59 protein-coding genes, 2 pseudogenes and 2 riboswitches (1 of these 63 cut by a window edge) are annotated in these 55,066 nt (G+C 63.8%); of the genes and pseudogenes, 33 read left to right on the forward strand and 28 right to left on the reverse strand.

Going from position 1 to position 55,066, the window contains the following annotated elements:
* Positions 1-87 precede the first annotated feature (87 nt).
* From PV772_RS09455 to PV772_RS09465, 3 genes are all read left to right on the forward strand, one after another.
* Positions 88-1,287, forward strand: coding sequence for a ParB/RepB/Spo0J family partition protein (locus tag PV772_RS09455; protein ID WP_347885959.1), 1,200 nt, complete (start codon positions 88-90; stop codon positions 1,285-1,287).
* Between the two features lie 322 nt (positions 1,288-1,609).
* Positions 1,610-2,269, forward strand: coding sequence for a site-specific integrase (locus PV772_RS09460; protein WP_236803165.1), 660 nt, complete (start codon positions 1,610-1,612; stop codon positions 2,267-2,269).
* Positions 2,270-2,426: 157 nt separating this feature from the next.
* Positions 2,427-4,667: a site-specific integrase gene (locus tag PV772_RS09465; protein ID WP_275216601.1), complete on the forward strand. Its 2,241-nt coding sequence runs from the start codon at positions 2,427-2,429 to the stop codon at positions 4,665-4,667.
* A 208-nt stretch (positions 4,668-4,875) separates the two neighbouring features.
* On the opposite strand, the gene PV772_RS09470 is transcribed toward PV772_RS09465, so the two are convergent.
* Positions 4,876-5,223 carry a hypothetical protein gene (locus PV772_RS09470; RefSeq protein ID WP_236803008.1) on the reverse strand — a complete coding sequence of 116 codons (348 nt, stop codon included), beginning with the start codon at positions 5,221-5,223 and terminating at the stop codon, positions 4,876-4,878.
* 8 nt (positions 5,224-5,231) lie between these two features.
* Positions 5,232-5,711 (reverse strand): hypothetical protein, encoded by a 480-nt coding sequence (locus PV772_RS09475; protein WP_306971822.1) that lies wholly within the window; start codon positions 5,709-5,711, stop codon positions 5,232-5,234.
* Positions 5,712-6,077: 366 nt separating this feature from the next.
* Between PV772_RS09475 and PV772_RS09480 the strand changes: the two are divergent.
* Positions 6,078-6,488, forward strand: a pseudogene (locus PV772_RS09480) (chromosome partitioning protein ParB); the annotation flags it as partial.
* Between the two features lie 705 nt (positions 6,489-7,193).
* Here PV772_RS09480 and PV772_RS09485 read toward each other — a convergent pair.
* Positions 7,194-7,502 (reverse strand): hypothetical protein, encoded by a 309-nt coding sequence (locus tag PV772_RS09485; RefSeq protein ID WP_347885960.1) that lies wholly within the window; start codon positions 7,500-7,502, stop codon positions 7,194-7,196.
* 247 nt (positions 7,503-7,749) lie between these two features.
* Here PV772_RS09485 and mobC point away from each other — a divergent pair, with 247 nt between their 5' ends.
* Genes mobC through PV772_RS09500 form a run of 3 tightly spaced genes read left to right on the forward strand, consistent with a single transcriptional unit; the run spans position 7,750 to position 10,525 of the window.
* On the forward strand, positions 7,750-8,145 hold the full coding sequence (gene mobC, locus PV772_RS09490) for a plasmid mobilization relaxosome protein MobC (protein ID WP_056394388.1): 396 nt from the start codon (positions 7,750-7,752) through the stop codon (positions 8,143-8,145).
* Between the two features lie 7 nt (positions 8,146-8,152).
* A complete protein-coding gene (locus PV772_RS09495) occupies positions 8,153-9,757 on the forward strand; it encodes a relaxase/mobilization nuclease domain-containing protein (RefSeq protein WP_347885961.1) in 1,605 nt (534 codons plus the stop codon).
* A gap of 9 nt (positions 9,758-9,766) precedes the next feature.
* Positions 9,767-10,525, forward strand: a complete 759-nt coding sequence (locus PV772_RS09500) for a hypothetical protein (protein WP_347885962.1) — start codon at positions 9,767-9,769, stop codon at positions 10,523-10,525.
* Between the two features lie 168 nt (positions 10,526-10,693).
* Here the strand turns inward: PV772_RS09500 and PV772_RS09505 are convergent, their stop codons facing one another.
* The 5 genes from PV772_RS09505 to PV772_RS09525 form a co-directional block, all read right to left on the reverse strand.
* Positions 10,694-11,458, reverse strand: a complete 765-nt coding sequence (locus PV772_RS09505; protein WP_347885963.1) for a DUF6602 domain-containing protein — start codon at positions 11,456-11,458, stop codon at positions 10,694-10,696.
* Entirely contained in the window at positions 11,427-11,903 is a 477-nt protein-coding gene (locus PV772_RS09510) for a Mov34/MPN/PAD-1 family protein (RefSeq protein ID WP_347885964.1), read from the reverse strand. Before PV772_RS09510 ends, PV772_RS09505 begins: the two co-directional genes overlap by 32 nt.
* A 14-nt stretch (positions 11,904-11,917) precedes the next feature.
* Positions 11,918-13,021 carry a ThiF family adenylyltransferase gene (locus PV772_RS09515; RefSeq protein WP_347885965.1) on the reverse strand — a complete coding sequence of 368 codons (1,104 nt, stop codon included), beginning with the start codon at positions 13,019-13,021 and terminating at the stop codon, positions 11,918-11,920.
* 172 nt (positions 13,022-13,193) lie between these two features.
* Positions 13,194-13,727 (reverse strand): hypothetical protein, encoded by a 534-nt coding sequence (locus tag PV772_RS09520; RefSeq protein WP_347885966.1) that lies wholly within the window; start codon positions 13,725-13,727, stop codon positions 13,194-13,196.
* Positions 13,724-14,731 (reverse strand): nucleotidyltransferase, encoded by a 1,008-nt coding sequence (locus tag PV772_RS09525; RefSeq protein WP_347885967.1) that lies wholly within the window; start codon positions 14,729-14,731, stop codon positions 13,724-13,726. Before PV772_RS09525 ends, PV772_RS09520 begins: the two co-directional genes overlap by 4 nt.
* A gap of 89 nt (positions 14,732-14,820) precedes the next feature.
* On the opposite strand from PV772_RS09525, the gene PV772_RS09530 reads away from it, so the two are divergent.
* Both PV772_RS09530 and PV772_RS09535 read left to right on the forward strand, forming a co-directional pair.
* A complete protein-coding gene (locus PV772_RS09530; protein WP_347885968.1) occupies positions 14,821-15,021 on the forward strand; it encodes a YegP family protein in 201 nt (66 codons plus the stop codon).
* A gap of 240 nt (positions 15,022-15,261) precedes the next feature.
* Complete coding sequence (locus tag PV772_RS09535; protein WP_347885969.1) at positions 15,262-15,996, forward strand: hypothetical protein; 735 nt, start codon at positions 15,262-15,264, stop codon at positions 15,994-15,996.
* On the opposite strand, the gene PV772_RS09540 is transcribed toward PV772_RS09535, so the two are convergent.
* A complete protein-coding gene (locus PV772_RS09540; protein ID WP_347885970.1) occupies positions 15,993-16,574 on the reverse strand; it encodes a hypothetical protein in 582 nt (193 codons plus the stop codon). The genes PV772_RS09535 and PV772_RS09540 overlap by 4 nt on opposite strands.
* 233 nt (positions 16,575-16,807) lie before the next feature.
* Between PV772_RS09540 and PV772_RS09545 the strand changes: the two genes are divergently transcribed.
* The 3 genes from PV772_RS09545 (at position 16,808) to PV772_RS09555 (ending at position 19,608) form a co-directional block, all read left to right on the forward strand.
* Positions 16,808-17,050 (forward strand): hypothetical protein, encoded by a 243-nt coding sequence (locus tag PV772_RS09545; RefSeq protein WP_347885971.1) that lies wholly within the window; start codon positions 16,808-16,810, stop codon positions 17,048-17,050.
* 443 nt (positions 17,051-17,493) lie between these two features.
* Complete coding sequence (locus PV772_RS09550; protein WP_306971274.1) at positions 17,494-18,996, forward strand: alkaline phosphatase; 1,503 nt, start codon at positions 17,494-17,496, stop codon at positions 18,994-18,996.
* A 66-nt stretch (positions 18,997-19,062) separates the two neighbouring features.
* Positions 19,063-19,608 carry a hypothetical protein gene (locus tag PV772_RS09555; protein ID WP_306971273.1) on the forward strand — a complete coding sequence of 182 codons (546 nt, stop codon included), beginning with the start codon at positions 19,063-19,065 and terminating at the stop codon, positions 19,606-19,608.
* Between the two features lie 237 nt (positions 19,609-19,845).
* Here PV772_RS09555 and PV772_RS09560 read toward each other — a convergent pair whose 3' ends face one another.
* Positions 19,846-22,524, reverse strand: a complete 2,679-nt coding sequence (locus PV772_RS09560; protein ID WP_347885972.1) for an AMP-binding protein — start codon at positions 22,522-22,524, stop codon at positions 19,846-19,848.
* Positions 22,525-22,910: 386 nt separating this feature from the next.
* Between PV772_RS09560 and PV772_RS09565 the strand changes: the two genes are divergently transcribed.
* The 6 genes from PV772_RS09565 (at position 22,911) to PV772_RS09590 (ending at position 26,579) form a co-directional block, all read left to right on the forward strand.
* Complete coding sequence (locus PV772_RS09565) at positions 22,911-23,774, forward strand: SURF1 family protein (protein WP_347885973.1); 864 nt, start codon at positions 22,911-22,913, stop codon at positions 23,772-23,774.
* Positions 23,775-23,851: 77 nt separating this feature from the next.
* Positions 23,852-24,178, forward strand: a complete 327-nt coding sequence (locus PV772_RS09570; protein ID WP_236803153.1) for a winged helix-turn-helix domain-containing protein — start codon at positions 23,852-23,854, stop codon at positions 24,176-24,178.
* The gene (locus tag PV772_RS09575) at positions 24,175-25,023 is read left to right on the forward strand and encodes a cation transporter (RefSeq protein ID WP_347885974.1); all 849 of its coding nucleotides are present in this window, start codon (positions 24,175-24,177) and stop codon (positions 25,021-25,023) included. Before PV772_RS09570 ends, PV772_RS09575 begins: the two co-directional genes overlap by 4 nt.
* Positions 25,024-25,026: 3 nt before the next feature.
* Positions 25,027-25,344: a hypothetical protein gene (locus PV772_RS09580; protein ID WP_347885975.1), complete on the forward strand. Its 318-nt coding sequence runs from the start codon at positions 25,027-25,029 to the stop codon at positions 25,342-25,344.
* Positions 25,341-25,829 carry a signal peptidase II gene (locus PV772_RS09585; RefSeq protein WP_347885976.1) on the forward strand — a complete coding sequence of 163 codons (489 nt, stop codon included), beginning with the start codon at positions 25,341-25,343 and terminating at the stop codon, positions 25,827-25,829. The genes PV772_RS09580 and PV772_RS09585 overlap by 4 nt, the downstream gene beginning before the upstream one ends.
* Complete coding sequence (locus PV772_RS09590; protein WP_236803149.1) at positions 25,830-26,579, forward strand: cytochrome c biogenesis protein CcdA; 750 nt, start codon at positions 25,830-25,832, stop codon at positions 26,577-26,579. It begins immediately after the preceding gene.
* 54 nt (positions 26,580-26,633) lie between these two features.
* On the opposite strand, the gene PV772_RS09595 is transcribed toward PV772_RS09590, so the two are convergent.
* Genes PV772_RS09595 through PV772_RS09605 form a run of 3 tightly spaced genes read right to left on the reverse strand, consistent with a single transcriptional unit; the run spans position 26,634 to position 28,803 of the window.
* On the reverse strand, positions 26,634-27,269 hold the full coding sequence (locus PV772_RS09595) for a DUF3105 domain-containing protein (RefSeq protein WP_347885977.1): 636 nt from the start codon (positions 27,267-27,269) through the stop codon (positions 26,634-26,636).
* 50 nt (positions 27,270-27,319) lie between these two features.
* Positions 27,320-28,000 (reverse strand): DUF305 domain-containing protein, encoded by a 681-nt coding sequence (locus PV772_RS09600; RefSeq protein WP_347885978.1) that lies wholly within the window; start codon positions 27,998-28,000, stop codon positions 27,320-27,322.
* On the reverse strand, positions 27,997-28,803 hold the full coding sequence (locus PV772_RS09605; RefSeq protein ID WP_347885979.1) for a M23 family metallopeptidase: 807 nt from the start codon (positions 28,801-28,803) through the stop codon (positions 27,997-27,999). Before PV772_RS09605 ends, PV772_RS09600 begins: the two co-directional genes overlap by 4 nt.
* 1 nt (position 28,804) lies before the next feature.
* A riboswitch (cyclic di-AMP (ydaO/yuaA leader) is annotated at positions 28,805-28,976 on the reverse strand.
* Between the two features lie 160 nt (positions 28,977-29,136).
* Here PV772_RS09605 and PV772_RS09610 point away from each other — a divergent pair.
* Entirely contained in the window at positions 29,137-29,757 is a 621-nt protein-coding gene (locus PV772_RS09610; RefSeq protein WP_347885980.1) for a TlpA disulfide reductase family protein, read from the forward strand.
* Positions 29,758-29,799: 42 nt separating this feature from the next.
* Here the strand turns inward: PV772_RS09610 and PV772_RS09615 are convergent, their stop codons facing one another.
* On the reverse strand, positions 29,800-30,774 hold the full coding sequence (locus tag PV772_RS09615; RefSeq protein WP_347885981.1) for a cytochrome c oxidase assembly protein: 975 nt from the start codon (positions 30,772-30,774) through the stop codon (positions 29,800-29,802).
* 39 nt (positions 30,775-30,813) lie between these two features.
* On the reverse strand, positions 30,814-31,230 hold the full coding sequence (locus tag PV772_RS09620; protein ID WP_272910895.1) for a metalloregulator ArsR/SmtB family transcription factor: 417 nt from the start codon (positions 31,228-31,230) through the stop codon (positions 30,814-30,816).
* A gap of 190 nt (positions 31,231-31,420) precedes the next feature.
* Here PV772_RS09620 and PV772_RS09625 point away from each other — a divergent pair, with 190 nt between their 5' ends.
* The 5 genes from PV772_RS09625 to PV772_RS09645 all read left to right on the forward strand — a co-directional run bounded on the left by PV772_RS09625 (position 31,421) and on the right by PV772_RS09645 (position 36,799).
* Positions 31,421-33,511, forward strand: a complete 2,091-nt coding sequence (locus PV772_RS09625) for a cytochrome c oxidase assembly protein (protein WP_347885982.1) — start codon at positions 31,421-31,423, stop codon at positions 33,509-33,511.
* Positions 33,512-33,797: 286 nt separating this feature from the next.
* Complete coding sequence (locus PV772_RS09630) at positions 33,798-34,715, forward strand: cation diffusion facilitator family transporter (protein WP_236803142.1); 918 nt, start codon at positions 33,798-33,800, stop codon at positions 34,713-34,715.
* On the forward strand, positions 34,715-35,407 hold the full coding sequence (locus tag PV772_RS09635; protein WP_347885983.1) for a thioredoxin domain-containing protein: 693 nt from the start codon (positions 34,715-34,717) through the stop codon (positions 35,405-35,407). Before PV772_RS09630 ends, PV772_RS09635 begins: the two co-directional genes overlap by 1 nt.
* A gap of 59 nt (positions 35,408-35,466) precedes the next feature.
* Positions 35,467-36,081 (forward strand): hypothetical protein, encoded by a 615-nt coding sequence (locus tag PV772_RS09640; protein WP_347885984.1) that lies wholly within the window; start codon positions 35,467-35,469, stop codon positions 36,079-36,081.
* Between the two features lie 103 nt (positions 36,082-36,184).
* Positions 36,185-36,799, forward strand: a complete 615-nt coding sequence (locus tag PV772_RS09645) for a copper resistance CopC family protein (RefSeq protein ID WP_347885985.1) — start codon at positions 36,185-36,187, stop codon at positions 36,797-36,799.
* 58 nt (positions 36,800-36,857) lie between these two features.
* Here the strand turns inward: PV772_RS09645 and PV772_RS09650 are convergent, their stop codons facing one another.
* The 7 genes from PV772_RS09650 to PV772_RS09680 form a co-directional block, all read right to left on the reverse strand.
* Positions 36,858-37,169 carry a hypothetical protein gene (locus PV772_RS09650; protein ID WP_347885986.1) on the reverse strand — a complete coding sequence of 104 codons (312 nt, stop codon included), beginning with the start codon at positions 37,167-37,169 and terminating at the stop codon, positions 36,858-36,860.
* Positions 37,170-37,806: 637 nt separating this feature from the next.
* Positions 37,807-37,980, reverse strand: coding sequence for a hypothetical protein (locus PV772_RS09655; RefSeq protein ID WP_347885987.1), 174 nt, complete (start codon positions 37,978-37,980; stop codon positions 37,807-37,809).
* A gap of 133 nt (positions 37,981-38,113) precedes the next feature.
* Complete coding sequence (locus tag PV772_RS09660; RefSeq protein ID WP_236803137.1) at positions 38,114-38,353, reverse strand: DUF3188 domain-containing protein; 240 nt, start codon at positions 38,351-38,353, stop codon at positions 38,114-38,116.
* 361 nt (positions 38,354-38,714) lie between these two features.
* Positions 38,715-39,494 carry an NlpC/P60 family protein gene (locus PV772_RS09665; protein WP_347885988.1) on the reverse strand — a complete coding sequence of 260 codons (780 nt, stop codon included), beginning with the start codon at positions 39,492-39,494 and terminating at the stop codon, positions 38,715-38,717.
* A gap of 3 nt (positions 39,495-39,497) precedes the next feature.
* Positions 39,498-39,695: riboswitch (cyclic di-AMP (ydaO/yuaA leader) on the reverse strand.
* Between the two features lie 339 nt (positions 39,696-40,034).
* A complete protein-coding gene (lspA, locus tag PV772_RS09670) occupies positions 40,035-40,553 on the reverse strand; it encodes a signal peptidase II (RefSeq protein ID WP_347885989.1) in 519 nt (172 codons plus the stop codon).
* Positions 40,550-42,505: a cation-translocating P-type ATPase gene (locus PV772_RS09675; RefSeq protein WP_347885990.1), complete on the reverse strand. Its 1,956-nt coding sequence runs from the start codon at positions 42,503-42,505 to the stop codon at positions 40,550-40,552. Before PV772_RS09675 ends, lspA begins: the two co-directional genes overlap by 4 nt.
* Positions 42,502-42,903 carry a metalloregulator ArsR/SmtB family transcription factor gene (locus PV772_RS09680; protein ID WP_347885991.1) on the reverse strand — a complete coding sequence of 134 codons (402 nt, stop codon included), beginning with the start codon at positions 42,901-42,903 and terminating at the stop codon, positions 42,502-42,504. The genes PV772_RS09675 and PV772_RS09680 overlap by 4 nt, the downstream gene beginning before the upstream one ends.
* Before the next feature lie 254 nt (positions 42,904-43,157).
* Here PV772_RS09680 and PV772_RS09685 point away from each other — a divergent pair, with 254 nt between their 5' ends.
* From PV772_RS09685 to PV772_RS09700, 4 genes are all read left to right on the forward strand, one after another.
* Positions 43,158-43,877, forward strand: a complete 720-nt coding sequence (locus tag PV772_RS09685; protein WP_236803133.1) for a ZIP family metal transporter — start codon at positions 43,158-43,160, stop codon at positions 43,875-43,877.
* A 318-nt stretch (positions 43,878-44,195) separates the two neighbouring features.
* Positions 44,196-44,639 (forward strand): metalloregulator ArsR/SmtB family transcription factor, encoded by a 444-nt coding sequence (locus PV772_RS09690; RefSeq protein WP_347885992.1) that lies wholly within the window; start codon positions 44,196-44,198, stop codon positions 44,637-44,639.
* Entirely contained in the window at positions 44,636-44,968 is a 333-nt protein-coding gene (locus PV772_RS09695) for a zf-TFIIB domain-containing protein (RefSeq protein ID WP_236803131.1), read from the forward strand. Before PV772_RS09690 ends, PV772_RS09695 begins: the two co-directional genes overlap by 4 nt.
* A gap of 64 nt (positions 44,969-45,032) precedes the next feature.
* A complete protein-coding gene (locus PV772_RS09700) occupies positions 45,033-47,564 on the forward strand; it encodes a heavy metal translocating P-type ATPase (RefSeq protein WP_347885993.1) in 2,532 nt (843 codons plus the stop codon).
* Between the two features lie 259 nt (positions 47,565-47,823).
* Here PV772_RS09700 and PV772_RS09705 read toward each other — a convergent pair whose 3' ends face one another.
* From PV772_RS09705 to PV772_RS09725, 5 genes are all read right to left on the reverse strand, one after another.
* Positions 47,824-48,243, reverse strand: coding sequence for a low molecular weight phosphatase family protein (locus tag PV772_RS09705; RefSeq protein ID WP_236803129.1), 420 nt, complete (start codon positions 48,241-48,243; stop codon positions 47,824-47,826).
* A 50-nt stretch (positions 48,244-48,293) separates the two neighbouring features.
* Positions 48,294-49,688 carry an FAD-dependent oxidoreductase gene (locus PV772_RS09710; RefSeq protein WP_347885994.1) on the reverse strand — a complete coding sequence of 465 codons (1,395 nt, stop codon included), beginning with the start codon at positions 49,686-49,688 and terminating at the stop codon, positions 48,294-48,296.
* Between the two features lie 170 nt (positions 49,689-49,858).
* A complete protein-coding gene (gene trxB, locus PV772_RS09715; protein ID WP_347885995.1) occupies positions 49,859-50,836 on the reverse strand; it encodes a thioredoxin-disulfide reductase in 978 nt (325 codons plus the stop codon).
* Positions 50,837-50,860: 24 nt separating this feature from the next.
* Positions 50,861-51,283, reverse strand: coding sequence for an arsenate reductase ArsC (locus tag PV772_RS09720; protein ID WP_347885996.1), 423 nt, complete (start codon positions 51,281-51,283; stop codon positions 50,861-50,863).
* A gap of 145 nt (positions 51,284-51,428) precedes the next feature.
* Entirely contained in the window at positions 51,429-52,103 is a 675-nt protein-coding gene (locus PV772_RS09725; RefSeq protein WP_347885997.1) for a metalloregulator ArsR/SmtB family transcription factor, read from the reverse strand.
* Positions 52,104-52,148: 45 nt separating this feature from the next.
* Between PV772_RS09725 and PV772_RS09730 the strand changes: the two genes are divergently transcribed.
* The 5 genes and pseudogenes from PV772_RS09730 to PV772_RS09750 all read left to right on the forward strand — a co-directional run bounded on the left by PV772_RS09730 (position 52,149) and on the right by PV772_RS09750 (position 54,762).
* Positions 52,149-52,889: an MIP/aquaporin family protein gene (locus PV772_RS09730; protein ID WP_347885998.1), complete on the forward strand. Its 741-nt coding sequence runs from the start codon at positions 52,149-52,151 to the stop codon at positions 52,887-52,889.
* A 72-nt stretch (positions 52,890-52,961) separates the two neighbouring features.
* Positions 52,962-53,309: a metalloregulator ArsR/SmtB family transcription factor gene (locus tag PV772_RS09735; protein ID WP_306971243.1), complete on the forward strand. Its 348-nt coding sequence runs from the start codon at positions 52,962-52,964 to the stop codon at positions 53,307-53,309.
* Positions 53,310-53,344: 35 nt separating this feature from the next.
* On the forward strand, positions 53,345-53,830 hold the full coding sequence (locus tag PV772_RS09740) for a GNAT family N-acetyltransferase (RefSeq protein ID WP_306971242.1): 486 nt from the start codon (positions 53,345-53,347) through the stop codon (positions 53,828-53,830).
* Positions 53,831-53,858: 28 nt separating this feature from the next.
* The gene (locus PV772_RS09745; protein WP_306971241.1) at positions 53,859-54,389 is read left to right on the forward strand and encodes a DinB family protein; all 531 of its coding nucleotides are present in this window, start codon (positions 53,859-53,861) and stop codon (positions 54,387-54,389) included.
* 33 nt (positions 54,390-54,422) lie between these two features.
* Positions 54,423-54,762, forward strand: a pseudogene (locus PV772_RS09750) (YnfA family protein).
* 303 nt (positions 54,763-55,065) lie between these two features.
* On the opposite strand, the gene PV772_RS09755 reads toward PV772_RS09750, so the two are convergent.
* Position 55,066, reverse strand: a 1-nt sliver of a protein-coding gene (locus PV772_RS09755; RefSeq protein WP_347885999.1) for a recombinase family protein. It continues 572 nt past the right edge of the window; only 1 of the gene's 573 nt is visible here; its start codon lies beyond the right edge, outside the window; only part of the stop codon is in view: it crosses the right edge, with 1 base visible at position 55,066.

Genomic DNA, 55,066 nt, shown 5'->3' on the forward strand with positions numbered 1-55,066 from the left:
AAAACAACGCGGGGGGAGCAGGGGAGCTGGCCGGTCACCTAAGCCGCCCCACCCACCCCACTTCTCGGACAAGAAGGGCACCACCCAATGAACGCAACACCCACGCTTGAAATGCTCGACCCGGCCACCCTGACCGTGGACATCAATGTCCGTAAGGACGTGGCCCTGACCGCTGACTTTATCGCCAGCATCAAGGAACACGGCGTGATGGAACCGGTGATCGCCCACCGCAAGGACGACGGCACTGTGCATGTGCTGATGGGTCAGCGCCGCACACGTGCGGCCGTCGAAGCCGGGCGGGCCGCGATCCCGGTGATGATCATCGACAGCCCCGAGGAAGCCGAGCGCATCGTGACGCAGGTCGTGGAGAACATTCAGCGTGCCGAACTGACCGAGGCCGATGAGGCCGAGGCCTACCACCAGCTGTCTTTGATTGGTGTTTCGGCGGCCGCGATCGCCAAGAAGACCGGACGGACTAAGACCACCGTCGAATCCGCACTGAAAGCGAAGTCCACCGAGACCGGAGCCGCCGCCCTGGGCAAGGGATACACCATCGAAGCAGCCCTAATTCTGGCCGAATTTGAGTCAGACGAGGAAGCCACGCTTGAGTTGGAATCGGTCATTATGGACGAACCTGACATGCTCCTGCACGTAACCCAGCAGCTGCGTGACAAGCGCGACCGCGCGGCCGCGCTGGCCGCACTGACCGCCGAGCTGGAAGCGGCCGGAACGATTGTTGTTCCGGAATGTGGGTACGGGGAGGACAGCGAAACGCTCCGGGTCACGTCGCTGAAAAGGGCGGACGGGGAACCGGCCACGGACGAGGACGGGAACGCCGTCTACATCGAGACGGACTACCGGGGCGAGCACTCCGCTGTCGCCGTAGTTACCGGCTGGAAAGATCTGGGCTTCACTCTTCGCTACTACAGCGGCTACGGCACGTCATCGGCCCCTAAAGGACCAATGACCGAGGAGCAGAAAGCCGAACGGAAGACCCTGATTGAAAACAATAAGCTGATGCAGTCTGTCCTGTTAACTGAACTTCATCGTAGAGTCTGGATCAGGGTTCTCCGGAGAGGTGGTACTCATGGACGACGTGCGGCTCAAACTGCTCGAGGGACGGACTGGCCTACTGGCAATAGGCGCCGTGGTCCCAAGAACGGACGGCCTCTTGCCCTACGTCGTCATCGACGACAAAGGGCAAGAGATCGAGGACTTCTCAGTGTTCCTCCGGGATCTCGTTCTGAGCGATATGAGCCCTTTGACCGTCCGCTCCTATGGCAATGACCTGCTCAGGTGGTGGCGCGTTCTTAGTCTGCTCGGCAGTGGATGGGAGCAGGCGACCCGCGCCGAAGTCGAGGTCCTCGTGGGATGGATGCGGTCCGCAGTGAACCCTCAGCGGCCGGGGACTGGTAACCGGGGCAGGAATTCGCGCACCGGTAAGCGTCCCCTGGCCGGGGGCTATGCACCGGCAACTATCAATCACGCCCTCTCGGTAATCTCGTCTTTTTACTCCTACCACGCACGCTTCGGTCGTGGACCCCTGATAAACCCGGTCCCTGAGGCTGCCGGCCGGAGACGACTCGTTCATCGAGGTCGGACCGAAACAATGCCACGGGCCAATCGGGCTCCTCTGCGGCAAAAGAAGTCCGAATGGCTGCCCCGTTCCATCCCGGATGACCTTTTCGACGATTTGATGGAGGCTCTGCGGACCAACCGCGATCGTGCCCTGGTGAGTATGTATGTCTCCTCCGGAGCCCGCGCGAGTGAACTGCTCGGCGTCCACGGCGATCAGATCGACTGGGCCGGGCAACGTGTATGGGTCGTATCTAAAGGATCCCGTCTCCTGGAGCCGGTGCCTGTCTCACCGGAATCCCTGCAGTATCTGACCATGTACTTCCACGAGCACGGAAGTCCACGGCCCGATGAATTGATCTGGCGTGCACTCCATGGCAAACCGCGGCCGCTCACGTATCACGCTGCCCGCCGAATGCTGCAACGGGTGAACGCAGTGCTGGGCACGGACTGGTCACTGCATGACTTCAGACACACGACCATCAACCGCATGGTCGCTGACCCTAATCTGACCTTGCCTGAAATCATGGCCGTCAGCCGGCACCGACAAGTCTCCTCGATGACTCCCTATCTACGGCCTCGGATCGATGAGGTCTTCCAAAAAGTACAAGAGCACATGGCATCCCCACGACCCCAACCAACGCTGACCCCAGGCTACGACCCCGACGACTTCTCAGTGGTGTTCGGTGCCTAAGGCCCTTAAACGACCACAACAGCGGCCGGTAAACGCAGCTGTTCCCGGGAGAACCCGGAACCAGACCGTCATCATTGCTGCTCCGGCGGCGCGACCGGAAATTCCGCCATGGCCTCGCGGTGATCTGGACACCGCAAGTCCCGAGAGCATCATCGCCTTGACCGACACGATATGGCCACGCAGTCAGCCACGTGAATCACTGCGCCATCACGGGCTGAAATGGCTGCTGTCTTATCTCGTAAGACACTCCGGACGGACCTGGCAGGAGAAATGGATCTCGTCAGGATTCAACGATGGTCACCGCAAGATACGCGAGTTGGCCACCGGAAATTTTCGTCTTGACGGTGAACTCGGACATTCGCTGATGCTCCTGTGCTGTCTACGTGTCATTCGCCCTTCGCTGGAAGCCTTCAAAATCAACTCGTTCGTCCGCTACCACGAGCATTTTGAGCAAGCACAAAACGATCCCGATCTCGACCGCTTCCTTGCCCTCGTTGAACAACAGGACACATCCAACCACTTCAAACGCTGCGCTCGGATGGATGTGGCATCAGCACTTACGACGCAGGGAATCCGGTTCGTTGACCTGAGCGCGGAGGCGTTACTTCACTACGCCGTAGCCACGCGCGAAGGGGGATGGGGCGGCGGTTATGAGACGCACGTCGGTTACCTTGCCTGGCGGGTGATGTCCGAATCCGGGCACTTTCCTGCCCAGGTCCCGCCAACTCTCCGCGCGGCGATGCGATCCCCGGCTCAGACGCCGGCCGAGTTGGTCGACAAACATAACATCATCAACCCGGACATCCGCGACGTCTTCGTTGCTTACCTGACCCGGCGCAGCCACGACATAGACTTCGCCACCCTGCGCGACCTTGCAGCGGACATTTGCGGCAAGTTTTGGAACGGCCTCCAACAGATCAACCCTGGCCAGGCGACTTTCGTCATCTCCCAAACGGACTACGAAAGCTGGCGCGCCGTGGTGGCCCTCCGCCGCGACGGAAAACCACGCCTTCAGCTCGAAGCCATCATGACGAACATCAGGGCCTTCTATCTCGACCTGCAGGGCTGGGCGGCCGAAGAACCCGAACACTGGGCCCGATGGGTAGCGCCTTGCCCGATCGCTGGCAGAGAGACCCGGACGGCGGGCAAAGCGGCCCGCCGGGCAAAAGAACGCATGGACTCCAGAATCCGCCTCCTCCAGCCAGTGCTCCCGGCTTTCATCGCCGCTGCCACAGAACGGAAAGATCACTTCCAGGAACTTCTGAAAGTGGCCGCCGAAACCCGCAAAGACGAGGTCATCACCATCGGCGGGAAGAAGTATCAACGGCTATACACCGAAGGAGACGCCAGGCACCGCCGCTTCCACGGAGCATCCAACGTCCGCGTGCTTGACCTATCCACCAACCGCAAGATCAACGTGACATTCACCGAGGACGCCGTCTTTTGGCAGTGGGCAGCCGTGGAGACCTTGAGGCACACCGGCCTTCGGTGCGACGAATTGCTGGAACTGTCTCAGCTGAGCATCCGTCAATACATCCGACCGAACAGCGAAATTGTCGCACTCTTGGTCGTCGCTCCCTCAAAAAATGATCGGGAACGAGTCATACCCATGAGCCCTGACCTTTTCCACGTCATCGCCACGATCATTCGACGCCTGACCAGGAACAGGGAAGGCGTGCCACTGGCGACTCGATTCAATCCCTACGACAGAGTCACTAGCGAGCCGCTGCCGTTCCTCTTCCAGCGCACCATCGGACAACGCACTGAAGTGATCAACGCCGGATCGCTTCGTGATGAACTGGCCAAACTCAGCGACGCCGTCGCCATCGATCATCCCGAGCTGGGTGGTTGCCGCTTCACACCGCACGACTTCCGCCGCCTTCTGGCCACGGACCTGGTCAATAACGGTCTGCCTATCCATATCGGCGCCGCACTCCTGGGACACCTCGATATCCAAACAACCCACGGCTACGTCACCGTCTTCCGCGAAGACGTGGTCCGGCACTACCAGAAACACCTCGCCGAGCGGCGGGCCGCGCGTCCAGCCCGGGAATACAAATCTCCAACCGATACGGAATGGGCTGAATTCGAAGAACACTTCGACAAACGGAAAGTCGAGCTCGGGAACTGTGCACGCCCCTACGCCACCCCTTGCGAGCATGAACACGCCTGTATCCGCTGTCCCATGCTCCAAGTCGACCCCGGAATGCTCGGTCGGCTCGACGAGATCCATTCAGACCTGATGGCCCGACGTGAGCTCGCTCAGACGAAGGGGTGGTTGGGGGAGATAGAAGGCATCGAACTGACCGTTCAGTTCCTCAAACAGAAACGCGCCGACGCTCACAGTGCTGTCCAGCGCGGACAGGTAGACCTGGGTATCCCGGCTGTCCGTCGCTAACGGGTAATTAGTTGGCAGGGCCGAACGCTGTCTGATCTTCCCAGGGCCGATTGGGAATCAAGATTTTCCCCTCCTGCCGGTTACACGCGGCTGGCCACGGGGCTCCTTGCCCGCGGCAACCGGCAGACCCGGGACATGTGAAGAGCACGAAAAGGTCCCCGGTTCAACCGGGGACCTTTTCATGCTCAGAGTTCACGCAGCCACCCTGTCAGGGGTTCCGCGTGCTGCTTTGATTTCTGGTCTCCCATTCTTCTGACTCGAAAAACTCTTCTAGCTCTGCCCGCTGACCTTCGGATACTTCAGCGCCATCATCAGCCAAATCAAACAAAGGTAAATAACCTTTCTGCTTGGCTAAGTCGTTGGCAATGGCCAGAGATGCTTTGTCTTCCGCAGAAACTTCTTCATCTCGAAGAATGCGTTGGGCTGCGTGCTCACCTCCGGAGACCTGCAATATCACCATGAGATCGAAATTTCTTAGTTCATGACGCTTCCAGATGCTTTTCAGTTCAAGTGGTCCGTAGGTTGTTTCGCCTGCCCTGTATTCCTGACTGTTCATTCAGACCCTCACTTGTAGCACTCCGTTGTATGCCGTCCTACTTCGCTTCCGTCCTTCTTAAGGTACATCGTTGCGGTGTAACGACCCGATCCATGATTGGCCGCGTAGAACGTGGAAGTGGTCAGGAAGCCGCTGCTGCTCGCTTGCAGCGTCTGACGGGGCCAGTTGTCGTACTCGCCGGTGCCGTCTGGGAAGGTTACGGACCACCAAGTCTCATAATATGCGCCGCCCTGAAGGTCCCATGCCGCGCCGCTGTATGCAAAAGAACTTCCGGAGCACCCTACATAGACGTCAACCTCTGGCCACCACAGACCGGACGGACTGGCTTGGTCATTGTCCGGCTCTTCTTTATTGAGCGACGGCGAAGGCGATGGCAAGGTGGTGGAAGCATAGCTCGGTGCAGCGACCGAGAATAAGGCCAGCATAGTCGCAAGAATAAGTAGTGCTTTACGGACAAGATTCATTATTCCCCCAATTTTCATTCTCATGATCAAACCTCAACTCGTAAGGCCTCCCGGTTTATGGCAGCCCAACAGAGCAGTAGAAGTGATCATTCCCCCAACTTGAGACCCCGGGGATTAGCCGGTTGCGATGAGTCTAGGGCTGGCGCATAGGATTATTCAAGACCTTAGATAAAGGATTGGCGCTGTGGGGCTGTGTATAGAGCAGCGCGGTCGGCCAAGGGTTTGGGGCAGGCGCGCGCGCATCTCTTCTTCAAATAAGCATGCTTTTGCAAAAAGGCATCAAAGACAGTTGTGAGCATCTCTTCCGCTGGCGTATAAATCGACCAGGTGAAGTACCGCGTACTAATCGTTGGGATCGGAGCGTACGCGGCGGTTGCAAAGTGCAGAGAAGCCACCTCGGTCCGGCGCGAATGGGTCAAGAACCTGCTGGCCAAGAAGCAGGCCCCGAAGGGCTGGCAGTACTTCACCGTGCACGCCATCACCCACCACCCGGAAACGGCCAGCGGCTATGACGGGAAGGTCGCGGCTGAGATGATCGGGGCGAAGGTCGAAGAGTCCAACGCCTGGGCGTGGAACCCACTCCGCGACCACGTTGCCAAGACGACGGCGCGTCCGGAGTTTTCCCTGATCGCGCTGGTGTGCGCAGGGTATGAAAAGACGATCGCCAAGGACTCGTGGCGGTCCCCGAGCCAGACCCACCGGGACTATTTGAACCAGCTGGTTCTGTGGGGTTACACAGCCAGTGAGACTGAAAAGATCATCCTCGACAGCGGCAAGCCAGCCGAAGCTGACGCCGCCTAAACTGGTACCGCCTTGCCGGGCGTCATCTGTCGCAACCGCCCGGCAAGGCCACCAGCCCATCACCGCACCAGGGCACGGAGCCTTCCAGAAGTCGGGCGGTCCGCCGCCCAGGGCGAACCCCAGCAGCCACTCACCAGCGGCGGACCGCCGTTCGACGCGACTACCCCATGCCCACACCTGGTGCCGCGCTGTCACAAACAGCGGGGTTTCCCCGCGCAACTGGGTTTGCGGAAACATGCTCAGCTACGCTGAGTTTGCGAGATCTCCTTTGTCCGAGGAGCGAAGACAGGCCGACCCTCCAGCCGGCCTGTCTTTGTTTAACCACACGCGCCGCGCACAACCAGGTAAAGTGAACGCGCCGCGTTGCGGCAGAGGTCTAGACACGTCGCTGCAAGAGACAGCAAAAGGCTCCGCACCCAACTGGTGCGGAGCCTTAACCATGTGTGCTCCCGGCTGAAAAGATCCGGCCACGTTCCGAAGCTGGGACGGCAGCGGCGAGGCCTGGCCTGGGGAAAACTGTCCGGTCCCAACCCCTCACTCAACAGAGGCTGTGCACAGCCACCGCTCGCCTAAGGGCGACGTGGGCACATGCGGTGACGTGGTGGTTGTGTGCAGGTGGTCCGAAGGGTCCCGTCGTCCACTTGGGTGCGGGAAAAGCAGCGGAGCGGTTGGGCTTTTGCCGTGCACATGTGGGCGAGGGGCAAGCTACTCGGCCCCGGCAACCCCGTCGTCGGAGGACGGGGAATTGTCGTCCTGGGTACGTGTGGTGGCCGGCTTCCGGCGACGCGTGGCGGCGCCGGACTCGAGCCCGAGCTTCTTCAACTCTTCGGGGCTCCAGCCGTCTTTGGTGGCGCGAACGTAGGCGCGCTTGTCTTCACGCTCGGCGTCGGCGAGCTGCTCGCGCAGGTCAGTGATGCGCTGCCTGGCCTTGACCAGGTTCGTGACGGACTCGATACGCGAGTCCAGAAGGGCGCGGGCCTGATTGCGGGTCTGTTCAATATCAATGGTTGGCATGCCCCCACCCTAACCACAGGCCGACCCGCTTTTCCGGCAACGACGCGCAGCGGCGTGCCACTTCCAGACCAGCAAAGCACCAAAGGCACGAAAGGAGCAGGAGCCGACTACAGCGGAGCAAGCTGGGAACTTAGCCGGGCTAAGTTCGTGTCGCTCCCGTGAACTGCGTTCCGGTCGCGGCAGACTGGTGTCTGGTCCCGGGTGTTCCGGGTCGCTGCGCTGGCAAGGTAGGGGAGGGGCGGAACAGGTGAGTGAAGGCAATGGCTTCGCCGGTTGGAAGTCCCGCCGCCGGCGCGCGAACGTTGACGGTGGCAGGATGCACCGTCACGAGGTCAAGGTCAGCCCCGAAGAAGAGGCCCAGTTGCTGGCCTTGGCTGAGAAGCACCGCGTCACGATCCCACGGCTCCTGATCGAAGCAGCGTTGAACGAGGACAGCGAAAGCCCGTCGGAGCGGCGTGATCAGTTCATGCAGCTTTCGAACCTTCAGCGCCTGATCGGGTCCGTGGCGAACAACATCAACCAGATCGCCCGGCACGCCAACTCAACGGGTGAAGTACCTTCTGATGCGGCGCCCGCGATTGCGCACGCCAAGAGCGTCATCATCCGCATCGACCGCATGCTCGCTGACATGGCTGGCCGGTGATCCTGACGTGATTCCCAACATCACCCAAGGCGACCGCATGGCGGGCCTGATGATCTACCTAGCGGGCCCGGGACGTGCTAACGAACACGAAGAACCGCACCTCATTGCCGGTGACGCTGCGCTCATGGCATGGCACGACGACAACGAGCTGAACCGCGACGCGGCCCTGGACATCGCCAACGCCCTGGACCGCGCCAAGCAGTTCTACAAAACCGAGGTCGACGGCGGCCACGTCTTCCACTGCTCCCTGAGCCTGGCGGCCGAAGAAGGCCAGCTCACCGATGAGCAGTGGGGCGCCATCGCTAACGACTTCATGAAGGACATGGACTTCACCGAGGACGGCGGAATGGCCCCCGCCCGATGGGTAGCCGTCCGCCACGGACTGAGCAAGAACGGCAACGACCACATCCACATCGTTGCCAGCATGATCCGCGACGACGGCACCAAATGGAACAGCTGGAAGAGCAAGTACAAGTCCCAACAGGTCGCCCGGGCACTGGAGAAAAAGTACGGACTCACCCAACTCGAAGCGGTCCGGGCCGAACGCGGATACACCCCCGCGGAACAGGCCAAAGCCATCCGCCACGGACTGCCCGAGGTCGAACGCCACAGCCTCGCCCGCAAGATCCGCACCTGCGTAGCGGCGTCAACGGACGAAGCCGAGTTCGTCCGCCGCGCCCGCCAAGAAGGCCTTCTTGTGCGGCCCCGCTACGCTGCCGGCCGAACCGACGTCGTGACCGGATACTCTGTCGCAGAACGGCCGCGGAAAGGGGAGCGGGCCGTCTGGTTCGGCGGTAACTCCCTGGGCCGCGATCTGGCCCTGCCCAAACTCCGCAGCGAATGGGAAAGCACCCCCGAAACTGCAACCGCGGCCGTCGCGGAATGGAACGCCGCAGCCCGCAACCGCCGCCCCGTAGCACCGGGAAGAGAGACACTGCAGCCCTCCGCCGAACTGTGGAGCAAGTACGCCAACGACGTCAGTGCTCTTCGCGAGAGACTGGCCACCACCCCGCACAATGACCACGCCGCCTGGGCGCAGGCTGCCCGCGAAACATCCGCCGCGTTTGGTGCATGGTCCAAGCGCATTGAAACCACTCCCGGGCCGTTGGCCGACGCCGCACGGGAGCTGTCCAAATCAGCCCAGCTCCGCCGCTACCCGAAGCGGCCGGCGGTTGCGCTGCCGTCGGCACGCGGCGCGACAATGATCCTGCTGGCGGCCACCTCAAAGAGCGAACGGGCGGCATACGCCCTGATGTTCCGGCAGCTCGCCCAAACCGCGCGGGCCATCCACGACATGCACAAAGCCACCGACGACCTCCGCCGGGTCCGCGGTCTTGCTGCAGCCGTGACCGCTGCCAGCAAAGCCGTTGAAGCCAGCGCCACAACACAGACGATCAAGGCACAACCACTCACGATGGAGGCACTGCGGGAACAGCACCCGGGAGCCAGCGAAGAAGCTCTCCGTGCACGGCTCATCGCCGAACGGTCCCGCGGCGGTTCGCCCGTCCCGACGACACTCACCAGGGCAGAAAAAACGCTGCAGCAGGCTGGGCCTACCGGCCCGCAGGAACCACACATGGACCACCATCCGAATCCAGGCATCGAGCGATAGGGGAAGAGCATGAGCGAAGCAGACGGAATGGACGAAGCAGTAGACGGTGCAATGCGTACAGGGCTGATGGTCGCAGCTCGCATCGGTGAGCAGCTGTCGCGAATGAGAGAGGAAGAGCAGCGCAACATCGCCGCAGCTGAAGAACAGCGCGCACGCCAGCTGCAGGAGCGCTTCGACGCCCAGCGGGCGGCAGCCCGCGCACAGCTCGCACCCACCGCCAGGGACGACTGGTGGGATAAGGCCACACCCAGCATGATTGAGCAGGCCCATCAGACGGCCACGGCGTGGAAGGCATACGACCCCGAAGCGGCCCAAGCAGCAGAACACATCCGGGAGCAGGTACAGGCACGGTACGGCATCGACGTAAACAACACAGGAGCGGACGAAGCGTCCGTGTCCGCAGCCCTCACCCGGGCACAGCAAGCACGAACCGAAGCCGAAAACGAACGGACCAAAGCCTCTGTTGCACGCACCGATGAAGCGGTAGTCGGCGTCGCTGTGGCAGGGGCCAACAGGCAGGACAAGGCAGCACAAAAGGCACAAGACGAACCTGCCTATGACTCACCAGAGCGGCGGCAGCAGCTCGCCGAAAGCCTCGAAGGCAAAGGTGACCGGGAAGCGGTCAACTCCCGACTCCTAGCGGACAAACATCAGGGCACTTCGCCGACGGCCGCAGTTGTCCAGAAGCCCTCCCTAGCGAACACATCCAAAATGGCGAAGCAAGGCGGCAAAGGCAAGATGCTGGAGCGCGGCGGACTCGAACGCTAGCGACACTTTGGGGGAAGGGACCTGCTCTCTTACAGGTCCCTTCCCCCGTCAGTCACTGCGACATTCAGCTGAATCACAGAACAACGGTGATGAGAGCGTTGCAGCCGCTACACCTTGGGGGCGATCAGTTATCGGGCTGCAACTGGAGGCGTCGACGGGAGGCTGTTTCTATTCCAGCCGCGCTGCAGGAACGTCCTCCATATGGCGGCCGTATGAGTTCAGATCAAGTGCGAGCACGGTACCCAGCGTCGAAAGCCTTTTAAAAAGCTGCATCGCAAACCAAATGAGCTGCTGATCTGGTACGGCGTAAAACAGCTCGTCACCGACGCGTTCAACGGCGCCGTGTTGCACCGCGATGGCGAAGTCCAAGCGATCCCGTTCGTCACCTTGAAGGAGGGCCGTACGAGCAGCTTCTCCCTGGATGTCTGTCCATGCTGACCCCGTGGCGAGGATTCCTCCGAGGATGGGTTTGGTGGCGGGGTCCTGAGGCGCATACGTTCCCCCAGCGTGGCGGATGCCTACGGAGGTACGGTGAAGTGCCCGAACGCTTGCTACCTTGTCGCGGGCATATTCAACGTAACCCTTGTCCAGCTCTGGTTTGGCCTCGAACACCGCATAGATGCTCTCTACTGGTACAAAGTGGAGACCGCTTTGTTCGAAGAAGAGCGGCGAATATTGCTGGTCGTAGACGGCCACATCTATCTGTTGACTCTGGTTACCCTTGGAGTCGATTGCGAAAACTTTGCCCACTCCATAGCGGCGGGGCAGGAACTCGCTGAGCATGTTTATCCAGCGGTCCTCGGTGGCATCGCCTTTGGCTGTCGGGTGATTGGTGAAATTTGGCATCAGACCAAGCCCGGTCAACATGTGATTCTGCTTGGCGGTGAAGGCTTGTCCTAAATCAAACGGCATGACCATGCTGGTTGACTCCACTCTCTGGTTCTATCGGATAGATGGCTATGTTTTTCGCATCGTGCGTTAGTAGCCAGAAGTGCAGCGATACGTCCTCTTCGGGAGTTACCGGCGTCACGATGATGGAGGCAAACGTGTCGAAGTTCAGGTCGCTGTCGAGAAGGTGGGCGATGTATGTGTCGATGTCGCGCTGGCTCGGGACCGGGGGACCGTGGGGGTGTGTGTGCCATTCCCCGATCCATTGTGCGCCGGCCACACTGAATATTTCCGCGGCGAATTGCTGCGTGTGTGTCAGGTCGCGCAGAAAGTAGTTGGCCTCCCGCTGTGCGTCCGGCCCTGGGCCGGAGGCAGCAGTAATCAGAAGGTGGTGGCCATCGTCGAAGCCGAAGAGGGCGCCGCCCGTTTCCAGTTGGCTTCCTCCATCTGCCACGGCACGCAGTATGAATTGCGTAGCGTGCTCACTCATGTGGACGCGTCTACCTACGCTGGGTGGCATGCCAGGCAATCTGGGAAGGTTGCAGCGGACGGGTACCAATGGATGGACATCGCGCGGGCAGAGTCGAAGGGTTCTGCCAAGCCGGCCTCGGGGCGCAGGGCGACAACTGCGTTATCGTCCTCGAGTATCTGGTCCAGGTGCCCCAAATCTTGCAGGATCGTGGCTACCGCCGCTTTTGCGGCCAGAGATCCCATCAAGTGAAGATCAGTCCCAACAGCGGTCATGGGGTTATGGCGCGTTCCTTCGCCGTAACCGCGGTCCAATGTAGGTTCAAGGTCCATCTGCCCGGAAGAGTGCAAAGCGCGTCGTTGGCACTCCAGGCAGCCGACTTCAGGGAATGGCCGGAGACGCAGTATCTCGCCGTACCGGCCATCTGCCAGCACGCAGGCAAGGACTAATGGGCGTCCTGCGCGCTTGCACAGGTAACTAATTACCCGTCTGGGTTCGACGCCGTCGACTGTACATACGACCACACTCGCCATATCAATTAAGGGTCGAAGCAGATCAGCATCCGCAATCGCGTCTATCCGGAAACCGGAGACGTCCGTTTCGGTCCATTTGGGTGCAATATGCTTTGCGAGGGCATCGACCTTGTACCTGCCCACAGCGTTTGACGAGCAGATGTGCCGCGGAATGTTGTGGTACAGAAGCCGGTCAGGATCGACAACATCCAGCCTTCCTACGCCATAGCCCGACAGGGCGGTGGCGGCGGCACCTCCTATGCTTCCTGCCCCTATGAGAAGTACTCGTTGGCCCTTGAGTTCCTGGATAGGCCAATGCGGAGCAAGCGCGGATAGTTGACCCCGGTCCGTCTCCACATCGCAATTCTCGGGCTGCGCCCCGTCCCGGCTCACCATCCATGCTGTGAATTGGGGGAGGACGCGTCCCGGGGCTATCTCGGGCGGTGCCTCGGTAAATGTAATCGCGATGTATCTCCCGGTGCCCGGGTCACGGGCCTCCGGCACGTACGCCTTGAAAGCCTCGAACGTGAGCGCCTGCTGCTGGCGGATCAACAAATAGGCCTGGACGGCGAGCTCAGCCGTGGTTCGATACCAGACACCTGACGGATGAGTATCCGCGCTGGTCAAGAAATGGGTCTTGTTTTCGTTAATCCGGTGAGGCAGAGAACTTCCCTCGGAAACCGCTAAAACGATGGCGGCTCGGTCTGGTTCTGATACTCGACACGTGATGTGGCCCCAGGACCCCGACTTCGATATGAGTTCTGCTGCTGCCTTAGGGATAAGGACCAGCAGAGAATCGTCACCCCTCAAGTAGCAACTCCTCTATGCGCTCTACCAGGAGCGAATCGAGCACATCATCTACAACAATCCCGTTTTGTGTCATCTTCTCGATTGCTCCAACCTGGAAAAGCGCATACTCGACACGCCATGCCGCAGCCTTAAGGACGAGGTCGGAGGTCAGCGATGAACTGGTCCACTGCTCCGCATCCTGGAGCAAGCAGAGGGATCCGTCGCTGAGCACGTGATAGTCAGTAAAGCTGCGCAGCTCAACAGGAGGTCTGGGTTCCAGCGGGAAAACAGAGGGGGGAGCGGCGGGAAAGGCGTGACCATATTGCACCCGGATTTCGAAAGGTACGTCTCCGAGGACCCGGTCTAGATTCTGCGGCGCAGGCCGTAAGAACGGCCACGAGGGCACCGGTCCATGGCAATAGCCCGGCCCGTCACCCACCCACTTGAGATCCGGAAAAAACTCATTGACAGCCTTAAGTTCACGGACCAGCAAATCGGGTTCAGCCTCCCACCACGTAAGGCTCTTGAGCTGGTGCGTCTTCATCCCTGAGGCGAGTCCTTTACTTGCCGTGGACCGGTGGCAGCACCCCCGGTCGCTGCCACAACCGGGAACGCGGGACCCAGGACACTGCGCCACAATCGGGTCGCTTCGGCTTGATTCCCGTCAGCAGCCGCCCGGAGCGCAGATGCTGCAGCCAGGGCCGCGTCTTCCAGGGCCCGGCGAAGAGCAGCCGAATCAAGCGACGGCTGGATCGCCCCGGAGAGCCCTGCCGGGTCTACAACGGAAAGGGAATGACGCGAGGCCGCGGCAAAGAAGCCGCTCACGGCCGCCGCCCGATTACCCGAGTCTGGAAGGCACTCCAGAGCCAAGACCTCCATGACCAGCGACTTTACCTTGAAGGGTTGCTGGCGAGCCCAGTACTTCAGCACTCGGACCATAGGACGAAAACGATTCCACGCTGTTTGTCGCTCAGACACGCGATTTATGAGGTACTCCGGATCGGCAAGAGTCCAGCGGGCCTCGCTCTTGAACGGGATTAGGATCCCATCCCGCTGGCGGAGGGCAGGCATTACATCGACCGTAAACGCATCTGGATCGTCTGGATCGTCGATGAAACACTTCGCTGCACGATTCCGGTTGGCCGTGTTCACCTGCCTGACAAGACGCTCATGAGTACCGGCTGTCACACCTAGAAGCTCGGTGACAAGATCACGGCACCGCTCAATGGCGTCACTGCTCGATGCACCTTCCTCGCCCCAATCCGGATAAAACTTGGGGTCAAATTCCACCACAAGATCTACATCGTGAACGGGCTGGAGCTGCGTACTCCTTCGAAGGGACCCAGACCCCCAGACAGAAATAACATCCGGGGCTGAGTCCAGCGCGGCCTTGAACGCATCTCTACGCTCGCGCGCTAATTTAACAACTGCAACATCGGCATCAACAACGGCTTGAAGCTCGTCAAACGAAGTACTAACACCCATTTCCACGCCACCTTTTCTAGCCCCCAATGCGGCTCCTCTGATCATACTTTCGCTGTACGACATTCTTGCTTGGTCCTTGGAGCTAACGGTGGGACGCGTCGCATAGGATCGTCTTTCAACGGCACAACGAAGATAAAAGACTGGGGAAATGAGTGGCACAGCGCGTTTTGTACACACGAACTGATGGCAAATGGGCCTGGCGCTTGAAGGCGGATAACGGCGAGATCATTGCCGTTGATGGCAGTCAGGGCTACGAGAACGAGAATGATGCTCGTGCCATGGCTGACAAAATCGTTGGAGGCCAATTCGCCGGTGCCGAAAAACGGATTTCTAGGCCGAAGGCGCAGCAGTAGCGCGTCCGGATGGAGAGCGCGGGGACGAATGCCATTCCCGCGCCGCGGCCGGGAATGCGCCATCGGGCAAGCTTGAGGCGAGCTGGGTGAAAATCGCACCCTCGCAATAAACGACTTGGGAGTCGCAGGTAGGGTAGGGGTGCTTAAAGAAATTTACCCCGGCCGCATCATGGCTCATGTCCAGAGAGGCGGGTCCGGGGACTTCGTTTTCCAGCTTACAGGAAGCCTTGGGTTCAGCCAATGACCGTCAACCCTCCGTGGACCGATCCGGCCCACGGCCGTGCCCTCGATAAAGCTGTTACCCCGACACGCATGGGTACCTATTTGGCTGCCGCCGGACATGATCCGGCATTGGCGCGCCGCCTATACGTCTGGGACAGAGACGTCGCTGCAGCCTTTCTTGCCGACATCGCGATCCTGGAAGTGGCCCTGAGGAACGCCGTAGTGGCGCAGCTAGATCAGCTTTACGGAGTTCGGTGGTTCGAAGTGGACGCGGGATTTGATGGCCCTACCCGTTCGAAACTTCAAGGCTCCTGGGATGACCTTCCACAGGGCCGGCGGACGCCAGGGCATCTGGTTGCCCGCCTCATGTTCGGCTTTTGGAAAGGGCTTCTCGAACCCGGCGGCTACGTTGGCCGGGCACCTCAACGTTTTCGGGCGGACCACGAGATCCTCTGGGTGGCAGGCCTATCCAAAGCCTTTCCGGGCGGCCGAACGATGGCACGCGCGGAGGGAGCGCAATTCACTCGAAGCTGGACGTTGGAGACGGTTGCCGTCGTTCACGCGGTCCGTAACAGGGCAGCCCACCATGAGCCTTTTGTGGGCGGCTTTCCGCTTCCCGGCCAGCAAACGCGCCTCAACGTTCAGCAGGGCCACGACGCCTGCATCAAGCTTGCACGTCTTCTTGACCGGGATCTAGCTTCCTGGATGAGTTCCGACACCTCCCTTCCCGGATTGATTGCTGCCCGGCCCTAAGTAGCTGACGCTGCTGGCGAGGGTGTTTCCCAGCGCTTCTGAGCTCCCTGGCGGCTGATCCCGAAGGCTCTGCCGATCTTCTCCCACGAGACGCCCGCCGATCTGGCGGCTGCGACGGCGTCGTCGAGCTGGGCTTCGAGATCCTTCAGGCTGCGGCTCAGGGTGCCGATGGTGTGCAGCGACAGGTCCGGGGCGATATGCCGGTGCCACACGTCCAGGAACACGGGCTCCAAGTCCTCCCGGTCGCTGATATCAGCGGCGTCGGCACTGTCCGGCGGTCCGGCGTAGATACGCCCCCCGGCGACGTCCTCGTCGGAAGGGTCCCAAACCCGTGTCCACAATGGATCCAGGATGACGTGTTCCCGGAGCGGAACACAGCTGCAGGCGACCCGCCATCCGACCACCTGCGACGGCGGCCGCCATGCGTCGCTGCCCGGCTCATTTTCATGCGCGACCGGCCGGCCGTCGGGCGTCATCAGGTTGATCTCCATATACCTGCCCCCGGACCCGTACATACCGTCCGCGAAGACACAGACAACGTAGCCTTCATGCTCGCTGCCCTCGGTAAACCAGCCCATCGTGCTTCCCTTCACCGTCCGCCAATTGCTACAGTGACAGTATGATCGCTAGCAACTCATGTTGACAAGCTTGTGAGCCTTAGCAACTTTAGTTGACATAATCGCAATTATCGGCTCTTTAAAAGGGCAGGGGGAGTGGCTGCAAATGGAGCTATTCCCGGCATCGGATATGACGATTCCCCTGCCCCTCGGACTTACAACTGCCCAGCCGGCGCCCAGTTCACTGCGGGGTGATGAGTGATCCACGGTATGCAGCGCGAAGTCTCATAGAACTGAACATCATCAGCCTCGAAGGTGTGTGGCTGAGGTACTGGGGTCAGGGCGGGAGCGCCGGTGCCCTCGACTTTGACGCATTCCTCTACGAGATCCAGGAACCTCCGCAACTCGAACTTGCTGTTCTCGCCTGGGCTATGGACGACCTGGAAGCAGACTCCCCACATGACGCTACCCGCACCCTTCGGTCGTGCTGCTGTTAGATACCTGCTTCTCCACGGCCTGCTGGTCGGAGCAGCATGTCGCCTTCGCCGGTCAAATGTGCCCACGATCTGTGGCACATTCTCGTTCGCGTCCCAGGCCCGGACCAGCGCAGGCAGGTACAGGTACTGCAGATTTCGTTACGACAGACCTTCACGTCGGGAAGGGAAACCGGATCGGCGGCAAGCTGGCCGCTGACTCCCGGCTTGTCCGCGAGCGGTAATGTGCTTGCCGATGACCAGTAAAGCTTGTCGCCCAAGGTATCGATGGATTCGCTGCGGCTGACCTCGCTTAACGGCGATCACGGTCTTGAGCTTGCGAAGCTCCGAGCGTTAATCACCACTTTGTTTTGCGGCTATTTGAAGTTCGTATCTACGGAATCTTCAGGCGACACACTGTTGACGCTCCGCTCGGAGCCATCCCTTACTTTTTTGGAGATACCCTGATGCGTCGCACTTCCTTTGTGCTTACCTCTTCGGCGGCCCTTGCCGCCGTCGTGGCGGCCGTCACCTTCACCGCTCCGGCGGGTCCTGCCTCGGCGGCCCCGGAGGGGAACAACGGCCGGACCAAGAACGTGATCTATCTGCTCGGTGACGGCATGGGCCGGACCCACGTTACCGCCGCCCGGGAACGCTTCTACGGCGCCGAGGGCAAACTGGCCATGGAGACTCTCCCGGCCCAGGGCTACGTCAGTACCTATTCTGTGGAGAAGAAGTCCGGTCAGCCGGGCGAAGCGGACTTCAAGCCCAACCTCGTCACCGACTCCGCGTCCGCTGCCACGGCTTGGGCTTCAGGGGTGAAGACCTACAATGCAGCGCTGGGCGTGGATGCCAAGGGCGCCGTGGTGCCGACCGCTATGGAACTGGCCAAGCAAGCCGGTTACCGCACCGGTAATGTGTCCACCGCAGAGATCACGGACGCGACGCCAGCGGCCCAGATGAGCCACGTCCTGGCCCGCGGCTGTCAGGGTCCGGTCTATTCTGCCTCGGCGTGCCAGGACACGGCCGTGACCGGCGATGTGCTGCCCACGAGTGATGTCAGGGTCACCCCTGTCGCTGACCAGATTGCCCGCAACGGCACCGCCGACGTCATCTTCGGCGGCGGGCTGGGACGCTTTGACGCCGCTGACGAAACCGCCCTGAAGGAACAGGGCTATTCGGTCCTGGGATCGGCGGCAAGCCAGATTCCTGCCACCCGCACCGACCTGAACGCAGCCTCCGGGGACAAGGTATTCGGCCTGTTCAACAAGGGCAACCTCACTGTGGAAAAGGCCAAGAAGGACAATCCTTCCGCCCCCCAGGCGCAGGAGCCTTCCCTGCCGGAAATGACCAAAAAGGCCATTGAACTGCTGGAGAGCAAAAAGGGCGCGAACGGCAACGGTTTCTATCTGCAGGTTGAAGGGGCCCTGATCGACAAGCGTTCCCACGCCAATGACGCCGGCCAGGCGCTCGAGGAGGTCAAGGCCTTTGATGATGCCGTGGCCGCCGCCCTGGACTTCGCTAAAAAGGACGGCAACACACTCGTAATCGTGACCGCCGACCACGAAACTGCCGGCATGAACATCATCGAGAAAGGTTCCTTCACCAACGCTGAAGCGGCAGCACCTCCTGCCAACGTCGACAGCGGGAACACCGCCAATAACTCCACCCCCTCACGGCCCGGCGGAAACACCAAAGACCCTGCGCGCTCCACCGGCATCATCAACGGAACCGGCGCAGCCGATCCGCGCAACTTCGGTCCGGCCACCTTCCGCACCCCCAATGACCCGGCCGACGTCAAGGACGGTTCCAAGGAGGCCAGCCTGTGGCTGAGCTACCTCTCTGGCAACCACACTGGCGCGGACGTTCCCGTTTATGCCTACGGTTCAGGCTCTGAGAAGCTTCAGGGCAGTGTAGACAACACAGACCTGTTCGACGTTGTCGGCGGCGCCCTGCGCGTCCTCCGCTGACCTATTATGACTCTGGGGCCCGGGGATCAAAGGATGCCCGGGCCCCGGCCGCACTGAAGGAACAGCATGACCCGCAAACCACAACTTCTCCTGCTCGCCGGTCTGCTCGCTGCGGCCCTGGCCGTGGTTGCCGCTGTCGTTCTGCAGAACCCTGCGGGACCCACCCAGGTTTCCGCGGCTGAAAGCGTTCCGATGGCCGCCGCCGCAAAGACATCCTTCCCTGGACTTGCGGCCGCCACCGAAGATGAACCGGATTTGGCTGGTCTCCACACCACTGCCCCGATCAAAGGCCGGACCGTCCAGGTCGCCGGGCCGTTTGATGACAGATTCGTCTTGAAAGACCTGGCCTTCGACGGATCAGCAGCTATGGGTACGGTCACGGTAACCAATGACGTCAGCGATCTTCTTGAGATGCAGGTGCTGGCAGGGTTCTACGACGAAAAAGGCGCCCTCCTCGTCACGGACCGGATTATCCGTGACATGGGCAGCGAAGGTCAGATCCATCCCGGGTCCGCGGAGGAACGTGAAGAGTTCATCATCCGCGTACCTCCGGAATTTCAAGGCAAAGCAGTGTCCGCCGCTGTCGGAGTTCCCGTCCTGGTGAACGAATAGCCCTTCAAGGTAATGGGTGGAGTGGTGGGAAGCGCCGAAAGTATTGAAGTGCAGCCACGATTCTGTCCCTTGTCCTGTCAGCCCGTCCGTTCGTATGGGCCATAAACATTCTCCAAACCACAGACCACAGACCACAGACCGCTCCGGTTGCAGGAATGGATGACGCCGCAGTGCGGTCGACAGGGCTAAAGGGCAGGTTTACTGTTCGCCGCCGTCGTGGGGACGGCGGTCAGTCGTTTATAGGCGTGGCTTCGGCGCCGTGTGTTGGGCTGCCGTCGAGATGCGTAATGGCTGGCGATTTCCGGGGGTCTTTGTTCTCGGGTGTTGCCTGTTTCGTCGCCGCAGCCACCGTTCTGTGGTGGTCATTGCCTGGGTGGCGGCGGCCCAGTAAAGGATGCCTGCCGCCAGGGAAGCGAGGACCGCCAGTGCCTTGTACTCCGGATCAACAAGCGGGTACACCAGCCAGTGGGTGACGTAAATGTATAGCGAGGCGCTGGCCAGCAGGGCCGTGAGTCGGTGCAGCCCGCGCGGGACGGCCAGGGTGGGCAGCCAGAGCAGGATGAGGAAGCCCACCAGGATGGTTGTACTCCGGTACTGATCCTCGAACGATTGGGGGATGGTGAGCAGGGCGATGGCGGTCACGGCTGCCCGCTGCCATTGTGTCCGTGACGCGGCGGCGGCCCAGCCGAGCCCGAACAGCCACAGGACTGGCCCCTGCCCCGGATACCGGCTGTCCACAAGGTCGAAGAGCATCGGCAGGTCAATGACTACTAATGCCAGGGGGAACGCCCATGGCCACCGGCGCTGGGCGCGGGCAACGGCTGGTATCGCCAGCAGGGCGGCGATGACCAGCAGGATCTGGACCAGGATCTCGATGAACCAGAACCTTGAATAGTCGGTCCATCCTGGCGGGCCCAGCAGGTTGTTCAGCAGGAAGACGTTGGCCCAGGTGTAGGTATCGGTTACGGCAAAGGCGAAGCCGATGACCGCAACGCTGGGCACGACGATCCGGGCAATGCTGCGCAGTTGCCGCCGGAGCCGGGAACGGCGGGTACCGCTTAGCTGGAAGCGCGCAAAGTTATAGCCTGCGACGGCGATGAGTACGTGGGCGGTCCCTTCCCAGTGGAAGAAACCGATGTGCGTGGAGACGATAAAGATGATGGCAATAGCGCGAAGCACAATTCCGGTTTCCATGGGGGCAAGCAACCGCCGATGCCAGCTCCGGGAAGTTCGTGCAGCTCCCCCCGTCCGCTGGTCTGAGTGCTCATCCGTATCTACGGCCGACGTGTTTGGTGCGTTATGGGCGGCAGGCACAAGATCACAGACCGGGATCAGGTGCCAGCCCTGCGGGATGTATCCGAGGGCACGCTCCAGCCGGACGGAGGCTGCCACGTAGGACAGCGAGTCACCGCCCAGGGAAACAAAGGTGTCCGAGTCGGCGATGTTTTCCTGTTCGAGGACCTCCGCGAAGATCCTTCGCGCGTCGGTCGGGTGTCCTGCCGATTCCGGGGCAGCACCGCCGGTGCCGTCATTGTCATCATTCCTGGACGCCAGGGCCAGGACCGCGGAGTAGTCCGGTTTGCCGTTGGCGAGGCGCGGTATGGACTCCACGCCATGAAGCTGGACTGCTGAACGGGGCAGGCCCAAATCCTGGGCAAGTGTCTTGGCCACCAGGGCAAGATCTTGGCTGGCCTCCACAACGGCGACCACCGCCTGGTCCGAGCCGGCTGCCGCGGAGGTCAGGCCAAGATCGGCCAGCAGCCGTTCCACTTGGCCCAGGTCCACCCGCAGGCCAACGATTTTGACGAAGCGGGTCCGTCGGCCAACGATTTCGTAGAGGCCATTGGTGCCGCAACGGGCCAGGTCGCCCGTGTGAAGCTCTGTGGTGACACGTCCTAAGGCCAGGTCTTCCGGCCGTTCGGCGTACCCCAGCATGACGTTGGGGCCTGAAAAAACGAGTTCGGAAGCTTCCAGGTCGGGGACGGGCTCCAGCCGGAAGGAGCCGCCGGGCACGGCCAAGCCGATGGATTGCGGGTACTCGGCTGCCAGGTCAGGGGGCAGGTAGGCCATGCGGGCCGTGGCCTCGGTCTGGCCATACATGACAAAGAGGTCCCAGCCCTGCCGTCGGCCCATGTGTGCGTAGGAACGCACTCGGTCTGGATCGAGTCGCCCGCCGGCCTGGGTGATGTAGCGCAGGCTGGGCAGATCCATGTCCTCAAAGCCCACCCGTTCAAGGAGCTCGAACGTGTAGGGTACGGCGGCGAAGGATGTGACGTTTTCGGCTCTGGCCAGTTCCCAGAAACACGGGTCCACCACTGAGAGGTCGGTCAGCGCGAGGGACGCGCCCACCAGCAGGTGGCTGTTCACTACGCTCATCCCGTAGCAGTAGGACAGGGGAAGGGTGGTGGCCGCAGTATCAGTGGGGCGCAGGTGCAGGTAATCGGCTATGGCTGAGGCATTTGCCTGCAAGGACTCTGCGGACAGGCGCACAAGTTTGGGTGATCCAGTGGATCCGGAGGTACTCAGCAGCAGCGCCAGCTCCGGGTGCAGTTCATGGTGCGTTTCGTCCCGACGCACATCCAGGACCACCTCACCCCGGCACGCGCGGACCACAGTATCGGGATCGTACACGGCAACGAGTGTCTCGGCTGCCGTCCCGCCGCCTGCGGGCAGGATTAGCAATGGGTTGCCGGAGGACAGGGCCGCCAGGTAGGCCACCAGGGACGGCAGGGAATTCTCAGCCTCAAGGGCAATGAGCCGGCGGCCTGGCCCGAAGGCCCGGCCCATATCCTCCACACGGCGCGCAAGTTCCCCGTAGCTCACGGATTGGTCTTTGGTCGTGATGGCGGGACGGTCTCCGAAGCCGGCCAGTTTGGCGGCGAACGAGACTCCTGCCAGTTCCGGCTGTACAGTCACGCCTGAACTGTAAAGGATAGCCTTACCTAACTCAAATGGAGTTGGGCTGAGCTCGCGCTTCCCCGTGGTGTCCCGATGACCCCGGCGTCCTTAGGTATGCCGCACTTAGCAAAGGCAACATTAAGTCGGTCCCACACCGACAGCATCCCACTGCCAGCCCCGGAGAGGACCAGCCCGCGGTTAAGGAATTCACTTCGCGGGCGCAGGGCCGATTGTGCTGATGGCAAGGAAGAGGACTGCACATCCCGCGGTTACGCTGGACGGGTGCTCCAACGTTTCCCGCGCCCCATCCCGGACCGGCCACCGCTGCTACAGCGCCTGTCGTTTATCAGCTATCCAGCCGCGTCAGGATATTTGAAGGATTCCAACTCCCGGCGGTTGCGGCCATGACCTACCGGTTCCTCCTGACGAGGCGCTGGCTGGGTTTTCTGATCCTTGCCGCTGTAGTTGCGGCCGCCTGTGCCGGACTCAGCAAATGGCAGATGGATCGCCGCAATCAGGCGGTGACTGAGATCCGGCGCGTCCAGCAAAACTACGAAAAATCCCCTGTGCCGTTCGAGCAGGTGAAGCAGTATTTCTCCGTTGCTGACCCGGACATGAAATGGACAACAGTGTCGCTGGCTGGTCACTATCTGGTGCAGGACCAACGGCTTGTCAGGAACAGGCCAAACAATTCCGCGCCCGGTTATGAGGTTCTTGTTCCCTTTCGGCTCCGCTCCGGCGAGACCGTGGTCGTGAACCGGGGGTGGCTGCCAATTGGCAACGTGAAGCCGGGGTACCCGGATGCTGTCCCGTCCCCACCAGCGGGAAACGTTGAGGTGGTGGTCCGGATCAAACCGTCCGAACAGACGCTGGATGGCAGGACCGCGCCCGAGGGCCAGTTGCCAAGCATCGCCCTGCCCGACTATGCCCGGCAGCTGGAGTACCCGCTGTTGACCGGAAGCTATGGACTGATGGCCTCCGAATCGCCCGCTCCGGACGTAGCGCCTGAACAGCTCGCCATGCCCGCTGTTCAGGAAGGATCGAATCTGTCCTACGCGATGCAGTGGCTGACCTTTGGAATACTTGCCTTCGTGGGTTTCGGATACACGGCCCGGCAGCAGGCCCGTATCGCCCGGGAGGAACGCGAAGACCAGGCGCAGGGTGACCCGCAGGACCCGGCCCCGAAAATTCGACTCGAAGAAAAGGCCCGCAAGCGCAACACATCGGACGACGAAGAGGACGCCCTGCTGGACCGGATGGGTCTCTGAAGGATTCCACGCGTGATGCCAGGGCGGGCCGAACCGAGACTTTTACATTGATACATTCCTAAATGTACTCTGGGGTTATGGAAACGCTCACGAACGCTCCGGTTCTGGCACGGTTTGGGTATGCGGTCTCGGATCCGACCAGGGCCAAGGTTTTGCTGGCCTTGGCTGAGGGGCCCGGGTACCCGTCCGAACTCGCCGAATCCCTCGGTGTTTCGCGGCAGAGCATGTCTAATCACCTGACCTGCCTGCGTGGCTGCGGTCTGGTGGTGGCCGTTCCGGATGGCCGGCGGACCCGGTATGAGCTTACTGACGCCCGGCTGGGGCACGCGATCAGGGATCTGCTGGGTGTGGTGCTGGCCGTTGATCCGGCCTGCTGCGCCGCTGACGGGACGTGCGTGGCATGAGCGGGGCCCTCCTGCTCACTGCGGATACGGGACGCCGTGCAGTATTGAGCCGCCGGATCCGTTTTTTCGCGGCCGCGACCATCACGTATAACGTCATCGAAGCCGTCATCGCGCTTTGGGCCGGCAATCTGGCGGACTCCTCTGCGCTCATCGGCTTTGGTCTGGATTCGGTGATCGAGGTGGCATCGGCGGTTGCTCTGTCCTGGCAGTTCTCCGCACAGGACCCGGCACGGCGTGAACACGTGACGCTGCGGATCATCGCGGTGTCCTTTTTCGCCCTGGCCCTGTTCGTTACCGTGGATTCGGTCCGTTCCCTGGCCGGCGGCGGTCAGGCGCAGCACTCCACGGCGGGCATCGTGATCGCCGCGCTGTCCCTGGCGATCATGCCGGTCCTGTCCTGGCTTCAGCGCCGCGCGGGCCGGGAATTGGGTTCCCGCACGGCTGTCGCTGATTCCAAACAGACCCTGTTGTGCACGTATCTTTCGGCTGTTCTGCTGGTGGGCTTGGTGTTGAACAGCACCTTGGGCTGGTGGTGGGCAGATGCAGGGGCGGCCTTGGTCATCGCTGCGATCGCCGTCCGGGAAGGCATCAACGCCTGGAAGGGCGATGTCTGCTGTGCGGTCCCGCACGCCACCGCGGAGCACGGCGAGGCGGCGGAGGACGCCTGCTGCGCACCTGCCGCACCGGACAAGGGCTCCGAAGATGGCGCCACCTCCGCCCTCCCCCACCCCGCCAGTTCTGCCGCCCCTGCAGCGGGACCATGCTGCGAGGGCTGCGGAACGGCGGCTGCACCGCAACCTGAACCCCGCAGCCTTTCCCTGCCGCTGGCACGCCGGGGAGAGTAAGGCATGTCCTACGAAGTGCGCACCATACCTGGCTGCCCCAACTCCGGACCCGCAGTGGAGCTCTTCAAGAACGTACTGCACGCTGAGGGACTTGACCCCGAACTGCTGACAGTTCGTGAGATCAGCTCCGAATCCGAGGCCGCCGCTGTGCTGTTCCGCGGCTCCCCGTCATTCCTGGCCGGAGGGAAGGACCTGTTTCCTTCCACAGCGGACGCCGGATTAAGCTGCCGGCTCTATCCTGCCGATACCGGTCTTTCCGGGCTGCCCTCCGCTGAATCCCTGCGGGCCGCGGTGCGCGGCACTGCCGCCTCGAGCACGTGAGTGTACTGGACTCTGAGCACTCCACTGCCGCCAGATCTGTCCTGGTCCTTTCTGCCGCGGCCCTGGCGGTGACCGATCTCTCGGTCAAGGCCGCCCTGGTGCAGACCCTCGGCCACGACAGCCACGACACGGATTTCGGATTGTTTACTGTGCGGGTGGCCTACGACACCGGCGCCGGTTTCGGTCCCCTGTCCTGGCTTCCCCCGGGGGCACTGGTGCTGGGTGCTGTGGCGCTTGTTGCTGTGCTGGCCGCGCTCCTGGTCCGGGCCGCCCCGCGGTTGAGGAAACCTGCGCTGTTAGGGGCGGCGCTCCTGCTCGGTGGTGCCCTGGGGAATCTTGTGGACCTGCTGGATGGGGACGGGGTTGTGGATTACCTGCATACCGGGTGGTTGCCGAGTTCGAATCTTGCCGGGGTTTTCGTGGTGACCGGGGCAGGGCTGCTGGTTCTGGGAACGGTACGCGGCGCGGTAAGGGAAGGGCAGTAAGTGGACATCGGAGAATTTTTTGCTTCAAGCGTGACGTCCGGTGCGCTGGTGCTGGCACTGCCGCTCGCAGCGGTCGCGGGCCTGGTTTCGTTCCTCTCGCCGTGTATTCTTCCGCTGGTCCCGGGGTATCTGGGGTTCGTCTCCGGGCTGACCGATCCCGGCCAGCCCGGGAACCGGCGCCGTGTCCTGACCGGGGTGGCCTTGTTCATTCTCGGCTTCGGGGCGGTATTTACCCTCTACGGTGCAGCCTTCGGTGCCATCGGCTCATGGCTGGTGCGGTGGCAGGATCCACTGATGCGGGTCCTGGGCGTCGTCGTCATCCTGATGGGGCTGGTCCTGCTGGGCGGTTTCTCCTGGCTGCAGCAGACCAGGAAATTCCGTGCTCCGGGCAGGAAAGGCCTGGCCGGAGCCCCGGTGCTGGGCGTGGTGTTTGGGCTCGGCTGGACCCCGTGCATGGGTCCGACCCTCAGTGCAGTGCTCAGCCTGAGCGTCACGGCCGCCAGCGCCTGGCGCGGTGCGCTGCTGGCGTTCGTCTATTGTCTGGGCCTGGGGATCCCTTTTGTGCTGGTCGCTTTCGGCCTGAACTGGGTTTCCCGGGTCCTGGCGGTTGTCAGGGCCCATATCCGTGCGGTCAACATCGCCGGGGCGGCGATGTTGATCATCCTTGGTGTTCTGATGGTCTCCGGGCTGTGGGTGAAGTGGATTTATCAGCTGCAGAACCTGGCAGGGACCTTCCTCATGCCCGTCTAAGTATTTGGCCAGTGACCTGTCAGCCGACATTGAGGACAGCCCTGCGGCTGCTTGTCAGCCCTGGATACCGCCGGTGCAGACGGCTCCCGGCTCAGGCGTCTGCGGGCCCTGGCGGTACTTCTTAATGAACGGAGCAAGGCGTTCATCGCTGCTGGTCTGCAAGGCCAGCTGCTTGCCCCATGCCGTGGCCACGATGGGAGCCTCCTGGTCGGGGACGGGACTGAGCAGGAGATACGGCTGCCCGTCGGCGGCAGCGGTCAGTTCGGCAATCTGGTCCGCAGCCAGGTCGGGACGGTAGGTGAGCCACACGGCGCCGTGCTCCAGGGAATGCACCGCCTGGGTCTGCTGCACGGGGGCGGTGTAGATCCCGCAGTTGGTCCAGACCGGGGCGTGGTCCCCTCCGGTGGCAGGGGCCCTGGGGTAGCTGACCGGTTCCCTCGTATGGTTCCTGGACTGGTCCGGGAAGTCCTGCTCACCCTCTATCGGCCGGGAAGCCGCCGCGCTGGCTTCCTCGCGCTGGCGTACTTCGCCGACGACGACAAACGACACCGAACCAATGATCGCGGCGACGACGACCGCCGCCGCACCGTAGAGCAGCCAGGCTTTACGGCGCGCCGTGGCCCGCTGTTTTGCCTGCAGGGCCTTCAGGATCGCCTGTCGTTCCTCGCGGGAGGGCCGGGGCTGGGGCATCAGGTGGGCTCGCTTTCGTCGCTGGTGCGGCCGGAATGGGCTGCGGATGGTCAAAGTCGGGCGCGCAGATCCTGCAAAGCCAGTATTTCAGCGCTTTGCGCTTCCATCAGGCCGGCGGCGAAGTCGCGGACGCGGGCGGTCTCGGCGAGATTCACGGCAGCAGTGGCCATCGCCACCCCGCCCTGGTGGTGGCGGATCATCAGATCAGTGAAAAGCCGGTCCGCCTCTGTCCCGGAAGCGGCCCGGAGGGCCTGCATCTGTTCCGGGGTTGCCATGCCCTCCATCTCTGTCTGCGGTGCCGCGGCAGCAGAGGCGTCATGGGATGCCCCGTGCTGCCCCGTCCCGGCCTGCATCCAGGCCATGGGCGCCGCGGTGCCTGCCTGGGACAGGCCCCATCCCTGCAGCCAGGCGAACATCTGACCCTTCTGGTGCTGCTGGGTGGTCGCGATGTCATAGGCGACCGCGCGGATTTCTTCGTTGGTGGACGTATCCCTGATGATCAGGGCCATCTCCACGGCCTGGGCGTGGTGGACCTGCATGTCACGGGCAAATCCGGCATCCGGTCCATCATCTGAGATCTGCTGCGGCGCGCCGGACAGCCGGCCGATGGCGAAGAAAGCCAGCGCGGTGAGGATGAGAACGGTGACGAAGACGGCCCACAGCAGGCCGCGGCGCTGAACCGGCCGTGGTGCGCGGCCTGCCGCGCCCGCGCCAAGGTTCGTCCCGGTCACAGCCAGCCCTGCGGATCAACGGTCTGGCCGTTGAAGAGCACCTCAAAATGCAGGTGGCAGCCGGTGGAGTTGCCCGTCGTTCCGGCAGCGGCCAGCCGCTGCCCGGCGGCGACGGGTGCGCCGACGCTCGTCTCGATCGAGGCCAGGTGGTTGTAGGTGCTTTTCAGGCCGTTGCCGTGGTCGACCACGATCCGGTTTCCCCCGCCGTACACGGACCATCCTGCCTCGACCACCGTTCCGGCTCCAGCCGCGAACACCGCTGTCTGGCAGGACGCCACCAGGTCAAGGCCGGTGTGAAGCTCCCCGGATCCCCCGGTTATCGGACTGGTGCGGAAACCGAACGGCGACGCTACGGACATGCTCGCCAACGGTGCGGCGAGCCCCGACAAAGCCGCAGGGCCGGCGGGAACAGCTGCCGCGGGGACCAGCTGCGCCGAAGCCCCGGCAGACCCGGCCGCCGGGGACTCGGGTACGGCCGGGGCCGGGACAGTGGCCACCGGGGACCGGTCGAAGGAGATGCTGGCGCCCGGCGAAGCCTGCGCCGGAACCTCGATTGCGGCCACCTGTTCCACGCCTGCCGCAGCGGGCCGGTCAGCGCCCGTGCCGGCATTGGCCGCAGTGATCGCTGCGCCGACCAGCATTGCTGCGGTGATGGTGGCCGCTGCCGGAAGGTTGCGTCGAAGGACGGCGAAGTCCCGGCTGGTAGGCCTACGCCGGCTGTGCCGGGGAGCGGCAGAATCGACGCGCCAGGCATCGGCTCGCACCGGGCTACGGTGCCGGCCGCGGGCAGGGGAAGACGGCATGGGGTCCTTTCAGCGCCTGCGAAGTTAGCTGTCGGGTTCGGGCCAAGGATCAAGCCCGGCCGGGGACTCGAACCGCTCGATGCAGTCTTCAGCTCCGGCTTCACCCCAAGGCAGCGCAGCTGCCGGAAGATGGGTTCTCCGCCCCCGCCTGTGAAGCTCGTCGTGTTCGAGGCCCGGGCGGGGTTGGGCGTGCGGCCTCGAAGGCACTGATACACAAATGCCTGTATCAACATTACAGGCAGGTCCTGGAATCGTTATAACCCTGTGATTTACCTGATAGTCGCCTGCAGCCGCCCGCCGCTCCCTTTTCTACGCGGGATAGAATCAACGACTGTGGATCTGTTCAAGCGTGCAGGAGATGACAAGTGCCCGCCCCGGCGGGCTGTTCTGGGGCTCGGTGCTGCGGCGCTGGCCCTGTCCGGTTGCGGGGCGCAGGAGGATTCGCTCGCCGCGCAGTCCCGCGCAGGGGATGACAAGAACTACATCGCAGGTGATGGTTCAGTCAACGAGTACCGTCCCGACGCGCGCGGTTCGAAAGTTTCCCTGACCGGGACGCTGTTCAGCGGGGAAACCATCTCCTCGGACGACTGGGCGGGCAACGTGGTGGTCCTGAATTTCTGGTACGCGGGCTGTGCTCCCTGCCGGAAGGAAGCGCCGGACCTGGTCGCGCTGAACAATGAATTCCGGGACCAGGGAGTGCTGTTCTATGGTGTGAACGTCCGGGACGATGCGCCGACTGCGGCTGCCTTTGAACGCACGTTCGGGGTGGGTTATCCAAGTTTTGATGACAGCAACGGCGGGATCCTGCTGGCCATGACGACGTATGTGCCGCCGCGCGCCGTTCCCACGACCCTTGTCCTGGACCGGGAGGGCCGGGTCAGCGCGAGGATCCTCGGGATCTCCGAGAAAGGGACCCTGAAGGCGCTCATCGTATCGGCGCTTGCCGGACAGTAAGGGAAGTGTTCGGAAGGTAACGACGCGGCAGGCCGGGCCGGTTCAGCGGTGCCGTTCGGGCCGGTTGGCCAGCTGCTGCAGGTACTGGTTGTAGGCATCCATGTCCGCATCGCCGCCGGCGCTGGCTACTGCCCGTTCTGACCGGGCCCACCCGCTGGCTTCGTCCCGCTGCCACCGGACCAGGATGAACATCAGCAGCAGTACCCCCGGCAGCTCCCCGTAGGACCATGCCAGCCCGCCGGCAACTCCCTGGTCCTGCATTGGATTGATATTCCAGCTTTCGGGCGGGACGGCAAAGAATTCGACCATCGGATCGGTAGCCATCATGATGACCACCCCAAAAAAGGCATGCAGTGGCATTTCCGCGAAAATATCGATCAACCGCCCAAAATGGGTCTGCCGGGTGGGCAATGGGTCGGCCGAGATCAGCGGCACGGTGAAGAGGATCCCGGCGAGCAGGAACAGCAACTCCAGCCCGACGTGCCCGTACCAGCTGGGCAGCAGCAGATCGGCGAGCCCAGAGAAGTACACGCCGTAAAAGCTCAGCAGGAACAGGGGGACCATGAACCCCGGGTGGATGGCCAGGCGTCCCCATCTGGAGCGCAGGCCCCAGATCGCGGCCTGAAGCACCGGCCGGCCCAGCCGGTTGTGTGGTGTCGTGCGCAGCAGCAGGGTGCCGGGTGAGCCGACAACCAGCAGCGGCGGAACGGCCATCATCAGCGTCAGTTGCTGGAACATGAAAATGGAGAACATCCGCAGCCCGTAGCCTTCGATCCCGGCGCCCATGACCACGACGATGGCGGCGCAGCCGGTCAGGAACGAGATGGTGCGTATCGGCGACCAGGCCCGGCCCCGGCGCCAGAGAGTGATGGCCCCGCCCAGGTAGAGGACGGCAGCGGCCAGCGCCAGTGCCGGGATGAGCGGAACGGGCTGCAGGTTCGGGGCCAGATACTCGCCCAATGACGGGGGTAGGGTCGGCAGCCAGACCGGGCCGTCGATACGGTAATCACCGTTCATGCCCGAACCCCCCTGCGCACTTCCCCCGCCGCATCGGTGTCAGCTGCTGGCTGCTGACTGCAGACGGTCCTGGCCCGTGTGCCCGACGTGGGTCAGGCCAAGATCCAGGAGTAAACGGACGTGCGAATCGGCCAGCGAGTAGTAGGCCATCCGGCCCGAACGCCGGACCGTGACGACCTTGGGCCCGCGCAGCAGGCGCAGGGCGTGCGAAACACCGGATTCGCTCAGACCCGTTGTCGCGGCCAGGTCGCAGACACACATCTCCCCCTCGAGCAGGGCGATGAGGATCCGTACGCGTCCGGGATCGGCCAGGAGACCGAAAATCACGGCAAGATCGGCGACGTCGGACTCCTGCGGCATCCTGTCCCGGACGGAGCGGACCCGGTCGGCGTCCACCAGCCGGACGGCACAGTCGCTGCCGCGGGCTGCCGCTGCGGGCATCGGAGAGGTGGTCATTCATCAAGATTACCTTCGACTGCTAATGCTTCACATTCGCTTCAGGACCGGGCCTGGCCACTGACGCAGGATCAGAAACCAGCCGAATTATCGTCTGAACAACCTTACAGATAATCTGGTTTGGTGCCGGTCCTGACGGCATGTGCCCCGGTGTCCTGCCGTGCGGCAGGTCTACTGCGAAGGATTTCTTGTGGCTGTGAAGCTTCCAACCGGGCGGCCGGCAGCAGTGCCAAGGCCTTGGTGGTTGGCCATTGCCGGACTTCTCGCCATCGCTGCGGTCCTTGTCGCGACCGCGTATGGCAGGGGGACGTTGCCGGCTGAAACCCGGGACCCGGGGTCCCTGGTCCGGTGGGGCTTTGGCATAGTTCAGACGGTCCATAACATCTCTGCGGCGGCCACCATCGGGGCGCTGGTTTTCGCGGCCTTCATTGTTCCGCCGTCCATGTCACGGACGCGGAAAAACAAGCAGGCCGGCAGCAGCTCCGGGACTCCAGCCCCGGAGCATCCTGCATTTGGGCGCATCATGAACCTGGCCTGTGCGGCGAGCATTCTGTGGATGCTGTCGGCCGTGGCGGTCATCGTGTTCAGCTTCGCCGATATCGCCGGGGTACCGATCTCCGGCAGCCGGCAATTCGCCTCGCAGCTGGCGTCCTACATTACAGAGCTCCCGACCGGGACGGCCTGGCTGTGGGTGGTGATCATCTCCGCGACGGTGGCGACGGCGACCTTCGGCCTCCGCTCCCCGGCCGGGCTGGCCGCGACCGCCGTGCTGGCTATGGGCGGGTTGGTGCCGATGATCCTGATCGGCCACGCCGCCGGGGGCAGCGATCATGAACAGGCCATCAACTCACTGGGCCTGCACCTTGTTGGCGTCTGCCTCTGGTTCGGCGGGCTGGTCGCCCTGACGGCAGCGGGCACCGCGCTGGGCAGCGACACCGCCGCCGTCGTGAAACGGTTTTCAACCCTCGCCGGGTTCGCCTTCATCCTCGTTGTGGCCTCCGGGGTGATCAACGCGGCCATCCGCATCGATTCCCCCGCCGGCCTCGCCTCACCATATGGGGTGCTGCTGATGGGGAAAACGGCCGGTGCCATCGTCCTGGGCGGCCTCGGGCTCCTGCACCGCAGGCGTCTCATTCCGGCTCTGTCAGCCGCCGCAGGAGCGACGCGGGCCACTGGGCTGTTCTGGCGGCTGATCGTTGTTGAGGTGCTTATCATGGGAGCGGTCAGCGGACTGGCCGCCGCACTGAGCCGCACTCCCCCTCCTCTGGGCGAGGACATCGAACCGGCTCTGACGCCGGCACAAATCCTCACGGGCTACCTGCTGCCGCCGGAACTGACCCCCGAACGCTGGTTCACGGTCTGGCGCCCGGACTGGCTCTGGATTGCTGTGGCACTGGTGGCCGCGTACCTGTACCTTCGGGCCGCCCGGCTGCTGAAGCGGCGAGGGGACAGGTGGCCCTGGCCCCGGGGCCTGATGTGGCTGACGGGCCTGGCTGCCCTGGTCTTCTTCACCTCCGGCGGCCCCTCGGTCTACGGGCGGGTCCTGTTCAGTGCCCACATGCTCGACCACATGGCGCTGACCATGATCGTTCCGGTGTTCCTCATTCTCGGTGCCCCCGTCACCCTGGCCCTGCGGACCCTGGCTCCCCGGCATGACGGGACACGCGGACCGCGGGAATGGATCATGATCCTGGTGCACTCCCGGCCGGCCGCCGTTGTGACACATCCGCTTTTTGTCGCCGCGAACTTCGCCGGCTCGATCGTGCTGTTCTACTACTCCGACGCCTTCGGGTTTGCCCTGCGTGAACATGCCGGCCATGAACTGATGACCGTCCACTTCGTCATCACCGGCTACCTGTTCGTCCTGTCCATGATCGGCACCGATCCAGTGCCCCGCCGGGCGCCGTATCCGCTGCGGCTGCTGCTGCTGCTGGCCACAATGGCTTTCCACGCATTTTTCGGCGTCGCCCTGATGGGCGCCACCACCCTCCTGCAGCCGGAATGGTTTACCGGGCTGGGCCGGGACTGGGGTCTTTCCCCGCTGGCTGACCAGCAGATGGCCGGGGCCATCACCTGGGGAATCGGTGAGGTGCCGACCCTGTTGATCGCGATCGGAGTCGCCGTCATGTGGTCCCGCTCCGATGCCCGGGAAACCCGCAGGACCGACCGGGCAGCGGACAGAAACCATGATGCCGACCTGGAGGCCTACAACGCCATGCTCGCCCAACTGGGCGAACGCACCCACCCGGGCCCCGGCGGCAGCGGCGGGCCGCGCCGGTGACGACGGAAATTCCGCCGATCCCGGCCGCACCCGGTGCAGACGTTCATGAATTCGAACACCAGGATGAACCGGCCGGTCCGGTCCAACCCCTGGGCCTGTCTGCGGGGCCACGGTCCGGTCAGTCCAGCCGGAAGAGCGGGCTCGCCCCGAACTCTCCGGCCCCCGCCCCGCGCCTGCCCCCGATGATCCGCAGCGTAGATCCGCCCGGTACCTGCAAAGAATCCGGCTGCGGCCAGGACAAGAAGCCCCTCACCCCTGCCCCGCCAACCACTGTGAAGGATCCCTCATGAGCGGACATGACCACGACCACGCTGCGGCAGGTGCCGGCCACCGCGGAAAACTCATCATCGTTTTCGCTGTTACGTTCAGCGTCATGGCCGCGGAAATCATCGGTGCCGTGCTGACCGGAAGCCTCGCGCTGCTGGCCGATGCCGGGCACATGTTCACCGACTCCACCGGTCTGCTGATCGCGCTGATCGCAGCCTCGCTGGCCCTGAAACCGCCGACGCTGAAACGCACCTGGGGTTACAAGCGCGCCGAAATCATCGCAGCGGCCTTCCAGGCTGCCCTTCTGCTGGGCGTTGGCGCGTTCGTGATTATCGAGGGCATCCGCAGGTTTTTCGAACCGCCGGAAATCGCCGGACCGACAATGCTGTGGTTCGGCGTCATCGGTCTGGCCGGCAATGCCATCGGGCTGATTGTTTTGGCATCAGGCCGGAATCATAACTTCAACATGAAGGCCGCCTTCCTTGAAGTCCTCAACGATGCTCTGGGATCCGTGGCCGTCATCGTTGCGGCGATCATCATCGCCCTGACCGGCTGGGTGCAAGCCGATGCCGTGGTGTCCCTGCTCATCGGGGTCCTGATCATCCCCCGCACACTGAGACTGCTCCGCGACACGGTGAATGTGCTGATGGAAAACGCGCCCGCCGGGCTGGATCTGGGCCAGGTCCGGGAGCACATCCTCGCCCTTCCCCACGTCATAGACGTCCACGACCTGCACGCGTCCCTCGTCGGTTCCGGAACCCCGGTACTCTCGGCCCACGTCACCGTCGAAGACGGCTGCCTGACCGACGGGCACGCCTCCACCATCCTGGCTGACCTGCAGCGCTGCGTCGCCGAACATTTCGACGTCAGCGTCGAACACTCCACCTTCCAGATTGAAGCAGCAGCCCACCGCGACCAGGAAAGCATTCATCACTGATGTCACAACGAAAAGCCACTTCTGCCGCCCCGGCAGACCCTGCCAAACGCGCCAGAACCGTCATCTGGATCCTGCTCGGAGTCATCCTGGCCGCAGGAGCCATCTGGTACGCCGTGTTTACGCTCAACAAACCCGCGCCGGTGGCCGTCCAGCCCGTAGCCGATGCCCAGCTCGTCCGCGAGAACAGCCACCGGGTCACCGCTCCGGCAACCGAGAAGGCCCAACTGGTAGAGTTTTTGGACTTCGAGTGCGAAGCCTGCAAGGCTGCTGAACCCGTCGTGGCCGAGCTGAAGGCAGAATTCGGTGACCGGATCACGGTCGTCCACCGTTACTTTCCCCTCTCGGCCCACCGAAATTCCGGGCAGGCGGCGCTGGCCGTCGAAGCCGCAGCCCAGCAGGGAAAATACGAACAGATGGCCGCGAAAATGTTCGAGACCCAGCCGCAGTGGGGTGAAAAGCAGGACTCCCAGGCACCCCTGTTCCGCACTTTCGCCGAAGAACTCGGACTGGACCTGACCGCCTACGACGCCGCTGTGGCCAACGAAGCCACTAAAGACCGGATCCGTCAGGACATCGCGGACGGTAAGGCGCTGGGCGTGACCGGGACGCCGACGTTCTTCCTCAACGGTGAAAAATTGACGCCGAACACGATGGAGGAATTCCGCCAGAAACTGGCGGACGCCGCCCAGTAGCGGTTGCCCGCCGCCTCCAGCAGAGTCCCGCAAGACCCAGCCCCACAGGAAGGACCGGGATGAGAGTTCAGCGCGCGCCGTTCCGGTTGCTGCGGACCGCCGCCCTGGCAGGATCAACCCTGTCACTGGCCGCGGCGGCGCACGTCTCCGCCGGCGGCCTCCTGCCCCCGGCACCGGTACTGGCGGCCTGCATGTCCCTGCTGGTCCTGGCCGTCATCATCCTGACCAGATGGAAGCTGAAGGCGCCGGTTCTTGGTATGGTCCTGGCCGGCGGTCAGGGCCTGCTGCACTCAGTGATGTCCGCGTTCCCTCCGACAGCTGCCGTCGGCCCTGCCCTCCCGCCTGTCGCGCCGGGGACACACCACCACCCCCTGATTGGCTCCGGGGCGCTGCTGCCCGCAGGGCAGGACATGCATCCGCAGCTGGTGTGGGACCTGGGACCTGCCATGGTCACCGCCCACCTCGGCGCGACGGTGCTGACCGCGCTGCTGCTGGCCAAAGGCGAATCAGCCCTCTGGGCGCTGGCAACCTGGCTCCGACCCGTACTTTTCCTCGCGCCGGTCCCCTTCGTTCCGGTCCTGGCACCGCTGGTTCCGGCCCCGCCCCGGGCCCCGGTTCTGCGCCCGGTAATACTCCACACTCATTCCCGGCGCGGGCCCCCCGCTACCGCCTGAAGCCCTTTTCGCAGGCCTGCAGCCACGGCCGCGCCTGCCACCCTGCAAGCACGTTTCAGCGGAAACGTCGTGCACCCAAAATCATTCCCAAAGGAAACCAACCATGAAACCGCGCCCCAGAATTAGTACCCGCCTGCGCCTCGCAGCCGTCGCAGCTCTGCTGCTGCCCGCCGCCGCGGTGGCCTCCCCTGCCGTCGCCCATGACGCCCTGTCCTCCACGGTTCCGACCAGGGACGCAGTCGTTGCCACCGCGCCCGAAACAGTGTCACTGACCCTCACCGAGCCTCCCACGGATTCAGCGTCCCTGAACCTGAGTGTCATCACCGTCACCGACGGCGCCGGGAACACCGTCAGCGACGGCACCGTAAGCGTCGACGGGGCGACCTTGTCAACCAAAATCGCCCCAGGGACCCCGGGCAGCTACAAGGTGCTTTGGCGAGCCGTGTCCTCGGACGGGCACCCCATCGAAGGCAATTACGCCTTCACCGTCCAAGCGCCCGCGACCGCCGCATCGTCCCAGCCGTCGGCATCCGCAAGCCCGTCAGTTGCCGCCTCCTCGCTGGCCCCGCAAAACACCGCCAACGCCATGCCGCCGACGGCTCCGAGGCCCAACGACGATAACGCGCCGCTGGCCGTGGGAATCGCCTTCGGGATCCTGGCAGCGGCGCTGGCCGTGACCTGGTGGCTGCGCCGCAGAAACGCCGGACAACGCTCCTGACCTACGTTTTTCCGGTGTTCCCGTCGCACGGGAACACCGGAAAGCACCCATGAACGGCCTAGGACCGGACAGACGCCCCCGCTTCCCGGGCTTTCCGGCGATTCGCCAGCATCCTCAGCAGCGCAGCGGTCAGGGCTGCGACCGCCATGACCGCAACGGACACCGCCCCGGCAGTAAAGAGTCCCTGCGTGAAAACCGGCAACGGGGCAGACGCGTCAGCGGCGACCATGATCGTGATGTAGTACGCCGCCGTAGCGGCCAGCCACAGGCCACCAGCCGCGGCGACAGCCAACGACCAGCGCCAAAACCAGCGTTCACCGGGCCCGTGGGACAACGCAACAGCCAGCAGGACAATTCCCGCGACGGCCAACAGTTGAGCAGGCAGCAAAAATGGTCCGGCAACGAGGCCGATCGGAACGCAGATGCCGCCAACCATCAACAAACGCCGGCAACCAAGCGGCATACCCGATGCCCGGGACTTCGCGGCCGGCCGATGAGGACCCTCAGCCATCGTATTTTCAGCGGTCATACGGTTCCTTGAATCATCGTCAGGGCTGGCCCGGGCGCGGGACAGCATCCGTGGGGCGCTATGAAGCCCCTAACGACTGTACAGGAATGGATGAATGGACTTGCGCGTCCGCCAGGTCCCGGCTGGTCAGCCCTAGCGTCAATGCCATGGCTGGTATCAGGACTATGACTGTGTTGAATCGTACCGCCGCTGCCCGTGGCATTGAAGCTGATTTGGATGGAAACGGAGGGCGGCCCCCGCTACCTCGCCGGCCCGGCCAAGACCTGGAAAGCGGCAAGGTTCCGCCTAGCGGTGCGGGCTGCCGGCCGGCCCAATCAATTTCTCCCAGGCGCTCGGTACGCTGCTGGCACAACCGCCGCCTGGGCTACGGCGTCATCTCGCCGGGCAAGAGGGTCGCGATCCCCTGAGGGAAGGATAACGGCCGGGTGACATGCTGGAACAAATTGGCGAACCACTAGACCGGGCCCCGGAAGTTTCGCTAGGTTGTGTGCTTGCTGGCTTGCGGCTCACCGGCGACGGCAAGGTTCGTATCCGCTCCGCCCGGGCTGTCCTGCCCTGGCAGACGGATCTGCGCCTGGTAGCGCACGCGGCGGATCCGCCGGGTCATGGACACCATGAGCATCACGACGGCTATGACCATAAACGCCGTCATCAGAAACCCGAGAAATCCCGGTGACACCTGATCGGGACTCAAACCGGGCCTCAGCCCGTCAGTTCCGGGACCGGGAGTAGGCATCGTGCTTAGGGCGTGAAGGCCAGCCGCAACGAAAGCGTTCTGCACTGGGTCATCCTTTTCTTGAAGAATTCCGAAGGCGTTTCTGGACCTGATGTCCGCGGATGACAACCCCTGCAGCGTGAAGCAGCAGTCCCGCGCCTATGACAGCCAGCGATGCAAACGACAGGGCCTCATTTTTGGCGGTCTGGCCAAAAATGTTAATCGCGATTCCCAGCGCAATCAGGGCCATGGCACTGAAAACAACCGCTTTGTACGATGCAGGTGCGGTGGCCCAAAACTCGTTTAGCACCCATCCAGCATATGCGGAAAGCCCTGCCCACCTTTTCACGTGCCGCACACGCATGGGATTGGCGCCCGCAGTACTTCTCGCCGCGATCGCCGGAACTCCTCTGGAGAGCTCAACAGCCAAGGCGCGTATCCGCGGAAACGAGCGAGCCTGCGGCTGTACGGTTGCACCTCAGCACCACAGGCTCCGGCGGGACTTCCGGCGTCTCCGGTCCCTTGGTTTGAGGGTGCAGAGGTTCCGAGGCACCGGACCGGAGTAAGAGGCAGGGCACTCCACCCTCGACAGAGGGTCCAGCGTGCGAGGGCATGCTGAAGGCCGGTGATTCATTGCCCCCAAGGCATTGAATCACCGGCCTTCAGTGGTTTTATTTGCCTGCGCGCACGAAGGTCACGGCGCCTTTGGAGGTCATCCAGGTCAGGGGGTGGACCGCTGTTTCGTTCTTGCCGTTCAGGCCGGAGCTGAGGACTTGGCCGTTGCCGACGTAGATTCCTACGTGGCCGGGCTGCATGACCATGTCGCCGGGCTGCGGGTCGGTGACGACGGTGCCGTAGTTCATGAACTGCATCGGCCCGAGGTCGCCGACGGGGATGCCGGCAGCGTTGAGGGCGTTTTCGACCAGCCGTGTGCAGTCCTGGATCATGCCGATCTGGGCGTAGGCGGAGGACAGCATGATGCCGTTGATCCCGCCCGCGGCCGGCGCGGGCGCCGGCGCGGCAGGGGTGACGGTGACCTGGGCCTTGGCGGGCGCAGCGGCTGCCTTCACAGTCGCAGCGCCCACGGGGACCGCGGCTTTGGGCGCTTCGGCGGCGACTGGCTTGGGTGCTTCCACGACGGGTGCAGGCGTGGTTTCCACTGCGGGACGCTCGAAGGTGATCTGGATCGTGGCGTCGGCGGTCAGCGGGGTCTGGGCCTGGCCTGCGACTTCGAGGGTGGATGCCGGCTCGGCGTCGCGCTGGGCCGGGGCGTCTGCTGCCTGGGCGGCGGTGATGCCGCCAGTCAGGACGAGGCCGGAGGCTGCTGCGAGGACGGCTGCCTGACGGCCTGCGGTGCCGGCGTTTGCGGTGACGGATTTGGACAGCACGGCGATGGCGCTGGTCTGGACGGAGACCGCGCGGTGGCGGCCGTGAGTTTTGCGCATGGGCATGAAAGGGCCTCTCCCACTGCCTGCGAGGTTAGCTGTCGGATTCGGATGGGAGGCACCCGGCCGTGATGGTGCACGAAAGGCACCAGGCACGGCTTCACCCCAAGGCCTGCTCGAAGCGGGCCAACTCTGGGTTCCCCGTCTCTGCCGGACGAATTTTACGAACGGATCCCTGGCAGCGGCAGAGTTAGGCAAGTCTGCTCGGGAGTGCCGCATTCGGAGAAACCGGCACGGTTCAGACCCTACGTCACACAAGCCTCATTTGTCACATTTGCATAACGCCCTGACTGGCACCCACCTGCTTGATACCCGGGGTATTTCCGGGATGTCGTCAGTGACCTGGTCAGACCCGCCGGTGCCTGCACCGCCTTCCGCAGCCGTTCAATCCCAGCGCCCACGATCCTTCATGTTCAAGGAACGGAAAAGCATGGGAGCAATGTCATCGATTTTGGTCGCTGCTAACGCGGCCGTCGTGGCCAGGATGCTGGCAAGCATGAGCAAGTCCTTCCAGCGTCAGGAGGCCCGTGCCCGGACTGCAGCTGGTTACGCCTTTTCCTGGTCCCGGGATCCCAGCAGGCTGCCCAGCACATACAGCCCTACGCCGACGGTGACGAACACGTCGGCGAGGTTGAAGGTGGGAAACCAGCCGCTGTGCAGGTAGTCCACGACGCCGCGCCCGTCCATCCGGTCCACAAGGTTCCCGGCACCGCCGCCAACCACCATCGCCGCACCCGCCCGGGAGAGCGCCGGCATGGCGGGGGCGGTGGACACGGCGTACCAGGACATGGCCAGGACGATGACGGCGGTCGCGGCAATGACCAGCCACGGGGCGAGGTTAGCCCCGAGGCTGAAAGCCACCCCGGTGTTGTACACCAGCTTCAGGTTCACCAGGCCCAGATCGACCGTGGCACCGTTGGAGAGCAGTTCCTCGGCCAAGGCCTTGATGACCAGGTCGGCCACCGCGAGCACGGCGGCCGCGGCGAGCAGGCCAATTTTTACCCGCCATGCTTTGGTGGCAACTGGTGGTGTCCCTGCCGGATCTGCCGGAGACGGGACGCTCACGCGGCAGGTTCCAGCGCCGGCGCGGGTTTGGCCGGCTGGAGCGCCATTATTTTGCCGCTGATGCGGCCGGCGCGGACGCCGTTGCCGATCACCACGATTTCGGCGAGTTCGTGGATCAGGACGACCGCGGCCAGCCCCAGGGCGCCGACCAGTGCCAGCGGGATCAGGATCGCGATCAGCAGCAGGGACAGGCCCACGTTCTGCAGCATGATGGACCGGGTCCGGCGGGCGTGGTCCAGGACCTGGGGCAGGTGGTTCAGGTCCTCGCCCATCAGGGCGATGTCGGCGGTTTCAATGGCCACGTCGGTGCCCATGGCACCCATGGCAACACCGGTGTCGGCGGTGGCCAGGGCCGGGGCGTCGTTGACGCCGTCACCGACCATGGCGGTGGGCTGGCGGGACTTTAGGGTCCGGATGATTTCGGCCTTGTCCTCCGGGCGAAGGTCGGCGTGGACTTCGGTGATCCCGGCGTCCTTGCCCAGGGCCGCGGCGGTGATCGCGTTATCCCCGGTGAGCATGGCCGTGGTGTACCCGGAGGCGGTCAGCCGGGCGATGACGTCCCGGGCTTCGGGGCGCAGTTCGTCACGGACAGCGACGGCACCAATGACTTCGCCGGCGGATTCGATCAGGACGGCGGTGGCACCGGCCTTCTGCATCCGCTCGACATCCGCGGCGAGGGAGCCGGGGTTGATCCAGCCGGGGCGGCCCAGCCGGACGGTCTTGCCCTCAAAGGTGCCTTGCAGGCCGGCGCCGGGGACGGTGTCGACGTCGGTCACGTCGGCCTGGGCGGGGGATGCGGCGAGGATGGCGCGGGCCAGGGGGTGTTCGCTGCGGGCCTCCAGCCCGGCTGCGAGGGCCAGAACGTCTTCGCGGGTGACGGTCCCAGCCGCGGCGACATCGATGACTTCAGGCTTGTTCCGGGTCAGGGTGCCGGTCTTGTCCAGGGCGATGGTGCGGATCTTGCCGAGGGTTTCCAGTGCGCCGCCGCCCTTGATCAGCACACCGATGCGGCTGGCGGCGCCGACGGAGGCGACAACGGTGACCGGGACGGAGATCGCCAAAGCGCAAGGCGATGCGGCTACGAGGACGACCAGGGCGCGTTCGAACCACACCAGGGGTTCTCCCATGATGAAGCCGAAGGCGATGATCAGGGCCGCGGCGATGAGGATGCCGGGGACCAGTTTCTTGGCGATGTTGTCCGCCAGGCGCTGCCCGGGTCCCTTGCGGGACTGTTCGGCCTCGACGATGTGCACGATGCGGGCCAGGGAGTTGTTCTCCGCGGTGCTGGTGACTTCGACTTCCAGCGGCCCGGTGCCGTTGATGGACCCGGCGTAGACATCACTGCCGGGACCGGCCTCAACCGGCACGGATTCACCGGTCAGGGCCGAGGTGTCCAGGGAGGTGCGGCCGGTGATGATCCGGCCGTCGGTGGCCAACCGTTCGCCCGGGCGGACGACCATCCGGTCCCCCGGAACGAGCTCGGCCGGGTCAACGGTGACTTCCGTCCCGCCGCGAAGGACTGTCGCTTCGGCCGGGACCAGATCCAGCAAGGCGCGCAGGCCGCGCCGGGTTTTCGCCAGCGAGTATTCCTCCAACCCCTCGGAAATGGAGTAAAGGAAAGCGAGCATCGCCGCTTCCTCGAACTCGCCCAGGGCGACGGCGCCGACGGCGGCGATCGTCATCAAGGTCCCGACGCCGATCCTGCCTTTGGCCAGACGCCGCAGTGTGGAGGGAACAAAGGTCCACGCCGCGACCAGCAGCGACCCGATTTCCAGGACCAGGCGTAGCCAGTCCGGGCCCCCGGTCAAGGATAGGATCCAGGCGGTCAGGAGCAGCACACCCGAGATTGCCGCGGCCCGGATCTCGTTGATCTGCCAGAAGCTGACCGCCTCCTCAGCCTCTTCGGCCACGGTTTCGGGCTTGTCGTCGCTGCAGCCGCAGGCGTCGCTCATCGGGCGTTCTCCTTCGTCAGTTCCACGTTTGTCGGTATGGCGCCGGTGCTTCCGGTGCCGTAGTTCGGGCACAGGCTGACCGCGTTGCCGGTGGTGGCAAGCAGGACTTCGGCCTGGGCAAGCATGTCCATCAGTTCCGGACGGGACAGCGAGTAATAGACGCTGCGGCCCTGCGCGCGGCCCTGGACCAGGCCACAATCGCGCAGACACGCCACATGGGCGGACACGGTGGACTGGGCAAGCCCCAGCTCCCCGGCCAGATCCCCCACCCGGATCTCGCCGGCGGCCATTCGCTTCACGATGTTCAACCGCGTTGGGTCGCTCAAGGAATGAAACAAAGCCGCTGCGGGTGCAAGCCCACCGCAAGCATCCCCCGAACCAGCCATGTGTATCGTCATACAGCGATGATATCCGATTAAAACGATGGGAACTGGCGATGGGTTTTCTCGTCCTTCGGAACCTGACAGAGGGCTTCGGGCATGCCGTCCGGAGTCCCGAGCGGGGTGAGGTTCAAATATCCAAACATTTGCCGTGACTCCGGTAGGGCGCTGGCGGTAGCGTGAGGCAGCAAAAGCCCGCCTGCACTGGGCGGGTAGGGCACATGTCCTCTGGGTTGCCTAAAGCAAGGCATGGTTTGAAAGGTGTTGGCAGTGTGAGTCTTTCCGCCCAAACGCTGGTGCTGGTCGCGTTCCCGGTCGCCGCGGCGGCTCTGGGGTCGGTCATCGCTGTCCTAAGGCCCCCGGGGCCAAAACTCTCCAGTGCGATTCAACACTTCGCGGCGGGCGTGGTCCTGGCAGCATTGGCCGGAGAAGTACTCCCGGACCTGCGGGCAGAAGGAAACCTCGGGTTCGCGGCCGCCGGTTTTGCCGCAGGCGCAGCTGTCATGCTGTTGTTGGGCGCCCTGGGCCGAAAAATGGACAGACAGTCCCCGGCGTCCGGGACATTGCCGACAGGCCTGCTGGCAGCCGTCGGAATCGATCTGCTGCTGGACGGTTTACTGGTGGGGCTGGGGACTGTTCTGGGTGCCAGAGAGGCGCTTATCCTCACCATCGCCCTCACCATCGAAATCCTGTTCCTGGCACTGTCTTTGACAGTAGAGCTCAAGGAAATTGGCATATCCAACGTCCGTGCAGCGGCAACCAGCAGCGGACTTGGACTCCTGACGGCCGTCGGTGCGATAGGTGGCGCTGTCTTCCTCGGCGGTGCCGGCGCCCCCGTCCTGGCCCTTGTTCTCGCTTTTGGTGCTGCCGCTCTTTTGTATCTCACGGTCGAGGAACTGCTGACTGAAGCGCATGAACAGGAAGAAACGGTGTTTTTGGGTGCCATGTTCTTCCTCGGGTTCCTCGTGATCTACATCCTGGGCGCCCTGTAAGAGCTGCCAGACCTGCAGGTTTGTGGGTGCAGCCTGCATTCCTTGACGCCATCGAGAAACGCTCCTCGGTCCATCTCGCCCACCCCTCACTGACATCCGGGAGGGAGCTCACGGTCGAGGGCGTAGATGCTTCGACAGAAACAGGGGCTCGAGGGACGTTGAAGGCGCCCCCATCACACCAGCCGTCACACACAACAGAAAGTATGCGCCATGCCGCGCCTGTCGCTCTGACATCCCTGGCGGTTCGGAGGGCCGCACCCGGAGTGAAAACCGGTGAATGAATGACCACGTCATCTGAACAAATGATAATCTGTTCAGATGAGTCGTCGACTGCAGTCCATTACTGATCCGGATTCCCTGCCCGGGCATCGGGACAACGACCGTGCCCCTTCCCGCGTTGAGTTTCTTCGGGGGGCACTGCCCTCAGGCGAGGATGTTGAGCGGGTCGCCGCGGTGTTCCGGTTGATGGGAGATCCCGGCCGGGTGCGGATCCTCGCCACGCTGCTGGAGGCCGGCGAGGTGTGCGTGCACGACCTCGCCTCGGTGGCCGGTCTCAGCGAATCCTCGGTGAGCCAAGCTCTTCGACTCATGCGCGCGCACCGAGTCGTGGAAACCCGCCGCGCTGGCCGGGTCGTGTTTTACCGTCTCGGCGACAACCACGTTCGGATGTTGCTGGACCTGGCGATCACCCACGCCGGGCACTCCCCCGCAGTCACCGCAGCCCCTTCCCTAACCGACCCCACTCGTCAGGAGCCGACATGAACGCCTCACCTGCCCCTCTTACCTGCCCTAAATGCGAATCGGAGATGCGCCCCTACGAACGCAACGGGGTCATCATCGACCAATGCACAGGGTGCCGCGGAATCTTCCTGGACCGCGGCGAACTGGAGTCCCTGATGGATGCTGAAGCCGCGTTCTACGCTGCCCGGAACGCGGCATCCGGAATGACACAGCCACCCTATGCCCAGACTCCGCAGCCCCTTTACGGCCAGTCTCCCTACCCGGACCGGCGGGACGGTCACCACAGCGGTCATGGTGACCGGCACGACCGCCGCAAGCGCGGGGGGTTCCTCGGAGATCTGTTCGACTGAACCCCGAAGCCCTGCACCAGCACCCCTCAACCTGACCGGCCCTGACTATGAGAAGTGAGCACGCGTGGCGATCGACACCCAGCTTGACCTGAAGACTGTTCTGCCCGAGGCGCTGGATGAACAGGACGCCTGCGTGCGCAGTCTGACCGAGGGCCTGCAGGCCCGGCAGGGCGTGATCGACGCCCATGTCAAGCGCCCGGACGGCGCCGAAGCGGCGCAGCTGTGTGTGCATTTCGAACCCGGTCTTATCAGCCTGCGCCGGATCCGCGAACTGGCCGTGTCTCTGGGTGCCCGGGTGGACAGCGACTTTGGCCACCTCAGCCTTGATGTGGACGGCATCTCCAGGTCCGCCCGGGCGCAACTGCTCGAACAGCGGCTGCGCGAGTTGGACGGGGTGGCGGAGGCCCACGTCTCCGCCACCGGCTCCGTTACGGTTGAATACCTCAAGGACAGGACCTCGGAGAAGGCGGTTTTGCACCTTCTGACGCGCTTTGGAACACCACCGCGCGCAGACCGGACCGGTCCCGCCCAAACCCCTGTGGCAGGTGCCGTTGAAACCGGCCTGCCAGAAGCGGACGCGCATGACCACAAGCACGAAAAGCATGAAGAGCATGATCACAAACATGGCGGGATCTTTGGTGAGCGAAGCGAGCTGATCTTCGCGGTGCTGTGTGCCCTGACCCTGGCGACGGGGTTCCTCCTGGGGCTCAGCTCTGCCGTTCCGGACGTGGTTTCCACCGCGCTGTATATCGCCGCCTATTTCTTCGGCGGCTACTACACCCTGAAGGAAGCCATCCAGACGGTGATGGCCAAACGGTTCGAGATCGATTTCCTGATGCTGGTCGCAGCCGCCGGGGCCGCGGTGCTCGGGGACCTGGCCGAAGGCGCCCTGCTGCTGGCTCTGTTCAGTATCGGCCACGCCCTGGAAAGCTACGCCATGGGCCGGGCCCGGCGCGCCATCCAGGCCCTGGCCGAACTCGCCCCGGACACCGCACTCGTCAGACGCGCCGGCGCTGACCAGGAGATCCCGGTCGGGGAACTGCGGATCGGCGACACCGTCATCATTAAACCCAACACCCGCATCCCCTCGGACGGTCACGTCACCGTCGGGCAGAGCAGCGTGGACCAGTCAGCCGTGACCGGGGAAAGCATCCCAGTTGACAAGACCCCCATCGGGCAAGAGGCGTCCCGGAAGGAGACGGACATCCCGGCCGAAAGCCGGATCTACGCGGGCACGGTCAATGGTCCCGGCGTGCTGGAGATCGAGGTGACACGGCTGTCCAAGGACTCAACGCTCGCCCGCGTGGTGCGGATGGTCAGCGAAGCCCAGGCCCAAATTTCGCCCACGCAACGCTTCACGGACCGCTTTCAGCGCGTATTCGTCCCCGCCGTGCTGATCCTCGTCCTCGTCCTGCTCTTCGCCGGCCTCGTCATCGACGAACCGTTCTCCGCCACGCTCTATCGGGCCATGGCCGTCCTCGTCGCGGCCAGCCCCTGCGCGCTGGCAATCTCCACCCCCAGCGCCGTCCTGTCCGGGCTCGCCCGGGCAGCCCGCGGCGGCCTGCTCATCAAAGGCGGCGGACCTTTGGAGAACCTCGGCACGCTGAGCGCGATCGCCTTCGACAAGACCGGAACCCTCACGGAGGGCAAACCCGAAATGACCGACGTCGAACCAGCGGCGGGCGTGAAGGAAACCGAACTGCTTGCCGTCGCACTCGCCGTCGAATCCCAAAGCGACCACCCGCTGGCCTCGGCCATCGTGACGGCGGCACGCGCCCGACTGGACGGCACGCCGCCCCTTACCGCCGGCGCGGTCACCAGCATCACCGGCCGTGGGGTCAGCGCCCTGATCGACGGCGAACAGATCCACATCGGCAAGCAGCAGCTCTTCACCGAGACCGACGGGACACCGTTGACCAAGGACATCCGGGACTCCACTGCCCGGCTCGAAGCCGCGGGACGGACCACCATGGTCGTGCGCCGGGGGTCCAAGTATCTGGGCGTCCTGGGCCTGATGGACACTCCCCGGAACTCCGCAGCAACCGTTATCACACAGCTGCGCCGCGCCGGTATCCGGCACATGATCATGCTCTCGGGTGACAACCAGAACGTCGCGGATGCTGTGGCCGGAAAGCTCGGGCTCGATGAGGCCCGCGGAGACCTGCTCCCCGAGGACAAAGTCAAAGCCGTAGTCGAGCTGCGCGGCCGGGAAAATAAGGTCGCGATGGTCGGTGACGGCGTCAACGACGCACCGGCCATGGCCAACGCCACCGTCGGGATCGCGATGGGCGCTGCCGGCTCCGACGTCGCCATGGAAACCGCCGACGTCGCGCTCATGGGAGATGACCTGCAACGGCTCCCCTTCGCCGTGAACCTGAGCCGGCAATCCAGCCGAATCATCCGGCAGAACCTCTGGGCCAGCCTCGGTGTCGTCGCGATTCTCATACCGGCAACCATCACCGGGGCCATCGGCATTGGCCTCGCCGTCGTAATCCACGAAGGATCAACCCTGCTCGTCGTCGCCAACGCCCTCCGCCTCCTGGCCTACCGCGAACCCAAAAACCCAATAGAAGCCCTCACCATCACCGACCCCTGACATAGGCCTTAGCACGGGAGTCGATGGATAGCGATAGATCGGGCCCTTAAGCCCTGACAGGCTGCGCCCGGGTCCCGCCCCAGACCTCGGTACTGTTTAGCCAAGCTAGATGCAGGCATTGGCCCCACCTACCTCTTATGGGAGGGGTCAATAAACCCACCCGCGATCTCGGGCCCTGCCGTCCAGAGATGCCGCATGAGTCTGCCGCGCGGTGCACCCTCGGTGGTCAGTGTCAGTGACGGCGCCGGGGCGGGCATGGCTAGTTTCCGGTGAGCTCCGTGTAGAGCGTCTGAACCCGGGCTTTGATGTCGTCCCGGACCAGGCGCATCCGCTCCATGCCCTCGATCCCGCGTTCGGAGGGCTCGTCCGTTTCCCAGACCTCGAAGCGCTTACCCTCGACCGGTTCAAGCTTGGCCTCGGTACCCAGGACAATAACGGCGTCCACTGCGCCCAGGACTTCGCCGGTGACAGGTTTGGGGTATTCGCCGGTCACATTGATGCCCAGCTCGGTCAGGGACTCCACCGCCTGCGGGTTCAGGCTCGTAGCCGGCTTGGTGCCGGCGGAATAGACGCCAATGGCATCTCCTGCAAGGTCGCGCATGAGTCCGGCAGCGAGCTGGGATTTGCCGCCGTTCTTGCTGCAGACGAACAATACGGACGGTGTCTTTTCGTGGGTCATGAGCGGGTTGTTCCTTTTGAGTGAGACGGCGGGATGCGAGGCGGCGAGGGTTAGGCGTTGCTGGTGCCGGAGCGGCCATGGGCAAGACCGGTGGGAAAGCGGACCAGCACAGGTTCCGGCGCCGCGCAGCAACCGGCCTCTGCAGGAGCTGCTCCGACTGCTGCCGATGTAGCGGCCGGGACATCGCAGCTGGTGCCGGTGTCGGTGGAGCAGACCCCGGTGTCGGGGAGCTCGAGGTGGACGGTGTCGGCCGATTCCTGGTCGCCGGCGAGGGCTGCGGCGACGGAGCGGACCTGTTCGTACCCGGTGGCCAGCAGGAAGGTGGGAGCCCGGCCGTAGGACTTCATCCCGACAATGTAGAAGTCTTTGTCCGCGTGGGCCAGGAGTTTGGCGCCGTGAGGCGGGACGGTGCCGCAGGAGTGGAATTCCGGGTCGATGAGCGGACCAAGCTCGGTAGGTGCTTCCACGGCGGGGTCCAGGTTGAGGCGGAGCTCGCGCAGGATGTCCAGGTCGGGCCGGAATCCGGTGCAGGGCACCAGGACGTCGGCCTCGATGGTCAGGCCGTCCACCGCGCCCACGGTGACCCCGGAGTCGAGGGATTTGAGGGAGCTGATGCCGAAGCTGGTGTGCAGTTCGATCTTTCCGGCCTCCACGAGCCGGCGGACGCGGCCGCCGAGCTGGCCGCGGGCGGGCAGCCCGTCCAGGTCCCCGCCGCCGTAGACTTTCGCGGCCGAGTCGCCGCGGACGGCCCAGAGGATCCGGGTGTCCGGCTCGTCCTTGGCGAGGTCGGCGAGGTTGATGAGGGTGTTGGCGGCGGAGTGCCCGGCACCAACGACGAGGACGCGGCGGCCGGCAAAGGCTGCACGGTCGCGGCCGGTAACGTCGGGCAGCGGGGCTGAGATCCGGTCCGCTGCTGTGTGTTCGCCGATGGCGGGAAGTCCTGAGGTGCCCAGGGGGTTGCGGGTGGACCAGGTGCCGGAGGCGTCGATGACGGCGGCGACGGTGTGGTCGCGGGTTTCGCCGTCTGCGTGTTCCACCCGGACGGTGAAGGGTGTGGTGTCGCGGCCCTTGATGTGGGTTTTGTCCATTCCCTGCCGGGTGACGGCAGTAACGCGCGCGCCGGTCTGCAGGCGGGACGCGATCTGTGGCAGTGCGGCCAGCGGGGTGAGGTAGTTGTCGATCAGTTCCCCGCCGTAGGGCAGGGCGGTGGGTCGGGGCGCTTCCCAGCCGGTGGCTTCGAGGAGGCGTTCGGCTGCGGCGTCGGTGTTGAACCGCCAGGGGGAGAATAGACGGATGTGGCGCCATTGTTCAATGGCGGCCCCGGGCGAGGTGCCGGCTTCAAAGATCAGCGGTTCCAGGCCCCGTTCGAGCAGGTGGGCCGCGGCGGCCAGGCCGACCGGGCCTGCGCCGATCACGGCGACCCGGAGATTCTGCGCTGATTCCATGGTGTCCTCTTTCATCCGTAGTGGTGGTGCGGTCGCATCAGGTAGGGTCCTGCCAGCCCTGTGGGGCCGGCAGGCGCCCGGGGATTGGGTTAGCAGCAGTCCTCGTCGTAGCAACCTGAGTCGCCGCAGCATCCGTTGGTCATTGCGCTCACCCCCTCCCTGTTCCCGGTTTAGGCGTGGCTGGGTTCTTCGACTAACGCGGTGGCGATGCTGTCTGCATCATCGAGGGCGGCGAGGTAGCGTTCGGCGTCCAGGGCGGCCGCGCAGCCGGTTCCGGCGGCCGTGATGGCCTGGCGGTAGCGGTGGTCAACCGCGTCGCCGCAGGCGAAGACGCCGGAGAGGTTGGTGACCGTGGTGGGGGCATCGACCTTGATGTAGCCTTCCTCGTCCAGGTCCACCTGGCCTGCCACCAGTTCGGTGCGCGGCAGGTGGCCGATGGCGACGAAGATGCCGGTGGCGGCCTGCTCGCGGGTTTCACCGGTGACAGTATCGGTGAGGGTGACGCCGGTGACCCTGCGGTCGCCGTGGATCGCGGTGATGGCGGAGTTCCAGGCGAAGCTGATCTTGGGGTTGTCCTTGGCGCGCTGCGCCATGATCCGGGAGGCCCGCAGTTCATCCTTGCGTACGACGACGGTGACGGACCTCGCGAACCGGGTCAGGAAGGTTGCTTCCTCCATGGCGGAGTCGCCGCCGCCGACGACGATGATGTCCTGTTCGCGGAAGAAGAACCCGTCGCAGGTGGCGCACCAGGAGACGCCGTGGCCGCTGAGCTTCTTCTCTTCAGGGAGGCCGAGTTCCCTGTACGCGGAGCCGGTGGCGAGGATGATCGCCGGGGCCTGGTGGGTTTCGCCGGCTCCGGTGACGACGGTCTTCAGGTGACCGGACAGCTGGACGTCGGTGACGTCGTCGAACACGACCTTGGCGCCGAATTTCTCGGCCTGTTCCTGCAGCCCGTCCATCAGCTCAGGGCCCTGGATCCCGCCGGGGAAGCCGGGAAAGTTTTCCACCTCTGTGGTGTTCATCAGGGCCCCGCCCGCGGTGACCGAGCCGGCCAGCACGAGCGGTTCCAGCCCGGCGCGGGCGGCGTAGATGGCGGCGGTGTAACCGGCGGGGCCGGACCCGATAATGATCAGCTGTTCGTTGCTCATGGGCGTGTTCCTTAGGGGTCCGGGTTACTTGGCGGCCGGGATCAGGGAGTCGATCAGGCCCTCGATGCGGGTCTTGATCTCGTCACGGATGGGGCGGACGGACTGGACGCCCTTGCCGGCGGGGTCTTCGAGGACCCAGTCCTCGTAGCGCTTGCCGGGGAAGTAGGGGCATTCGTCGCCGCAGCCCATGGTGATTACCACGTCGGATTCCTTGACCGCTTCGGTGGTGAGGACCTTGGGGACCTCGGTTGACATGTCGATGCCGACCTCGGCCATGGCTTCGACGGCGGCGGGGTTGATCTTGTCAGCCGGCTGGGACCCGGCGGAGCGGACCTCGATCTGGCCCTTGCCCAGCGTGGTGAGGAAAGCGGCGGCCATCTGGGAACGCCCGGCGTTGTGGACGCAGACGAACAGGACGGAGGGCTTCTTGGCGGTTTCGGTGCTCACGGTATTTCTCCTGGAATCGATTGGTGATGTGTGGACTGCATGGTGCCGGTAACGCTCCCCAACCGAATATTGATGATGATCGATATAGCGAGTATCGGGCTATACATTGATGAATGTCAATATTTGTTGTGGTGGTTCAGCGTGATCATGCGGCGCTGAGGCGGGGCGCGAGGTCGGTGATGCGGTGGGCGATGTCATCAAAGGCTCGGTCAAAGGCCACCTTTGTTCCCAGGCGTAGGGGGTCGGGAACGGACCAGTGGACGGAGCGGATCCCGGGCAGTTCCTCGTGGGCGTTGTCGCAGACGGTAACGACGAAGTCTGCCGCTGCGGCCACCTCATCCAGGGACCGCGGGGCGATGTCGGGCAGGTCCAGGCCATGGCGGCGCGCGGCGTCGACCGCGCCGGGCGCGATGCGGTCCGCGGGGTGTGTTCCGGCAGAGGCCGACGGGATGCTGCTGACCTGCCGCCACAGGGCAGCGGCCAGCTGGGAGCGGGCGCTGTTGCGGGTGCAGACGAACAGGACGCGACCGGCATTCTGCACCACTCCGGGCACCAGTCCATCCAGGGCCCCGGCCGCAAGCCGGAAGTAACTGCGGCGCTTGTCCGCTTCGGACCGGTGCCGTGTCGCCAAGCCGGCGTCTTCCAGGGTTCGGAGGTGGTGCGACAGCAGGTTTGAGGGCATGCCCAGCTCCGACTGCAGCTCGGTGGGAGACAGGTCCCCGAGTGTCAGGAGGTCCACGATGCGCAGGCGTGCCGGATCGGCAAGAGCCGCATGCCTGGCCACCCTCGCCTGGAAAGATTCATCTGCCTCAGTTTTCATTGATTCAATTTTGACTGAGTTAATTCTTTCGGTCAAGCTGGTTTCATGACTTCACACCAGCCGCCGTTGTGGCGCCGCGCCCTTGCTGAATTACTCGGGACCGCACTGCTCGTTGCCATCGTCGTTGGTTCCGGGATCGCCGCCCAGCAGCTCTCACCCAATGACGTGGGCCTGCAGCTGCTCGAGAACAGCACAGCGACCGTTCTGGGGCTGACGGTGCTGATCCTGGTCTTCGGTCCGGTCAGCGGCGCGCATTTCAACCCCGTCGTGTCCCTGGCCGACTGGTTCCTGGGCCGGCGCAGCGGCTCAGGACTCTCCCTGCCGGACGTGGGCGCCTACCTGGCGGCGCAGGTGGCCGGGGCGATCGGCGGCAGCGTCCTGGCCAATGCCATGTTTGAGGTCGGAACGTCCATCTCCGTCAAGGACCGTGCCACCACCGGGCACGTGCTTGGTGAGGTTGTCGCCACGGCGGGGCTGATCCTGCTGATCTTCACCCTTGCAGCTACCAACCGCGGCGCCCTCGCAGCACCCGCCGTCGGTGCCTATATCGGCGCTGCGTACTGGTTCACGTCCTCGACCTCGTTCGCAAACCCCGCAGTGACTATCGGCCGGGTCTTTAGCGAAACCTTCGCCGGTATCGCGCCGGGATCGGTGGCACCCTACGTGATCGCTCAACTGATCGGCGCGGCCATCGGTCTGGGCCTGGTGCTCCTGCTGTTCCCGGCCGCCTCCCGCGCTGCCGATAACGTCGTTATCCCGCACAGCGCCAAGGCAACAAAGCCATAGTCTTCCCGCAGGCAAAAAACCACTCACTTGGCGACACATTGATGAACGTCAATATCGGGGCATAATGGATAGATGACCTCACTGCCGCTGCTTGAACCAGCCACGGACACCGGTTGCTGCCCGCCGGCAGCGCCCAGCCTGGGCGCTGCCGAGGCGAACGACAGGGCGGCGGTCTTCAAGGCCCTTGCCGACCCGAACCGGCTGCGGCTGCTGTCCATCGTCAAGAGCGCCCAAGGTGGCGAAGCCTGCGTCTGCGACCTGACCGATCCGCTGGATCTCACCCAGCCGACCGTGTCCCACCACCTGAAGATCCTCGTTGACGCCGGTCTGCTGCACCGCGAAAAACGCGGTACCTGGGCCTACTTCTCGCTCGTCCCCGGCGCCCTGGAACGCACCGCAGGACTGCTGGAGAGCCTGTGACGACAGAGGCGCCGCCAGGTCTGACGATTCGTTCGATGCGTCAGGAGCATTGGCCGGAGGTTCGGGACATCTTCCAGGAGGGAATCGACACCGGCCACGCCACCTTCGAATCCGTGGCACCCGACTGGGACCGGTTCGACACTTCCCGGCTTCCCCAACACCGGCTCGTCGCCGCAACCGCGCACGGCGCGATCGTCGGCTGGGCTGCCGTCTCGCCCGTGTCCGCCCGCCCCGTCTACTCCGGTGTGGTCGAACACTCTGTGTACGTAGCCTCTACTGCCCGGGGTCTGGGTATCGGCAAAGCGCTCCTTGAAGCGCTTATCAGGTCCACCGAGCGCGACGGCATCTGGACTGTCCAGGCCAGCGTTTTCCCCGAGAACGAGTCCAGCCTCAAACTTCATCTGAGTAAGAGCTTCGTCATAGTCGGCCGCCGCCGGCGCATCGCCCGCATGAACCACGGCCCACTGAACGGCCAATGGCGTGACACCCTCCTGATTGAACACCGCTCACCCAGCATCTAACCAACCCACCAAGGTCGTGGAGGGCAACGTGAATCCGACCAAGGAAGACATTCTGGCCGGCTACAGCCGGGCACTGGCCGAGCTCAATAAGTGGCTGGCCGGTGCAACCGCTGAGGAGCTTCGCCACAAGAGCAACGGCACGAAGTGGACCAACGAAGAACTGCTCTTCCACATGGTTTTCGGCTACATGGTGGTCCGCGCACTGCTTCCACTCGTCCACCTCATCACCCGGCTCCCCTCACCTATCGGCAAGGCCTTCGCCTCAGCGCTGAACGCGGGCACACTCCCGTTCGACGTCATCAATTACTGGGGCTCCCGTATGGCGGCGGTCTACTTCAACCAGCGGCGGATGGCCCGGAAATTCGACAAAACCATCAACGTCATCACCCGCCGGCTGGAGCGCGAGAGCACAGCATCCCTGTCCAGATCGATGCCCTTCCCGGACCGGTGGGATCCATTCTTCACGCCCACAATGACACTTAACGACGTCTACGCGTACCCGACAAAACACTTCGACTTCCATGCAGGACAACTCAGCCTGGACCGCCCGCACCGGTAATCCGCCTGGCCGCACGCCTGCAAGGATGGCCCTGTGACTATCGCGAAGACAATCCTGCTGTTCGTTCTTGCCGCTGCCGCGGAAATCGGCGGCGCGTGGCTGGTCTGGCAATCCGTCAGGGAAGGCAAAGCCTGGATGGTGGGCCGGACTGGGCGTCATCGCCCTCGGAATTTACGGTTTCGCTGCGACATTGCAGCCGGACGCCCACTTCGGCCGGATCCTTGCCGCCTACGGGGGCGTGTTCGTCGCCGGGTCGCTGCTGTGGGGCATGGCCTTTGACGGTTTCCGGCCCGACAGGTGGGACATCACAGGCTCGGCGATCTGCCTGCTCGGGGTCGCCGTCATCATGTTCGCACCGCGCAACGCAGGTTGAGATACTGGCGCTTGGCGTGCATCTCTCCGCCTCCAACGCCAGGTCTCCGGCATCGAAACGCGGCCACAGTGCTCACACCCTCGACCTCCGCACAATTCTCTAGGGCCCGGCACTCCTGAGAGTGTCGTCAGGGGCAATCTAAGGTGATTAGGTTCTGTTGGTTTCAGTGGTTGTAAGCGATGACTGAGCGCTTGTGGGGCCGTGAGCATAGGGCGCAGAGCAACTTCAGAAGTCCTTATCTGCTGAACGGCCGTACCTCATGGATATGCTGGTCGTTCTGCTGTTCCATGTGATGGCCGTCGTT

The organism is Pseudarthrobacter sp. CC12 (assembly GCF_039907755.1).
Classification (GTDB): Bacteria; Actinomycetota; Actinomycetes; order Actinomycetales; family Micrococcaceae; genus Arthrobacter; species Arthrobacter niigatensis.

What these genes read in the sequence shown, in the direction of transcription:
- PV772_RS09475 (WP_306971822.1), bottom strand. Translation starts at nt 5,711, where the DNA reads ATGAGAATGAAAATTGGGGGAATAATGAATCTTGTCCGTAAAGCACTA.
- PV772_RS09740 (WP_306971242.1), top strand. Translation starts at nt 53,345, where the DNA reads ATGCGTCAGGAGCATTGGCCGGAGGTTCGGGACATCTTCCAGGAGGGA.
- trxB (WP_347885995.1), bottom strand. Translation starts at nt 50,836, where the DNA reads ATGAGCAACGAACAGCTGATCATTATCGGGTCCGGCCCCGCCGGTTAC.
- PV772_RS09575 (WP_347885974.1), top strand. Translation starts at nt 24,175, where the DNA reads ATGAGCGGGGCCCTCCTGCTCACTGCGGATACGGGACGCCGTGCAGTA.
- PV772_RS09460 (WP_236803165.1), top strand. Translation starts at nt 1,610, where the DNA reads ATGCCACGGGCCAATCGGGCTCCTCTGCGGCAAAAGAAGTCCGAATGG.
- PV772_RS09555 (WP_306971273.1), top strand. Translation starts at nt 19,063, where the DNA reads ATGACCCGCAAACCACAACTTCTCCTGCTCGCCGGTCTGCTCGCTGCG.
- PV772_RS09675 (WP_347885990.1), bottom strand. Translation starts at nt 42,505, where the DNA reads ATGAGCGACGCCTGCGGCTGCAGCGACGACAAGCCCGAAACCGTGGCC.
- PV772_RS09735 (WP_306971243.1), top strand. Translation starts at nt 52,962, where the DNA reads ATGACCTCACTGCCGCTGCTTGAACCAGCCACGGACACCGGTTGCTGC.
- PV772_RS09605 (WP_347885979.1), bottom strand. Translation starts at nt 28,803, where the DNA reads ATGCCGTCTTCCCCTGCCCGCGGCCGGCACCGTAGCCCGGTGCGAGCC.
- PV772_RS09525 (WP_347885967.1), bottom strand. Translation starts at nt 14,731, where the DNA reads ATGTCGTACAGCGAAAGTATGATCAGAGGAGCCGCATTGGGGGCTAGA.
- PV772_RS09635 (WP_347885983.1), top strand. Translation starts at nt 34,715, where the DNA reads ATGTCACAACGAAAAGCCACTTCTGCCGCCCCGGCAGACCCTGCCAAA.
- PV772_RS09485 (WP_347885960.1), bottom strand. Translation starts at nt 7,502, where the DNA reads ATGCCAACCATTGATATTGAACAGACCCGCAATCAGGCCCGCGCCCTT.
- PV772_RS09615 (WP_347885981.1), bottom strand. Translation starts at nt 30,774, where the DNA reads ATGAACGGTGATTACCGTATCGACGGCCCGGTCTGGCTGCCGACCCTA.
- PV772_RS09655 (WP_347885987.1), bottom strand. Translation starts at nt 37,980, where the DNA reads ATGACGGCGTTTATGGTCATAGCCGTCGTGATGCTCATGGTGTCCATG.
- PV772_RS09540 (WP_347885970.1), bottom strand. Translation starts at nt 16,574, where the DNA reads ATGGGCTGGTTTACCGAGGGCAGCGAGCATGAAGGCTACGTTGTCTGT.
- PV772_RS09645 (WP_347885985.1), top strand. Translation starts at nt 36,185, where the DNA reads ATGAAACCGCGCCCCAGAATTAGTACCCGCCTGCGCCTCGCAGCCGTC.
- PV772_RS09680 (WP_347885991.1), bottom strand. Translation starts at nt 42,903, where the DNA reads ATGACGATACACATGGCTGGTTCGGGGGATGCTTGCGGTGGGCTTGCA.
- PV772_RS09500 (WP_347885962.1), top strand. Translation starts at nt 9,767, where the DNA reads ATGAGCGAAGCAGACGGAATGGACGAAGCAGTAGACGGTGCAATGCGT.
- PV772_RS09710 (WP_347885994.1), bottom strand. Translation starts at nt 49,688, where the DNA reads ATGGAATCAGCGCAGAATCTCCGGGTCGCCGTGATCGGCGCAGGCCCG.
- PV772_RS09725 (WP_347885997.1), bottom strand. Translation starts at nt 52,103, where the DNA reads ATGAAAACTGAGGCAGATGAATCTTTCCAGGCGAGGGTGGCCAGGCAT.
- PV772_RS09595 (WP_347885977.1), bottom strand. Translation starts at nt 27,269, where the DNA reads ATGCCCCAGCCCCGGCCCTCCCGCGAGGAACGACAGGCGATCCTGAAG.
- PV772_RS09630 (WP_236803142.1), top strand. Translation starts at nt 33,798, where the DNA reads ATGAGCGGACATGACCACGACCACGCTGCGGCAGGTGCCGGCCACCGC.
- PV772_RS09580 (WP_347885975.1), top strand. Translation starts at nt 25,027, where the DNA reads ATGTCCTACGAAGTGCGCACCATACCTGGCTGCCCCAACTCCGGACCC.
- PV772_RS09570 (WP_236803153.1), top strand. Translation starts at nt 23,852, where the DNA reads ATGGAAACGCTCACGAACGCTCCGGTTCTGGCACGGTTTGGGTATGCG.
- PV772_RS09510 (WP_347885964.1), bottom strand. Translation starts at nt 11,903, where the DNA reads ATGAGTGAGCACGCTACGCAATTCATACTGCGTGCCGTGGCAGATGGA.
- PV772_RS09705 (WP_236803129.1), bottom strand. Translation starts at nt 48,243, where the DNA reads ATGACCCACGAAAAGACACCGTCCGTATTGTTCGTCTGCAGCAAGAAC.
- PV772_RS09665 (WP_347885988.1), bottom strand. Translation starts at nt 39,494, where the DNA reads ATGCCCATGCGCAAAACTCACGGCCGCCACCGCGCGGTCTCCGTCCAG.
- PV772_RS09730 (WP_347885998.1), top strand. Translation starts at nt 52,149, where the DNA reads ATGACTTCACACCAGCCGCCGTTGTGGCGCCGCGCCCTTGCTGAATTA.
- PV772_RS09690 (WP_347885992.1), top strand. Translation starts at nt 44,196, where the DNA reads ATGAGTCGTCGACTGCAGTCCATTACTGATCCGGATTCCCTGCCCGGG.
- PV772_RS09640 (WP_347885984.1), top strand. Translation starts at nt 35,467, where the DNA reads ATGAGAGTTCAGCGCGCGCCGTTCCGGTTGCTGCGGACCGCCGCCCTG.
- PV772_RS09455 (WP_347885959.1), top strand. Translation starts at nt 88, where the DNA reads ATGAACGCAACACCCACGCTTGAAATGCTCGACCCGGCCACCCTGACC.
- PV772_RS09620 (WP_272910895.1), bottom strand. Translation starts at nt 31,230, where the DNA reads ATGACCACCTCTCCGATGCCCGCAGCGGCAGCCCGCGGCAGCGACTGT.
- PV772_RS09470 (WP_236803008.1), bottom strand. Translation starts at nt 5,223, where the DNA reads ATGAACAGTCAGGAATACAGGGCAGGCGAAACAACCTACGGACCACTT.
- PV772_RS09545 (WP_347885971.1), top strand. Translation starts at nt 16,808, where the DNA reads ATGAGTGATCCACGGTATGCAGCGCGAAGTCTCATAGAACTGAACATC.
- PV772_RS09565 (WP_347885973.1), top strand. Translation starts at nt 22,911, where the DNA reads ATGACCTACCGGTTCCTCCTGACGAGGCGCTGGCTGGGTTTTCTGATC.
- PV772_RS09695 (WP_236803131.1), top strand. Translation starts at nt 44,636, where the DNA reads ATGAACGCCTCACCTGCCCCTCTTACCTGCCCTAAATGCGAATCGGAG.
- PV772_RS09550 (WP_306971274.1), top strand. Translation starts at nt 17,494, where the DNA reads ATGCGTCGCACTTCCTTTGTGCTTACCTCTTCGGCGGCCCTTGCCGCC.
- PV772_RS09520 (WP_347885966.1), bottom strand. Translation starts at nt 13,727, where the DNA reads ATGAAGACGCACCAGCTCAAGAGCCTTACGTGGTGGGAGGCTGAACCC.
- PV772_RS09535 (WP_347885969.1), top strand. Translation starts at nt 15,262, where the DNA reads ATGACCGTCAACCCTCCGTGGACCGATCCGGCCCACGGCCGTGCCCTC.